Annotated in this window: 48 protein-coding genes (1 of these 48 cut by a window edge); 20 read left to right on the forward strand and 28 right to left on the reverse strand. The window is 73.5% G+C overall.

The window, feature by feature from the left end; all coding sequences use genetic code 11:
• Positions 1-154: 154 nt before the first annotated feature.
• From ACZ6TV_RS08165 to ACZ6TV_RS08215, 11 genes are all read right to left on the reverse strand, one after another.
• On the reverse strand, positions 155-1384 hold the full coding sequence (locus ACZ6TV_RS08165; RefSeq protein WP_465296459.1) for a trypsin-like serine peptidase: 1230 nt from the start codon (positions 1382-1384) through the stop codon (positions 155-157).
• A 124-nt stretch (positions 1385-1508) separates the two neighbouring features.
• Complete coding sequence (locus ACZ6TV_RS08170; RefSeq protein WP_465296460.1) at positions 1509-3938, reverse strand: tetratricopeptide repeat protein; 2430 nt, start codon at positions 3936-3938, stop codon at positions 1509-1511.
• Between the two features lie 79 nt (positions 3939-4017).
• Positions 4018-6612 (reverse strand): helix-turn-helix transcriptional regulator, encoded by a 2595-nt coding sequence (locus ACZ6TV_RS08175; protein WP_465296461.1) that lies wholly within the window; start codon positions 6610-6612, stop codon positions 4018-4020.
• Between the two features lie 102 nt (positions 6613-6714).
• Positions 6715-8778 carry an MMPL family transporter gene (locus tag ACZ6TV_RS08180; RefSeq protein ID WP_465296462.1) on the reverse strand — a complete coding sequence of 688 codons (2064 nt, stop codon included), beginning with the start codon at positions 8776-8778 and terminating at the stop codon, positions 6715-6717.
• 80 nt (positions 8779-8858) lie between these two features.
• The gene (locus tag ACZ6TV_RS08185) at positions 8859-8951 is read right to left on the reverse strand and encodes a wHTH domain-containing protein (RefSeq protein WP_465296463.1); all 93 of its coding nucleotides are present in this window, start codon (positions 8949-8951) and stop codon (positions 8859-8861) included.
• Positions 8952-9047: 96 nt separating this feature from the next.
• Entirely contained in the window at positions 9048-9953 is a 906-nt protein-coding gene (locus tag ACZ6TV_RS08190) for a C40 family peptidase (protein WP_465296464.1), read from the reverse strand.
• Positions 9953-11047: a mandelate racemase/muconate lactonizing enzyme family protein gene (locus tag ACZ6TV_RS08195; protein ID WP_465296465.1), complete on the reverse strand. Its 1095-nt coding sequence runs from the start codon at positions 11045-11047 to the stop codon at positions 9953-9955. Before ACZ6TV_RS08195 ends, ACZ6TV_RS08190 begins: the two co-directional genes overlap by 1 nt.
• On the reverse strand, positions 11044-11847 hold the full coding sequence (locus tag ACZ6TV_RS08200; RefSeq protein WP_465296466.1) for a serine hydrolase: 804 nt from the start codon (positions 11845-11847) through the stop codon (positions 11044-11046). Before ACZ6TV_RS08200 ends, ACZ6TV_RS08195 begins: the two co-directional genes overlap by 4 nt.
• Positions 11844-13592, reverse strand: coding sequence for an ABC transporter substrate-binding protein (locus ACZ6TV_RS08205; RefSeq protein ID WP_465296467.1), 1749 nt, complete (start codon positions 13590-13592; stop codon positions 11844-11846). The genes ACZ6TV_RS08200 and ACZ6TV_RS08205 overlap by 4 nt, the downstream gene beginning before the upstream one ends.
• A gap of 56 nt (positions 13593-13648) precedes the next feature.
• Positions 13649-14635, reverse strand: a complete 987-nt coding sequence (locus ACZ6TV_RS08210) for an ABC transporter permease (protein ID WP_465296468.1) — start codon at positions 14633-14635, stop codon at positions 13649-13651.
• 4 nt (positions 14636-14639) lie between these two features.
• On the reverse strand, positions 14640-15641 hold the full coding sequence (locus ACZ6TV_RS08215; RefSeq protein WP_465296469.1) for an ABC transporter permease: 1002 nt from the start codon (positions 15639-15641) through the stop codon (positions 14640-14642).
• Between the two features lie 281 nt (positions 15642-15922).
• Here ACZ6TV_RS08215 and ACZ6TV_RS08220 point away from each other — a divergent pair, with 281 nt between their 5' ends.
• The 3 genes from ACZ6TV_RS08220 (at position 15923) to ACZ6TV_RS08230 (ending at position 20803) form a co-directional block, all read left to right on the forward strand.
• Positions 15923-17914: an N-acetylmuramoyl-L-alanine amidase gene (locus ACZ6TV_RS08220; RefSeq protein WP_465296470.1), complete on the forward strand. Its 1992-nt coding sequence runs from the start codon at positions 15923-15925 to the stop codon at positions 17912-17914.
• On the forward strand, positions 17911-19203 hold the full coding sequence (locus ACZ6TV_RS08225; protein ID WP_465296471.1) for a C39 family peptidase: 1293 nt from the start codon (positions 17911-17913) through the stop codon (positions 19201-19203). The genes ACZ6TV_RS08220 and ACZ6TV_RS08225 overlap by 4 nt, the downstream gene beginning before the upstream one ends.
• A 142-nt stretch (positions 19204-19345) precedes the next feature.
• Positions 19346-20803, forward strand: a complete 1458-nt coding sequence (locus tag ACZ6TV_RS08230; protein ID WP_465296472.1) for a glycoside hydrolase family 10-like protein — start codon at positions 19346-19348, stop codon at positions 20801-20803.
• A gap of 48 nt (positions 20804-20851) precedes the next feature.
• Here the strand turns inward: ACZ6TV_RS08230 and sigJ are convergent, their stop codons facing one another.
• Entirely contained in the window at positions 20852-21772 is a 921-nt protein-coding gene (gene sigJ, locus ACZ6TV_RS08235) for an RNA polymerase sigma factor SigJ (RefSeq protein ID WP_465296473.1), read from the reverse strand.
• A gap of 138 nt (positions 21773-21910) precedes the next feature.
• Here sigJ and ACZ6TV_RS08240 point away from each other — a divergent pair, with 138 nt between their 5' ends.
• Together ACZ6TV_RS08240 and ACZ6TV_RS08245 are read left to right on the forward strand one after the other, a co-directional pair.
• Positions 21911-23002, forward strand: a complete 1092-nt coding sequence (locus ACZ6TV_RS08240) for an LUD domain-containing protein (RefSeq protein WP_465296474.1) — start codon at positions 21911-21913, stop codon at positions 23000-23002.
• Positions 23003-23054: 52 nt separating this feature from the next.
• The gene (locus ACZ6TV_RS08245) at positions 23055-24695 is read left to right on the forward strand and encodes a DUF885 domain-containing protein (protein WP_465296475.1); all 1641 of its coding nucleotides are present in this window, start codon (positions 23055-23057) and stop codon (positions 24693-24695) included.
• Between the two features lie 60 nt (positions 24696-24755).
• On the opposite strand, the gene ACZ6TV_RS08250 is transcribed toward ACZ6TV_RS08245, so the two are convergent.
• The gene (locus ACZ6TV_RS08250) at positions 24756-25382 is read right to left on the reverse strand and encodes a hypothetical protein (protein WP_465296476.1); all 627 of its coding nucleotides are present in this window, start codon (positions 25380-25382) and stop codon (positions 24756-24758) included.
• A 112-nt stretch (positions 25383-25494) separates the two neighbouring features.
• Between ACZ6TV_RS08250 and ACZ6TV_RS08255 the strand changes: the two genes are divergently transcribed.
• The gene (locus ACZ6TV_RS08255) at positions 25495-28461 is read left to right on the forward strand and encodes a BTAD domain-containing putative transcriptional regulator (protein WP_465296477.1); all 2967 of its coding nucleotides are present in this window, start codon (positions 25495-25497) and stop codon (positions 28459-28461) included.
• Between the two features lie 136 nt (positions 28462-28597).
• Here the strand turns inward: ACZ6TV_RS08255 and ACZ6TV_RS08260 are convergent, their stop codons facing one another.
• Entirely contained in the window at positions 28598-29641 is a 1044-nt protein-coding gene (locus ACZ6TV_RS08260) for a lysylphosphatidylglycerol synthase transmembrane domain-containing protein (protein WP_465296478.1), read from the reverse strand.
• A 262-nt stretch (positions 29642-29903) separates the two neighbouring features.
• Here ACZ6TV_RS08260 and ACZ6TV_RS08265 point away from each other — a divergent pair, with 262 nt between their 5' ends.
• Both ACZ6TV_RS08265 and ACZ6TV_RS08270 read left to right on the forward strand, forming a co-directional pair.
• Complete coding sequence (locus ACZ6TV_RS08265; protein ID WP_465296479.1) at positions 29904-30131, forward strand: hypothetical protein; 228 nt, start codon at positions 29904-29906, stop codon at positions 30129-30131.
• Between the two features lie 74 nt (positions 30132-30205).
• Positions 30206-32008, forward strand: coding sequence for a glycoside hydrolase family 15 protein (locus ACZ6TV_RS08270; RefSeq protein ID WP_465296480.1), 1803 nt, complete (start codon positions 30206-30208; stop codon positions 32006-32008).
• On the opposite strand, the gene ACZ6TV_RS08275 is transcribed toward ACZ6TV_RS08270, so the two are convergent.
• Entirely contained in the window at positions 32001-32459 is a 459-nt protein-coding gene (locus ACZ6TV_RS08275) for a YybH family protein (RefSeq protein WP_465296481.1), read from the reverse strand. The two genes, ACZ6TV_RS08270 and ACZ6TV_RS08275, sit on opposite strands and share 8 nt — an antisense overlap.
• 93 nt (positions 32460-32552) lie before the next feature.
• Between ACZ6TV_RS08275 and ACZ6TV_RS08280 the strand changes: the two genes are divergently transcribed.
• Positions 32553-34862, forward strand: a complete 2310-nt coding sequence (locus ACZ6TV_RS08280) for a transglycosylase domain-containing protein (protein WP_465296482.1) — start codon at positions 32553-32555, stop codon at positions 34860-34862.
• Positions 34863-34915: 53 nt separating this feature from the next.
• Here ACZ6TV_RS08280 and ACZ6TV_RS08285 read toward each other — a convergent pair whose 3' ends face one another.
• Genes ACZ6TV_RS08285 through ACZ6TV_RS08295 form a run of 3 tightly spaced genes read right to left on the reverse strand, consistent with a single transcriptional unit; the run spans position 34916 to position 36953 of the window.
• Complete coding sequence (locus tag ACZ6TV_RS08285) at positions 34916-35410, reverse strand: aldo/keto reductase (protein ID WP_465296483.1); 495 nt, start codon at positions 35408-35410, stop codon at positions 34916-34918.
• Between the two features lie 33 nt (positions 35411-35443).
• Complete coding sequence (locus tag ACZ6TV_RS08290; RefSeq protein WP_465296484.1) at positions 35444-36253, reverse strand: hypothetical protein; 810 nt, start codon at positions 36251-36253, stop codon at positions 35444-35446.
• 25 nt (positions 36254-36278) lie between these two features.
• On the reverse strand, positions 36279-36953 hold the full coding sequence (locus tag ACZ6TV_RS08295; RefSeq protein ID WP_465296485.1) for a GntR family transcriptional regulator: 675 nt from the start codon (positions 36951-36953) through the stop codon (positions 36279-36281).
• Between the two features lie 16 nt (positions 36954-36969).
• Here ACZ6TV_RS08295 and ACZ6TV_RS08300 point away from each other — a divergent pair, with 16 nt between their 5' ends.
• Both ACZ6TV_RS08300 and ACZ6TV_RS08305 read left to right on the forward strand, forming a co-directional pair.
• Positions 36970-39753, forward strand: coding sequence for an FAD-binding and (Fe-S)-binding domain-containing protein (locus ACZ6TV_RS08300; protein WP_465296486.1), 2784 nt, complete (start codon positions 36970-36972; stop codon positions 39751-39753).
• Positions 39754-39778: 25 nt separating this feature from the next.
• Complete coding sequence (locus ACZ6TV_RS08305; RefSeq protein ID WP_465296487.1) at positions 39779-40483, forward strand: class I SAM-dependent methyltransferase; 705 nt, start codon at positions 39779-39781, stop codon at positions 40481-40483.
• A gap of 22 nt (positions 40484-40505) precedes the next feature.
• On the opposite strand, the gene ACZ6TV_RS08310 is transcribed toward ACZ6TV_RS08305, so the two are convergent.
• Genes ACZ6TV_RS08310 through ACZ6TV_RS08325 form a run of 4 tightly spaced genes read right to left on the reverse strand, consistent with a single transcriptional unit; the run spans position 40506 to position 44231 of the window.
• Positions 40506-41228 carry a hypothetical protein gene (locus ACZ6TV_RS08310; RefSeq protein ID WP_465296488.1) on the reverse strand — a complete coding sequence of 241 codons (723 nt, stop codon included), beginning with the start codon at positions 41226-41228 and terminating at the stop codon, positions 40506-40508.
• A 35-nt stretch (positions 41229-41263) separates the two neighbouring features.
• The gene (locus tag ACZ6TV_RS08315) at positions 41264-41584 is read right to left on the reverse strand and encodes a DUF4387 domain-containing protein (RefSeq protein ID WP_465296489.1); all 321 of its coding nucleotides are present in this window, start codon (positions 41582-41584) and stop codon (positions 41264-41266) included.
• Complete coding sequence (locus ACZ6TV_RS08320) at positions 41574-42941, reverse strand: acyclic terpene utilization AtuA family protein (protein ID WP_465296490.1); 1368 nt, start codon at positions 42939-42941, stop codon at positions 41574-41576. Before ACZ6TV_RS08320 ends, ACZ6TV_RS08315 begins: the two co-directional genes overlap by 11 nt.
• A 39-nt stretch (positions 42942-42980) precedes the next feature.
• Positions 42981-44231, reverse strand: a complete 1251-nt coding sequence (locus ACZ6TV_RS08325) for an MFS transporter (RefSeq protein WP_465296491.1) — start codon at positions 44229-44231, stop codon at positions 42981-42983.
• A gap of 123 nt (positions 44232-44354) precedes the next feature.
• Between ACZ6TV_RS08325 and ACZ6TV_RS08330 the strand changes: the two genes are divergently transcribed.
• Complete coding sequence (locus tag ACZ6TV_RS08330) at positions 44355-45041, forward strand: GntR family transcriptional regulator (protein ID WP_465296492.1); 687 nt, start codon at positions 44355-44357, stop codon at positions 45039-45041.
• 302 nt (positions 45042-45343) lie between these two features.
• On the forward strand, positions 45344-46489 hold the full coding sequence (locus ACZ6TV_RS08335; protein WP_465296493.1) for a DUF1996 domain-containing protein: 1146 nt from the start codon (positions 45344-45346) through the stop codon (positions 46487-46489).
• On the opposite strand, the gene ACZ6TV_RS08340 is transcribed toward ACZ6TV_RS08335, so the two are convergent.
• Complete coding sequence (locus tag ACZ6TV_RS08340) at positions 46480-48000, reverse strand: hypothetical protein (protein ID WP_465296494.1); 1521 nt, start codon at positions 47998-48000, stop codon at positions 46480-46482. The two genes, ACZ6TV_RS08335 and ACZ6TV_RS08340, sit on opposite strands and share 10 nt — an antisense overlap.
• A 99-nt stretch (positions 48001-48099) precedes the next feature.
• On the opposite strand from ACZ6TV_RS08340, the gene ACZ6TV_RS08345 reads away from it, so the two are divergent.
• From ACZ6TV_RS08345 to ACZ6TV_RS08355, 3 genes are read left to right on the forward strand one after another with little or no spacing between them, the layout of a single operon-like run.
• Complete coding sequence (locus tag ACZ6TV_RS08345) at positions 48100-48891, forward strand: hypothetical protein (protein WP_465296495.1); 792 nt, start codon at positions 48100-48102, stop codon at positions 48889-48891.
• A gap of 5 nt (positions 48892-48896) precedes the next feature.
• Positions 48897-49292 carry a GntR family transcriptional regulator gene (locus ACZ6TV_RS08350; protein ID WP_465296496.1) on the forward strand — a complete coding sequence of 132 codons (396 nt, stop codon included), beginning with the start codon at positions 48897-48899 and terminating at the stop codon, positions 49290-49292.
• A gap of 39 nt (positions 49293-49331) precedes the next feature.
• Complete coding sequence (locus ACZ6TV_RS08355; RefSeq protein WP_465296593.1) at positions 49332-49919, forward strand: GOLPH3/VPS74 family protein; 588 nt, start codon at positions 49332-49334, stop codon at positions 49917-49919.
• Positions 49920-49975: 56 nt separating this feature from the next.
• On the opposite strand, the gene ACZ6TV_RS08360 is transcribed toward ACZ6TV_RS08355, so the two are convergent.
• From ACZ6TV_RS08360 to ACZ6TV_RS08375, 4 genes are all read right to left on the reverse strand, one after another.
• Positions 49976-50317, reverse strand: a complete 342-nt coding sequence (locus tag ACZ6TV_RS08360; RefSeq protein WP_465296497.1) for a hypothetical protein — start codon at positions 50315-50317, stop codon at positions 49976-49978.
• A 38-nt stretch (positions 50318-50355) separates the two neighbouring features.
• Positions 50356-50874, reverse strand: coding sequence for a peptidoglycan-binding domain-containing protein (locus ACZ6TV_RS08365; RefSeq protein ID WP_465296498.1), 519 nt, complete (start codon positions 50872-50874; stop codon positions 50356-50358).
• Between the two features lie 358 nt (positions 50875-51232).
• On the reverse strand, positions 51233-51451 hold the full coding sequence (locus ACZ6TV_RS08370; RefSeq protein WP_465296499.1) for a hypothetical protein: 219 nt from the start codon (positions 51449-51451) through the stop codon (positions 51233-51235).
• Positions 51452-51495: 44 nt separating this feature from the next.
• Positions 51496-51942, reverse strand: a complete 447-nt coding sequence (locus ACZ6TV_RS08375; protein ID WP_465296500.1) for an Hsp20/alpha crystallin family protein — start codon at positions 51940-51942, stop codon at positions 51496-51498.
• A 441-nt stretch (positions 51943-52383) separates the two neighbouring features.
• Here ACZ6TV_RS08375 and ACZ6TV_RS08380 point away from each other — a divergent pair, with 441 nt between their 5' ends.
• The 3 genes from ACZ6TV_RS08380 to ACZ6TV_RS08390 are packed head-to-tail and all read left to right on the forward strand — an operon-like array spanning position 52384 to position 53859.
• Positions 52384-52881, forward strand: coding sequence for a hypothetical protein (locus ACZ6TV_RS08380; RefSeq protein WP_465296501.1), 498 nt, complete (start codon positions 52384-52386; stop codon positions 52879-52881).
• Positions 52882-52932: 51 nt separating this feature from the next.
• Positions 52933-53460: a GNAT family N-acetyltransferase gene (locus ACZ6TV_RS08385; RefSeq protein ID WP_465296502.1), complete on the forward strand. Its 528-nt coding sequence runs from the start codon at positions 52933-52935 to the stop codon at positions 53458-53460.
• 15 nt (positions 53461-53475) lie between these two features.
• A complete protein-coding gene (locus ACZ6TV_RS08390) occupies positions 53476-53859 on the forward strand; it encodes a hypothetical protein (protein ID WP_465296503.1) in 384 nt (127 codons plus the stop codon).
• Here the strand turns inward: ACZ6TV_RS08390 and ACZ6TV_RS08395 are convergent.
• Entirely contained in the window at positions 53771-55378 is a 1608-nt protein-coding gene (locus ACZ6TV_RS08395) for an MFS transporter (RefSeq protein ID WP_465296504.1), read from the reverse strand. The genes ACZ6TV_RS08390 and ACZ6TV_RS08395 overlap by 89 nt on opposite strands.
• Before the next feature lie 65 nt (positions 55379-55443).
• Here ACZ6TV_RS08395 and ACZ6TV_RS08400 point away from each other — a divergent pair, with 65 nt between their 5' ends.
• A protein-coding gene (locus ACZ6TV_RS08400; RefSeq protein WP_465296505.1) for an ArsR/SmtB family transcription factor crosses the window boundary here: on the forward strand, positions 55444-56174 show its 5' portion. 244 nt of this gene lie beyond the right edge of the window; 731 of the gene's 975 nt are visible here — the first part of the coding sequence; the start codon lies at positions 55444-55446; the stop codon falls past the right edge of the window.

A 56174-nucleotide genomic window follows, 5' to 3' on the forward strand; every position in this document is an offset into this window, starting at 1 on the left:
CTTTTTGTTTTCTCTCTCTCTTTTGCGTCTTTTTTTTTTTTTTCCTCTTCCTTCCCCCCCTCCCCCCCCCCCACACCCCCCCTCCCCCCCCCCCCCCCCCCCCCCCCCCCCCCCCCCCCCCCCCCCCCCCCCCCCCCTCGACCGGTGGTGGTGCTCAGCCGTTGTTGTCGATCAGGCTGGCGATCTCGTTGTAGATGAGGTGGGCCTTCGCGCCCTGGTTTGCCGGGCAGCCGCCGAGGTGGTGCAGGGCGACCACGCGGTGGGCGCTGCTGAGCACCGGCGAGCCGGAGTTGCCGCCGGAGGTGTCGCAGCTGTAGCTGATGTTGTACGTGTTGTAGTTCGCGTTGCTCACGGCGCAGGTCGGGCCGTTCTGCGTGTTCTCGAAGATCGACAGGCGCTTGGGGCTGCCGTCGCCGTGGCCCGGGATGTAGATGCGGGTGCCGGCGGTGGTGGCGCTCGTGGCCAGGTAGAGCGTGCCGTAGGTCTGGATGTTGGCGAAATTGTTCACCGAGTACAGGGTGTAGTCCAGCTGGTTCGAGCCGCCGCTGGCCACCTTGTACAGGGTGGCGCCGCTGACCTTGGTGCCGGCGCCGGGGTTCGCGCCGCCGCACGTGGCGCACTGGTAGTTGAACTGCATCTCGCTGCCGCTGACGGCGGCCTGGGTCGAGAAGCAGTGCTTGTTGGTCAGCATGCGGTTGGTGTTGCCGACCCGCCAGGTGGTGCACAGCCCGCCGCCGCTGATCAGCAGCCGCGCCACGGCCCGGCCGCGGGCGTATTCGGTGGGGTGGCTGTTCTGGTAGCAGACCACGTCGCGGCGGGCGTCGGTGCTGCAGACGGACATGATGGACATGTTGTACTGGCTGATCTCCGCCTGGTCGTAGCCCCGCCAGAAGCGGTCGACGGTGACGGCGTTCGCGCGGGAGGCGCGCTTGCTGTGCACGGTCACCACGGCGGTGTCGCCCTCGACCGACATCGCCCAGAAGCCGGGCTGCCCGTCGGTCGTGTAGTCAGAGCCGGTGTCCCGGTTCAGGTTCCGGTCGTACCGGTAGCTTTCCCGGCCGTCGGGGCTCGACACGGTGACGTATTCGCCGCGGGCCAGTCGGAGGGCGCTGATGTGGACCTTGACGTAGGCCGCGCCGGGGTGCGAGATGACCTGTGTGCGGCCGGTGGCGGCGTTGGACAGCGCGGTGCCGATGGTGCGGAGCTCGCCGATCGTGGTGACGCCCTCCGCCGAGAACTGCTGCGATTCGGGTCCGCGCACGGATCCCGGCGCGAGGGGCTGCACCTCGGCGTGGGCGGCCGGCGTCGGCAGCAGGCTCAACCCGAGTACACAGGCACTGCCTGCGACTGCCGCGGTCCGCAGCCAGCGCAGTACATGGCTCATCGTTCCTCCCAGGGATCGGCATCTGTAGATGCTTTCCGCTTTCATACAGGAGGTGCCGACGACATACAACAGTATCGATGGATTTGACGCGTCGGCGGGGACAGGCGGTGGGCACCGGGGCGGGTCAGCCGGCGGTGCCCACCGCCTCTTCGTGCGCGTCCAGTCCGCCCGCCGCGCCCCGCGCCCATGCCCGGGCGACGGTCTCGTCGCCCAGGTGCCGCCGGACCACGGCGAGGTCACGCTCCTGGCAGGCCCGCTCCACCGGGTCCATGAGGACGCGTGACACCGCGGAGATGGCGCCGAACAGCCCGGCGGCCAGGACGAGGTCGCGTTCCACTACCGCCACGCCCGCCAGTCCGGCGAGCGAGCGCGCGACCCCGTCACGGTCGGCCACCGTGCGGTTCAGCCGCAGACTGCGCCCGAAGCATTCCCGGGCCCGTCCCGGGTCGCCGGCGGACAGCGCCGCCCGCCCGAGGTGCGCGACCGCGGTCGCCACCCCCCAGCTGCTGCCGAGCTCGCCGAACAGCGCCACGGCCCGGGCGAAGCGCTCCTCGGCCGCCGGATGGTCGCGCTGGACGAGCCCGGCGAGGCCCAGATGGTCGAGGGTGATGACGGCGCCCCACGCGTGGCCGAGGCGCTGGAAGATGGTGTGCGCCGCCTCGAACAACGCCTCCGCGCCGGCCGGGTCACCGAGCGCGAGCCGGCCCTCGCCGAGATGGTCGAGGGACCAGGCGATGCCCTCGTCGTCGCCGAGACCGCGGTACAGCTCCAGGCTCTCCTCGAACAGGGTGCACGCCTGCCTGCCGGAGCCGGACGCCTGCAGCATGACCCCGACGCCGTGCAGTGCCTCGGCGATGCCGCGCTGGTCGCGCAGGCCGCGGCACAGGGTGAGGCTCTCCCCGAAGCAGGCCCGGGCCAGGTCGTGGTCGCCGCGGTCGACGGCGATCCAGCCGGCGCCGTAGAGGACGTGCGCGCGCAGCGCCGGGTCGTGCTCGCCGGACAGGTGCAGCGCCAGCGTCGTCCACCGGCCCGCCTCGGTGTGGTGGGAGCGGATGTGCCAGAACTTCCACAGCGCCGCGACGAGCCGCAGCCCGCCCGGGGCGTCGTCGCCCTGCACGTGCCATTCCAGGGCGGCCCGCAGGTTGTTGTGCTCGGCGTCGAGGCGGCTCAGCCAGTGCTCCTGGGCGGCGCCGCCGAGCTGCCCGTGCGCGGTCTCGGCGAGCTCGAGGAAGTAGCGGGCGTGCGCGGCCCGGATCAGGTCCTCCTCGCCGGAGGCGACGAGCCGCTCCAGCGCGTACTCGCGGATCATGTCGAAGAAGACGGCGTACCGCTCCCCGTCGCCGCGGACCTCCTGCCGGACCAGGTTCTTGTCGGCGAGCCCGGTCAGCCCGTGCAGCACCGCGGGCCGGTCGTCGCGGACGGCGGCGACCTGCTCGGCGCTGGCGACGGTACAGCCTCCGGTGAACACCGCGAGCCGCGCGAAGAGCCGCTGCTCCGCCGGGTCGAGCAGGTCGTAGCTCCAGTCGATGGTGCGCCGCAGGGTCTGCTGCCGCTCCGGAAGGTCGCGCGGCCCGTCGGTGAGCAGCGCGAGCCGGTCCTCGAGCCGGGCCAGGATCGCCGGCGGGCTGAGCAGCGTGATGCGGGCGGCGACGAGCTCGATCGCGAGCGGCAGCCCGTCGACGCCGGCGCAGATCGCGGCGACGTCGGCGGCGTTGGCGTCGGTGAGCGCGAAGTGCGGGTCGACGGCCTGGGCGCGTTCGACGAACAGTTCGACGGCGGCGGCCCGGGCGGCCGACTCGGCGGTCAGCGCCGGCCCGTCGTCCGCCAGCCGCAGCGGTGGTACGGGAAACAGCCGCTCCCCCCGCAGGTGGAGCGGGGCGCGGCTGGTGGCCAGGACGCGCAGCTGCGGCCCGGCGGACAGCATCTCCGCGACCAGCCTGGCCGCGCCCGGCAGGTGCTCGCAGTCGTCGAGCAGGAGCAGCAGCCGCCGGGTCCGCAGGTGGTCCAGCAGCGCGGTGCCCAGCGGCGTGCCGGGCACCTCCCGCACCCCGAGCGCGGTCGCGATGCTGGGCACCAGCAGGGCCTCGTCGCCGAGCGGGGCGAGCGCCACGAAGTGCACGCCGTCGGGGAACAGCGGCCGTACCTCCGCGGCGACCTCGACGCTGAGCCGGCTCTTGCCGATACCGGGCGGGCCGACGAGTGTCAGCATCCGGCTGCTCTGCCGCAGCAGCTCGGTGCGCACCGCCGCCTGCTCGTGCGCCCGGCCGATCAGCCGCGTCGGCGGGGTCGGCAGGTTCGTGGGGCACTCGCGGTCGTCGGCCCAGTCCGCCTGCCGGCGGGCCAGCCCGACGAACGCGCCCTGCCGCTCGGGCGCGATGTGCAGGCACCTCGCGAGCCGCTCGGCGAGCTCGCGGGACGGCCGGCGCTCGTCGGTCTCCACCTTCCGGATGGTGATCACCGAGTAGCCGACCTGGCTGGCGAGGTCCTGCTGGGTCAGGTCGAGCGCACGCCGCCGGGTCTTCACGAGCTGCCCGAACGTTGCGTCGACGGTCACGTGTCCGCCTCCCGGTCTGTGGTACGTGCTCGGCACACAGTGGCGGCACCGTATGCGAAGCGTCATGAGTGGCGGGCACTCAGATTCGCGGCGGCGCACCACTCAGTTCGTTACGGCCGTGCAGGCCGAGCTTGAAGTAGACGCGGGCCAGGTGGTTCTCGACCGTGCGGAACGACAGCGTGAGCCGCTCGGCGATGTCGCGGTTGCTGAACCCGGCGGCGGCGAGGGACGCGATCTCCCGCTCGCGCGGGGTGAGCCGGCGCTCGACGTCGACCGCCGCCAGCAGCGGGGTCCGCAGTCCGGGGCAGCGGGCCGTGTACGCGGCGACGGCGGCGGCGAGCCGGTTGAGGTCGCGGCCGGTGTCCTTGGCCGCGCAGGCCCAGGCGGCGGCCGCCGCGTCGGCCGCGTAGACGGTGAACCCGAGCTCGTCGAAGTGCCGCGCGGCCGCCTCCAGCCCGGGACCGTCGCCGACGGCCATCGCCCGTACCGACGCCACGACCGCGGCGCCGAGCGGCCACTGCGGCGGAAGGTCGCCGAGGATCGCGGCGGCCTGGCGGGCGCCACCGAGGCGGGCGAGGTCGTTGCAGAGCACGACGGCGGGCAGCAGCGCGCCGCGGTCCCACCAGTGCCCGGCCCGCGCGGCGAGGCGGTGCCGGGCCCGGACGGGGTCGCCGGTCAGCGTCTCGTGCCAGGCGAGCGCCCGGTCGATCTCGTAGTGGTACAGCTGCACCTGCCGGTGCTCGGGCCTGGTCGCGGCCAGCTCCGCGGCGATCGTCGCGGCCCGGGCCGGGTCGCCCGCGTGGACCGCGACGAGCAGCCCGATGGCGAGCACCCAGCCGAGCCCGATCGGCGAGTTGACCTGCCGGAAGTAGGCGGCCGCCTCGATCGCGTGGCCGCGGGCCGCCTCGAGGTCGCCGGCCGGCAGCTCCAGGCTCGCCAGCCCCGCGGTGATCCAGGCCAGGCCGTGCGCGTCGCCCTTCGCGGCGGCCGTGTGCAGGGCCGTCGCGCCGAAGCGGCGGGCCTCGGCGACCTGCCCGGCGTCGGTGAGCACCCGCACGCACAGCCCGGCCAGGCCGGTGAGCACGCCGATGTCCTGATGTGCGCGGTCGGCGCTGGTCGCGAGCCCGTGCGCGAGGCGGGACAGGCGGATCGCCTCGGGGAAGCGGCCGGCCAGCATGTACGCCATCCCGCCGGCCGCCGACGCGCGCAGCGTGCCCTCACCGTCGCCGAGGACCGGCTCGAGGAGGGTGAGCGCGTCGTGCGGGGCGCCGGACGCGGCGAGCAGCATGCTGCGCTGCGTGGTGAGCGCGGCCCGCCACACCGGGTCCGCGACGGCGGTCTCCGCCCGTTCGAGGGTGCCGAGCGCCTCGTCGAGCCGGCCCGCGCCCCAGCCGAGGTAGAACGCGCGGGCCAGGGCCACGCCCGCCCGGTCCGGGTCGGCGTCGGCGGTGCCGGCGAGCCGGTCGAGGACCGCGTAGCCGTCGCCGGGCCGCCCGGCGTCGAACTGTGCCGCCACGAGCAGCAGCCCCGCCTCTGCCGCGCCGGTCGCCTGCCAGGCGTGCCGGGCCAGCCGCTCCCGCACGCCGACCCTGGCCCGCAGCAGCGTCGCCAGGCGGGCCGCCTGCGTCATCCATGCGGCGTTGACCGGTCCGCCGCCGGTGAGCCGCCACACCGCCCAGCGCAGCAGGTCGTCGCGGCGCCGGGCGCCGGTGCGCTCCCACAGGTCGGCGAGTGTGCGGCTGTGCCGCAGCCGCACCGACACCGGCAGGGTCGCGCGCAGGATCTCGCCGTACAGCGGGTGCGCGAGCCCGGCGTCGGTGCGCCGCCCGTCCTGCCGCACGGTGATCAGCCCGCGCCGTTCGAGCCCCTCGACGGCGTCCTGGTCGCTCAGGGCGTACACCTGGCTGAGGCCGAGCTGACCGGCGATCGCGAGCAGCTCCAGGGCGAGGCGCTCCGGCCGGGTCGTGCTGCGCAGCCGCGCGTTGAGCAGGTCCGCCAGGCGCGGCGACGCCGCCGGCAGCTGCCGCAGGTGCCAGAGCCCGTCCTCGACGGCGAGCGCCCCGGACTCCACGGCATCCGTCAGCAGCTCGTGTACGTACAGCGGGTTGCCCGCGGCAAGCCGTTGCACGTGCGCGACGGTGATGCTGGAGACCGGCCCGTCGAGCACGGCGGCGACGAGGTCGGCGACGTCCGTGGCGGTCAGCGGCCCGAGGTCGACCCGTTCGAGGCGCCCGGTGCGCATCAGCGCGGTCACGAACGCGGGCAGCTCCACGCCGCTGCGCACCGTGCCGACGACGTCGAGGAGCCCGTTGGCGACGATCTGGTGCACGGCCGCGGCCGACATCGGGTCGAGCAGGTCGACGTCGTCGACGAACAGCAGCCCCCGGCCGCTGCCCGGCACGAGCGCCCGCAGGACCGCGGCGACGTCCTTCGCCGGCTCGGCGGGCAGCAGCGCGCCGAGCGCCCCGAGCGGCACCTCCCGCGCGGCGTCGGACGCGTGCACCCGCAGCACCCGGTGCCCCTGCCGCCCGGCCGCGGTGACGACCTCGTCGGCGAGGCGGCTCTTGCCGATCCCGGCGGGCCCGATCAGCAGCGCGCCACCGGGTGCGGCTCCGGCGAGCGTGCGTTCGAGCACGGCCCGCTCCCGGTCGCGGGCCACGAACGGCCGGCGCATCGTGACACCTCCCGCCGAACGTTTCGCGAACGTTTCCAATCCCCCGCGCGCAAAAGTGTCGCACCCGCGCGCCACCCACTCAGGCGCGCCGGATCCGTACAACTACCTGCGTCGCGGCCGCCACCAGTTCGCGGCGCCGAGCAGGGACATGGTGGCGGGCAGGAGCAGACCGCGGACCACGGTCACGTCGAGCAGGACGGCGACGGTCATGCCGACGCCGATCTCTTTGACCGCGATCAGGTCGCCGAGCGCGAAGCCGAGGAAGACGATGCCGATCGCGAGGGCGGCGGTGGTGACGACGGGGCCGGTCGCGGTGATCCCGGCGAGGACGGCCCGGTCGTTGGCGGCCCGGTCGTCGCCGGTACGCCGGTCCCACTCCTCCTTGATGCGGGCGAGGAGGAACACCTCGTAGTCCATCGACAGCCCGAAGATGAACACGAACAGCAGCAACGGCGTGGTGATGTCCAGGGCACCCCACGGCTCGAAGCCGAGCAGCGCCGACCCCCAGCCCCACTCGAAGACGGCGACGAGGACACCGAGGGTCGCCAGCAGCGTGAGCACGTTCATGATCAGAGCCTTGACCGGCACGACGACCGAGCCCGTCAGCGCGAACAGCAGGATCGCGGTGGCGACGACGATGACCGCGACGGCGATCGGCAGCCGCGCCGCCGTCGACTCCCGGGCGTCGATGAGCTCCGCAGCCGGCCCCGCGACCAGGACCGGCGCCTGCGCGTCGAGGGCGCGCAGCTGCCGGACGAGACGCTGGGCGGGTTCGCCGCCGGCGGGCCCGGCGGGACGCAGGTCGACGACGGTGACGCCGGCGGGCAGGCCCGAACGCAGGTCGAGCTCCTGCTCGCCGGTCAGCTCGCGGATCTTGCCGAGCAGCGCCTGCGCCGGGGGCTCGGTGGCGTCCGCCTCGATGAGCACGGTGACCGGCTGCGTGGTCCACTTGGCGAAGTCGCGTTCGACGGCCTCGTAGGCGAGGCGCTCCTCGCTGCGGGCCGGCAACGACCGGGCGTCGGAGTTGGCGAGGGTGACCTGCAGCAGCGGCAGGCTCAGCACGACCAGCGCACCGGTCACCGCGAGGGCGACGAGTGCCGGCCGGCGCTGCGCGAAAGCGGCCAGCCGGGCCAGGGTGCGCTGCTTGCGTACCTTGGCCGCGGGAATCCTCTGATGAGCCACCGCGATCAGGGCCGGGACGAGCGTGAGCCCGGCGGCGGTGGCCAGGCAGACGACCAGCGCGCCGCCGAGGGCCATCGCGGCGAGGAGCGGCTCCGCGAACGCGAACAGCCCGGCCAGCGCGGCACCGACGGCGAGCCCGGACACGAGCACGGCCCGCCCGGCGGTCGCGACGGTCGCGGCGAGCAGGTCCGGCACGGCCGCCTTCCGGTTGGCGGCGCGCTCCTCCCGGAAGCGGGTGATGATCAGCAGGCTGTAGTCGACGGCGAGCCCGAGCCCGAGCAGCGTGACAACGTTGACCGCGTACTCGCTGACCGGCACGGCACTCGCGAGACCGGTCAGCGCGAGCAGCGTCGCGGCGACCGTGGCGAGCGCGGCCACCAGCGGCAGGCTCCCGGCGACCAGCCCGCCGAGGATGACGGCGAGCACGCCGCACAGCACGACGAGCGCGACGGACTCACCGATCGCGGCGTCCTTGACCGCCTGCTCGCCGAACGTCCGCTCGGCGAGCAGCTCCCCGCCCACGAGCACCGTCGGTGCCTCGATGCGGTGCAACGCGGCGGCGACCCGGTCGGCGACTGCGAGCGCCTCGGCGTCGCTGAGACCGGGCTTCAGCTCGACGGTGACCAGCGAGCTCTGGTTGTCGGCGGACACCTGCCCGGACCCGGCGGTGTACGCGTCGGTGACCTCGGCGACACCGGGGATCGCCCGGATCTCGAACATGATCCTGCTGGCGTCCCCGACCAGCTCGGTGGCGTTGAAGTCCCGCCCGGAGATGACGGCGACGACACGTTCGCCTTCCGGGGCGAGCTTGTCGATGCGCGCCTGCGCGACCGCGGACTCCGCGTCGGGCCGCAGCGCGTCGACGGACTGCGCCCGGTCGTACACCCCGCCGCCGAACACCGCACCGGCGACCGCGATCACGGCCCAACCGGCGAGGACGAGCATCCGGTGGTTGGCGGTCCACCGGCCGAGCAGTGCGAGCACCGCAGCCTCCTTGCGCTGCCGCCTCGATGGCCGCCGCGCCCGCCATCCAACATCGACAACGGCGCCTCCGCAATAGGCGCTCAGACCTCGAAACCGCAGTAGCCGGCGTACCGGCGCAGCCTGTCGACGACTTCCGCCTCGCTGAGCCCGGTCTCGCGGGCCGCCGGCGGCACGTGCCCGTCCAGGAGATCCGCCGAGGTGAGCAGGTCCGACGTGCGGGCGACGGCCGCGGCGGAGTGTCCCTCGTCATGAGGCCGCGCTGAGGACGGTCAGGGGCGGTGGGTGCCGGTGAGGGTTTCGGTGCGCTGGGCGGGCATCGGCTCCTCGACGACCCGGTGCGGGCCGGGCGCGGCGTGCAGCAGCGTGGCCGGGGTGGCGCCGGCCGGGGCGACGACGAGGCCGACGTGGTGGATGCGGCTGGCGGCGCGGGCGAAGAAGAACAGGTCGCCGGGGCGTTCGCCGCCCGGGGGGACGGCCTGCGTCGCGGCGGCCTGGTCGTGGGCGTCGCGGGGGAGGGTGACGCCGAGGCGGCGCCAGGTGAGGTGGACGAGGCCGGAGCAGTCGACGCCGAGGGTGGACAGGCCGCCCCACACGTAGGTGGCGCCGAGGAGGCGGCGGGCGACGGCGAGGGCTTCTTCGCCCGTCGGCGGCCGCGTCGGTACGGCGGCCAGATCGCGCTCGAGTGCCCACAGCGGCTCGGTGTGCCCGGCGACGCGCACCGGCTGCCAGCCCCGGTCCGCGGGGCCGGCGGGCGTGAGGAACGTGCCGAGCACGACGCCGGGCAGGACGGCCGGGCCGCCGGGGGAGCGCAGCAGCGTGGTGGACATGGCGTCGACCACCAGCCGGTCGCTCTCGGGCAGAGCTTCCGGCAGGGCGTCCGTCAGGTGGGCGGTGCGGACCCAGCCCGGGTAGCCGCGCGGGTCGAGGCTCCCGGCCGGCTGCGCGACGGCGAGGATCCGGGACCATCCGTCGGGGCGGTCCTCGGCGACGAGCACCTCGTCGCCGAGCAGCGCCTGGGTCACCACGGCGCTGCTGATCTGCTCGTCGGGGGACATCGCCGCGATCCACGCGCCGATGTCGGGGGAGTCCCGCAACGCCAGGGCGTCGCAGGGGCGGGTGCGGTCCGGTGCGGACCACAGCGTCGCCACCGGCACGCCGATCGACGCCCGTCTCATCAGTGCTCCAGGGTGACGCCGAGGCCGGGGCCGTCGGGGAGATGTACGCGATCCCGATCATAGGAGATGCCGCCCCGGACCGGTGAGGACGCGAGCCACCAGGCGGCGTCGAGGTCGGACACGGCGGTGGTGCCGTAGGCGGCGACGAGGCTCGCGGCGGCGCCGACGCCGATCTGGGTCTCCATCATCGACCCGACGAGCGTGCCCATGCCGTGCGCGGCGGCGAGGTCGAGCAGGGTGCGGGCCGGGCCGATCCCGCCGCACTTGGCGAGCTTCACGTTGACGAGGTCGGCGGCGCGGCGGCGGATCACCTCGACCAGGTCGCGGACGCCGAAGACGACCTCGTCGGCGAGGATCGGCACGCTGACGCGGTCGCTGACCCAGGCGAGCCCGTCGAGGTCGTGCCGGGTGACGGGCTGCTCGACGAGCTCCACGTCGAGGCCCGCGTCCTCGATGCCGCGGATGACCCGGACCGCCTGCCGGGGGGTCCAGCCCTGGTTGGCGTCCAGCCGCAGCTGGACGTCCGGGCCGACGGCGGCACGCAGCTCGCGGACCCGGGCGATGTCGGCGGCGGCCGCGTCGCGGTCGTCGGCGCCCGCCTTGCCGACCTTCACCTTCAGCACCCGGAAGCCCTCGCCGACCCGGTCGCGGGCGGCGGCGACCAACGCGTCGGCGGCGCCGGCGGGGAGCGTGACGTCGGTCGGCACCGACAGCGACACCCCGCCGAGGTAGTGCACGAGCGGCAGGTCGCGCCGGCGGGCGGCGAGGTCGTGCAGGGCCACGTCGGCGGCGGCGCGGGCGCCCTCGTTGCGTTGCACCGCCCGGTGTACGAGCTGGCAGTTGCCCGTCACATCGTCGGCGTCGCGGCCGGTCAGCAACGGGCCGAGGAGCTGCTGGACGCACGCCTCGGCGCCGGCGACGGACCCGCCGGTCACCTGCCACACCTGGGGTGCCTCGCCGTAGCCGCTGCGCCCGTCCTCGTCGACGATCTCGACGATGAGGGACTCGGCGGTGGTGGCGCGGCGCAGCGCGGTGACAAACGGCGTGTGGAACGGCGCCGACACCCGGTGCGTGCGGACTGCGCGGATGCTCATGGACGCCGTGCCTCCCAGGCGAGGTGGGACAGGTCGGCGATCAGCCGGCGCGCGGTGTCGTCGGGGGCGCCGCTGGTGCAGACCGCGATCAGGTAGGGCGGCGCGTCGTCGGGCAGGACGACGCCGGCGCTGTGCCGCACGCCGTCGACCCAGCCGTTCTTGTGCGCGACGCGGACCCCTTCGGGGACGCCCAGCGCGAGGTCCTCCCGGTGTTCCTGGGCGGCCAGCACGTCGAGCATCTCGGCGCACGAGCCGGGCGCGGCGATCGTCCCCGTGGCGATGCCGCTCAGCAGCCGGGCGAGGTCGGCGGCGGTGACGATGTTGTCCAGACCGGCGAGGCGGGCCGCGTTGTCCTCGATGCCGCGTGCGGTCACGCTGCCGGTCGCGCCGGCCCGCCACCACGCCTCGGCGACCGCGGGCAGCCCGACGAGGTCGATGAGGAGATTGGTCGCGAGGTTGCCCGAGCCGGCGATCATCCGCCGGGCCAGCCATCGGGGCGGCGCGTCGCGGCCGAGACGGTCCCACGTCTGCCGCTCGTTGTCGTAGCCGGGGTCGCAGGCGAAGCGGGAGCCGTCGCCCAGCGCGGAGGGGAAGTCGTTGACGACCGGGACGGGCCGGTCGAGGTCCAGGTCGCCGGCGTCCGCGGCACGGTACAGCGCCACGAGCACGGCGACCTTCATCGTGCTCGCCGCGTAGTGCGGCTCGTCCGCGAGGCGGTGGAACGCCGGCGGCGCGCCGGGCGGGCCCAGGAACACTGAGCACCGGCCCGGCACGCCGCGGAGCACGTCGGAGAAGGTCACTGCTTCACGTAGGCGTTGGTCACCGCGACGCTGCCCCAGATGGAGTCGACGAAGATGCCGCCGACCTTGGAGCCGTGGATCGTGAACATCACGTCGACGTACAGCGGCACGACCGGCGCGTACTCCTTCATGATCTTCTCGTCGAGGTTGCCCCATTCGGCGCCCTGGTCGGCGACCGGCAGGGCCAGGATCCGGTCGAACTCGGCGTTGAGCGCGGACTGGTTGAGGTAGGACGCGCCGTTGTTGCTGCCGCCGGCCTTGATCGCCCGGCCGTCGTACAGGACCGGCAGGATCGACGCGCCGCTGGGCCAGTCAGCGCCCCACGAGCCGATGTAGAGGTCCCACGGGTTGTCCTTCTTCTTCGTCTCGTCCAGGAACGTGTCCGCCGCGATCGGCTTCAGCGTGATCTTGAAGCCGGCCTTCTCCAGGTTGCCCTTCAGGTGGGTGCTGAGCTCCTGGTTGGTGGCGTCGTCGGGGAAGCCGAGGACCAGTTCGGGGGTGGCGCCGCCGAGCAGCTCCTTGGCCTTGTCCGGGTTGCCGGACCTGCCCGCCGGGTACGCCTCGTAGTTCTTCCAGCCGATCGTCGCCGGCGGCATGAGCGTGGTGACGGCCCGCGCGACGGTGTCGCCGCCGAGCGTCTTGACGAGGCCGTCGCGGTCGATGGCGGTGTTGAGCGCCTGGCGGATCTTCAGGTCGGTGACCCGGTTGTTGTTGATGGTCAGCGTGTACTCGCTGGGCGTCGGCTCCTGCAGCGTCCGCGCCTTCAGGGCGGGGTCGCCGACGACCTTGGCCACCAGGGACGAGTCGACGCCGTTGAACGACACGGCGGTCGCGTCGCTGCCGGTGTCGGCGATGATGCGGTTGGTCTGGGTGACGTTGTCGGGGCCGAACTCGTAGACGAACGTGTCCGGGTACTGGTGGCGCATCGCGTCGGTCGCCGGGTCCCAGAACGTGTTGCGCTCGAACGTGAGCCGGGTGCCGGCCTCGTTCTTCGCCAGCTTGTAGGGCCCGGAGGAGAACGGCTGTTTGTCGTAGTCCGTCCCGGTGTCCTTCGCCGCCGGCACCGGCGCGGTCGCCGGCAGCGAGACCGCGAACGGCAGGTCGCAGTGCGGCTTGGCGAACTCGAACTTCAGCGTCTTCGGGTCCGGGGTGCTCAGGCCGGGCGGCAGCGCCGTCTTGTTCGCGGCGAAGTTGAACTTGGTGTCGAACTGGGGCGTGTCGGCGAGCCACTCCTGGATGTAGGTGGGGCCGCCGGTCAGGGCCAGGTCGAAGGAGCGGGCGATGCCGTAGGCGATCTCCTTGGACGTGATCGCGCTGCCGTCCTCGAACTTCACCCCGTCCTTGATCTTGAATTCCCAGGTCTTGCAGTCCTTGTTGACGTCGGTGCCGGGCGTCTCGGCCAGGTCGCCGACCAGCACGACCTTGCCCTTGCCGTCGTCCTTGTACGTGGTGAGCCGCCGCGCGTACAGCTGCGACGCGGTGAGGCCGACGAACGAGTACACCCGCTGCGGGTCGAGATGCGAGACCTTGCTCTGCCGGATGACGGTGACGGTGCCGCCCTTGGCCGCGCCGGGGATCTCCGCCGCCGGGCCCTTCGAGTCCTTCGGGTCGGTGGCGATGGAGCCGCTGGCCTGCCGGTTGGTGTCGGGGCCCGTCTCGTCGTCGGTGCGCTTGTTGTTGCTGCACGCGCCGAGTCCGGCGACGAGTGTGAGCAGCACGAGCGCTGTCAGCGGTCTATTTGCCATTGCGTCCTCCCTGAAGATGGCCTTGGTGCACCGCGGCCGGGACCGGCGGACCGGTCTCATCGCAGCCGGACCCGCGGGTCGATGAAGGTGTAGAGCACGTCGACGACGACGTTGGCGACGACGATGAACGCCGCCGCGATCAGGACGGTGCCCATGATCGTCGGCAGGTCGCCGTCCTTGACCGCGTCGATCGCGGTGCGTCCGAGCCCGCGGAGCCCGAACGTGGTCTCGGTGATCACCGTGCCGCCGAGCGCGGCGCCGATCTCGACGCCGGCGGTGGTGACCAGCGGCGTGATCGCGGCCCGCAGCGCGTGCCGGCGGATGACCGTGCCCGACCTGAGGCCCTTGGCGTGCGCGGTGCGCACGAAGTCCTCGGACAGGGTCTCCAGCATCTGGGCGCGCGACAGCCGGGCGTAGACGGCGGAGAACAGGAACGCCAGGGCGCACCACGGCAGGATCAGCGCCGTCGCCCAGTCCAGCGGGTTGTCGAGGATCGAGGTGTACCGCGGGTACGGCAGGATCTTCAGCGTGTAGACGAAGACGAGCAGCAGGACGCCGCCGACGAAGTACAGCTGCAGCGAGGCGCCGGTCAGCGAGACGCCGATCGCGAGCCGGTCGAAGACGGTGCCGAGCCGCAGCGCGGACAGCATGCCCAGCCCGATGCCGACGGCGAGCCACAGGAACGCGGCGGGCACGACGATGCTGAGCGTCACCGGGATGACCCGGCCGAAGGTCTCGGTCACCGGCTCGCTGTTGACGTACGAGTAGCCGAGGCACGGCGCCTCGCAGTGCCCGCCCTGCGCGGCGCCCAGGTCGCGACCGGCGAAGATCCCCTGCATGTAGTGCAGGTACTGCAGGTACTTGGGGTCGTTGAGCCCGAGCTCGTCGCGGACCCGTTCGAGGCGGGCCGCGTCGCAGTTCTTCGGGCACATCGCGGTCGCCGGGTCGCGGGGGAGCGCGAAGAACATCAGGAACGTCAGGACGCTCACCGCGAACAGGGTGAGCAGCGCGAGCAGGACGCGGCGGATCAGGAAGTTCAGCATGTGCTCACCGCGCCGACTTCGGGTCGAGCGCGTCGCGGACCGCGTCGCCGAACAGGTTGAACGCGAGGACCAGCACGAAGATGGTGACGCCGGGGAAGAACACGTAGGCCGGGTCCGTCTGCAGGTAGTTGAGGCTGCGGAAGATGGTGCGGCCGAAGTCGGGCGTCGGCTCCAGCATGCCGATGCCGAGGAACGACAGGGCCGCCTCGCTGGTGATGTACGCCGGGATCGACAGCGAGAACACCACGATGATCGGCGCCCACAGGTTGGGCAGCAGCTCCTTGAACAGGATCCGCGAGGTCCTCGCGCCGGTCGCGCGGGCCGCCTCGATGAACTCCCGTTCGCGCAGCGACAGCACCTGGCCGCGGACGAGCCGGGCGGTGGTGGTCCAGCCGAACGCGGCGAACAGGCTGATCAGCACGATGACCCGGAACCAGCCCGGCACCGCCTCACGCGGGCCGTAGAAGGCGAGCTCCAGGGGGCGGATCAGGGCGAGGGTGAAGATGAGGAACGGCAGGGCGAGGGCGACGTCGGTGACCCAGTTGATGATCGCGTCGACCCATCCGCCGAGGTAGCCGGAGACGATCCCGGTGAGCACCCCGAGCGTGGTGGTGACCAGCGCCGCGGCGAACGCGATGCCGAGCGAGGTGCGCATCCCGTAGACCATCTGGATGAACAGGTCCCGGCCGAGACCGGGCTCGATGCCGAACCAGTGGGTGCCGGTGACGCCGCCCGCCACCCCGTAGGGCATGCCGTAGCGGTCGAGGTCGTCCTTGAACGAGTCCTGCGGGCTGATCCCGTAGGCCATCTCGATCAGCGGCGCCGCGAGCGCGACCACGATGAGTGACGCCGACACGATCCCGCTCGCCAGGGCCGTGCGGTCGCGGCGCAGCCGCATCCATACGGCCTGCCGCAGCGACCGTGCGGCGATCACGCCCGCCGGGTCGTCGTCGGTCCCGACGTCCGTGCGGCCGGCTCGCCCGACCTCGGGTGGCGCAACGCTCATCAGCCCACCTCCCAGCATCGACGGCAGCGACTGTAGGTAACCGCCGGCGTGCGACGTAAGAGTGAAGGTAATCTACAAAGCCGGTTACGTCACCGCCCGGTTGTAACGGATCAGCAAACCTTGACTCACATCAAAGTCCGGTATGTTTCGGACATGTCGCCATGAAGTGCGCGCGGATCTCGTAGGTTACCAACGGATCGAGACAACTGGCCGCAAGGGATTGACGGAAAAGATTGCGATGGGTCACGCTGTGCCCATCCCCCCCAGAGTCAGGAGGTTCGATGCGCCGACGTCGCACGCCCCTCGCACCGACCACCAGCCTCGGCGCCGCAGTCCTCCTGGCGCTGAGCACCGCCACCCTCGCCGGCCAGCCCGCGGCCGCGGCCGCGCCGGACGCCCGGCAGGCCGCCTACAGCGCGGCGTCCGCCGCCTGGGGCGTGCCGGAGAGCGTCCTGCTCGCGGTGTCCTATCTGGAGTCCCGCTGGGACACCAACCACGGCACCCCCAGCACCAGCGCCGGCTACGGCCCCATGCACCTCACCGACGCGGCCGGGCTCGCCGCGACCGCCCAGCCCCATCACGACACGGGCGAGGACTCCCGCGGCGACGACTCCCGCGAGCCGAAGACCGTCCCGGCCGCCGACACCGCGCCCCCGGCGACCGCGGCGCTGCAGACCCTCGGCCGCGCGGCCGAGCTCACCGGCACCCCCGCAGCGACCCTGCGCACCGACCCGGCCGCCAACATCAACGGCGGCGCGGCCCTGCTCGCCACCTACCAGCGGGACGCCGGCGCGCCCGGCGGGGCCGGCAGTGACCCTGCCGCCTGGTACGGGGCGGTGGCGAAGTACAGCGGCGCCGACACCACCGACGCCGCGGCCGCCTTCGCCGACGAGGTCTACGCGACCCTGCGCGACGGCGTCGCCCGCACCACCGACGACGGCCACCCCGTCACGCTCGCCGCGCAGCCCGCGCTCACCCCGGCCAGGACCTGGCTGGACCGGCTCGGGCTGCGCCGGCCACCCGTGCGCCCCGACGGCCTGGAGTGCCCCGCCGACATCTCGTGCGAGTGGATCCCCGCGCCCTACGAGCAGTACGGCGCCACCCCCGGCGCGTACGGCAACCACGACCTGAGCGACCGGCCCGCCCGGCAGCGCGTCGAGTACATCGTCATCCACGACACCGAGGCCAGCTACGCCACCACGCTGAACCTCGTCCAGGACCCCACCTACGTCAGCTGGCACTACACGCTGCGCTCGGTGGACGGGCACGTCGCCCAGCACGTGAAGACCAAGGACGTCGCCTGGCACGCCGGCAACTGGTACGTCAACGCCAAGTCCGTCGGCCTGGAACACGAGGGCTTCGCCGCGCAGCAGGGCGCCTGGTACACGGAGGCGATGTACCGCTCGTCGGCGAAACTCGTCCGCTACCTCGCCGCCCGGCTGGCCATCCCGCTGGACCGGCAGCACATCCTGGGCCACGACAACGTGCCCGGCACCGTGCCGTCGACGGTCAGGGGCATGCACTGGGACCCGGGCCCGTACTGGGACTGGAGCCACTACTTCGACCTGCTGCACGCGCCGTTCATCACGTTCGGCACCGCGAAGACCGGCCTGGTCACCTTCGACCCCGACTACGGCACGAACCAGCTGCCGTACACCGGCTGCACCGGCACCGCCGACACGCCCTGCGTGCCGCACGGCTCCTCGCAGGTGCTGCTGCGCACCGCACCGGCGGCGGACGCCCCGCTGCTGAGCGACATCGGGCTGCGCCCCGGCGGTGAACCGTCGACGATGCAGGTCTCCGACCACGGCGCCCGCGCCGCCGGCGGCCAGACCTACGCCGTCGCCGGCCGCCAGGGCGACTGGACCGCGATCTGGTACCTCGGGCAGAAAGGCTGGTTCTACAACCCGCCGTCGAAGCCGGCCGCGAAGTGGTCGACCGGGCTCGTCGTGACCCCGAAGGCCGGCAAGGCGACGATCCCCGTCTACGGGCGTGCCTACCCGGAGCAGTCCGCCTACCCGGCCGGTGTGCCGTACCAGGCGATCACCCCGCTGCAGTACACGTTCAGCGCCGGCCAGCGGTACACGCTCGGCGGCGTCGTGCAGGGCGAGTACTACCGGGCGACGACGTTCGCCGGCACCAGCCCCGGCGACTGGACCGTCATCCGCGGCCAGAACCGCTACGCCCAGGTCCAGTTCGGGCACCGGGTCATGTTCGTCAACCTCGACGACGTGCAGATCCTGCCGTCGTTCCTCCCTGTGGGGTCCTCATGAGACGCTCCGTCCTGGTCGCCGCCCTCGCGCTGTCGATGCTGATGCCCGCCTCCGCCGCGGTCGCCCACCCGAGCCCCGTCGTGCACGACGAGCAGATCACCTACAACGCCTGGCAGTCCTTCCCGCAGTTCCTCGGCGGCCGCAACGAGGGGACCCTGCCGGTCCCCGGCCCCAAGCCGTTCCTGGCGATCGCCCGTCCGGTGGGCACCGTAGACGGCTACGAGTACGCGACCTGGACCTCGCCGGTCACCCGGATCGGCTTCGGCGCCAGCGAGCTGGTCGCGTCGTGGAACGCCAGCACGCCGGCCGGCACCTGGCTGCAGGTCGAGCTGGAGGGCACGTACACCGACGGCCGCGCGACGCCGCGCTACGTGATGGGCAAGTGGGCCAGCGGTGACCAGGACATCCAGCGCTCCACCGTGGACGGCCAGGGCGACGGCGTGTCGTCGATCTGGACCGACACCTTCTCCATCGACGACACGTCGCTCGGGGTGCTGCTGCAGTCCTACCGGCTGCGGGTGACGCTCTACCGCAAGGCCGGCACCTGGGCGTCGCCGCGGGTGTACCTCGCGGGCGCCATGGCCTCCAACGTGCCGGACCGCTTCACCGTCCCGGCGAGCGCCGGACACATCGCGTGGGGCAAGGAGCTGGCCGTCCCGCGGTACTCACAGAACATCCACGAGGGCGAGTATCCGGAGTACGACGGGGGCGGCGAGGCCTGGTGCTCGCCGACGTCGACGGAGATGGTCGTCGAGTACTGGGGGCACAAGCCGAGCGCCCAGGACCTCGCCTGGGTCGACCCGTCCTACGCGGACCCGCAGGTGGACCACGCCGCGCGCAGCACCTACGACTACACGTACGAGGGCGCCGGCAACTGGCCGTTCAACACCGCGTACGCCGCGACCTACGGGCTCACCGGCATCGTCACCCGGCTGCACTCCCTCGACGAGGCGGAACGCTTCATCGCCGCCGGTATTCCCGTCATCACGTCCCAGTCGTTCCTGGCCACCGAACTGACCGACGCGAACTACTCCACGTCCGGTCACCTGTTCGTCATCGTCGGCTTCACCGCGACGGGCGACGTCATCATCAACGACCCGGCGTCCTCCTCGAACGACGCCGTGCGCAACGTGTACAGCCGCGCCCAGTTCGAACAGGTGTGGCTGCGCACGAAGCGGTACCGCGCGAACGGCACCGTCGCGTCCGGCAGCGGCGGCATCGCCTACCTGATCGCCCCGTCCGGCACGCGCTGGCCGCGCGTTCCCGGCTCCTCCAACTGGATCGGCTGACATGTTCGTTCGACGTTTCGCAGCCTTGTCATGCCTGTTCGCGGCTCTGGTGGTCGGCACACCGGCTTCCGCCGCTGTGGCCGCTCCTGTTGCCGCCCCGTGCACCGTCGATCCGGCCACGCCGAAGCACCAGATGCGCGCCATGTGGATCGCCAGCGTGGTCAACATCGACTGGCCGTCCGCGCCCGGCAAGTCCGAGGCCGAGCTCAAGGCCGAGTACGACGGCTGGCTCGACCTCGCCGAGTCGCTCAACTACAACGCCGTCATCGTGCAGGTCCGCCCGCACGCGGACGCGTTCTGGCCGTCGCCGCTGGAGCCGTGGTCGCAGTACCTCACCGGCGTCGCCGGCCAGGACCCCGGCTGGGACCCGCTGTCCTACCTGGTGTCGCAGGCGCACGCGCGGAACCTGGAGTTCCACGCCTGGTTCAACCCATACCGGGCGAGCATGCCCGCACCCGGCGGCGCCGGCACCGACGTGTCGAAGCTGCCCGCCTCCAGCCCGCTCGCCCAGCACCCTGACTGGGCGGTGCCCTACCCGGTCGACAACGCCGGCGGGCGGCTCTACTTCAACCCCGGCATCCCCGCCGTCCGCGAGTTCGTGCAGGACGCCATCATGGACGCCGTCACGAAGTACGACATCGACGGCGTGCACTTCGACGACTACTTCTACCCGTACCCGGCCGCCGGCCAGGACTTCGGCGACGACGCCACCTTCGCGCAGTACGGCGGCGGCTTCGCCACCAAGGGCGACTGGCGGCGCAACAACATCGACCTGCTCATCCAGGAGCTGGACGCCCGCGTCCACGCCGCCAAGCCATGGGTCCGCTTCGGCGTCAGCCCGTTCGGCATCTGGCGCAACAAGGCCGCCGACCCGCTCGGCTCGGACACCAACGGCACCCAGTCCTACGACGCCAACTTCGCCGACACCCGCAAGTGGGTGAAGGAAGGCTGGATCGACTACATCGTGCCGCAGGTGTACTGGAACATCGGCTTCGCCGTCGCCGACTACGCGAAGCTCGTGCCGTGGTGGGCGGACGTCGTGGCCGGCACCGACGTGCAGCTGTACATCGGCCAGGCCGACTACAAGGTCGCCGCCGCCGGGCAGCCCGCCGCCTGGTTCGACCCGAACGAGCTGTCCGACCATCTCACCTTCAACCGGCAGTACCCGCAGGTCCTCGGCGACGTGCACTTCAGCGCCGTGCAGGTCAGGGCGAACCGGCTGGACTCGGAGACGATCCTCGCCGCCGAGCACCACACCCGCCCGGCGTTCCCACCCGCGTGGGGCCCGGCAAAGCCCCTGCTGTTCCCGGTGCTCACCGGCGCCCGCCGCACCACGACCGGCGCCGAGCTGCGCTGGCGGCCGACGGTGAGCGGGGCCGGCCCGTTCGCCGACGTCACCTCGTACGGCGTCTACCGCTTCGACGGCACGACCGCACCCCGCGCCTGCGACCTCGCCGACGCGTCCCACCTCATCGCCACGGTCCGCGGCACGACGTACACCGACCCGACCGCCGAACCGGGCAAGCACTACACCTACGTCGTCACGGCCCTGGACCGCCGCTGGCACGAGAGCCCCCCGAGCCCGCCCCGCTGGATCTGACCCATCGCACGGCGCGCCGTGGCAGGTCCTCCGCGACCTGCCACGGCGTCAGTCCGTCGTCAGCTCCTCCGCCAGTTTCTCCATCCACGGCCGCAGCTTCTCCGGGTTGCGGACCGCCCAGATGCGGCGGATCCGGTCGCCGTCGACCGCGAACGCGTAGACCGTCAGGACGCGGCCGCCCTGGTGGGCGACCAGGCCGGGCCGGCCGTTGACGGTGCGCTCCAGGAACGTCACGCCCGCGGGCGCCCGGTCGGCGATCTCGACCCAGGCGTGGGCGATCCGCGCGCCGCCCTCGATCGGCTCCAGGAAGGTCGTGACCAGGCCACCGCCGTCGGCGGTCGCCGTCGCGTCCGGGTCGAGCAGGTCGATGAGCGCGTCGACGTCCTTCGCCTCCCAGGCCACCTTGAACGCCCGGACCACGGCCGCCTGCCGAGCCGCCGGGGTCGCCGGGGCCTGCGCGGCGCGGATGCGGCGGCGGGCCGAGGACGCCAGCTGGCGGCACGCCGCCGGGCTGCGGCCGACGATCTCGGCGATCTCGGCGAACGGATAGCGGAACACGTCGTGGAGGATGAACGCGACACGTTCGGCCGGGGTCATCGACTCGAGCATCACGAGAAACGCCATGTTGACCGACTCGTCGAGCGTGACCCGGTCAGCCGGGTCGGCCGGGTCGGCGGGCTTCGCGCCGGTCCACTCCGTGCGGTCGGGCAGCGGCTCGGGGAGCCAGTCGCCCACGTACCGCTCCCGGCGGGCCCGGGCGGAGCCCAGCAGGTTGAGGCAGATCCGGCTGGCGACCGTCGTCAGCCAGGCGATCGGGGACTCGATGGCGTCCTGCTGCGCCCGGGACAGCGCATACCAGCGGGCGTACGTCTCCTGCACCGCGTCCTCGGCCTCCGCGAGGGAGCCCAGCAGGCGGTACGCCAAATTGATCAGCTGCCGTCGCTCGCTGATGATCGCGCGGTCGGTCATGACCCGGCGGCTCCCCTCGGTCGCGTGTTCCTCACCGGTTCGACAAGACAGCCCCCGGAAATGTGAGCCTCACATTCCGGGAGGCTGCGCTGTCGAACCGGTGGGACCGACCCATCATCCGACGAACAAGGGGCACCGATGACCGACTTCCAGGCGATCGCCGACCGCGTCGAGATCGAGGCGCTGCGCGGCGAGTTCACCGACGCCGCGATGATGCGCGACCGCGCCCGCCTCGCGGCGCTGTTCACCGACGACGGCGCGCTGCGCATGCCGAACATTCCGGTCGAGCTGGTCGGCCCGCTGGAGATCCTGGCCGGCGGCGAGCGGCTGCAGGCCCAATGGGACTTCTTCGTGCAGAACTCCCATCCCGGCACGATCCAGCTCGACGGTGACACCGCGTCCGGCCGCACCTACATGCAGGAGCTGGCGCGGACCCTCGACGGCCGGCAGGGCCAGAACTTCGCCATCTACCACGACCGGTACCGGCGCACCGGCGACGGCTGGAAGTTCGCCGAGCGGGTCTACGAGGTCAGGTACCTCGACACGAGCCCGCTGCCCGGCTCCGCGCCCGCCGAGGCGCCCGCCGAGGCGGCCTCCGGCGTGGTCGAGGCGGCCGCCGCCGGAGCGTTCACCGCCGCCGCGCCCGGGCCCAGGCTGGAGCGGGCGGCGGCCGCGTTGCGGGCCAACAACTTCGCCGTCGAGATCCTCGACGACGCCGCCGCCGCGCGGGCCCGCGTCAAGGAGCTGATCCCCGAGGGCGCGAGCGTGTTCACCGCGGCCAGCGAGACCCTCCGCCGGTCCGGCATCGACGCGGACATCAACGCCGGCGACCGCTACGACGCCGTCAAGTCCCGGACCCTGACCATGGACCGGGCCACCAGCACCCGCGACATCTGGCGCCTGATCGCCGCCCCCGACGTCATCGTGGGCAGCGTCGCGGCGGTCACCGAGACCGGCTCCCTCGTCGCCGCCTCGGCCAGCGGCGGCCAGCTGCCCGGCTACGCCGGCGGCGCCGGCCACGCCATCTGGATCGTCGGCGCACAGAAGGTGGTGCCCGACCTCGCCGCCGCCCTGCACCGCGTCGAAGCCCACTGCCTGCCCCTGGAGACCGCCCGCGCGCAGACCGTCTACGGCCGCCCCAGCGCCGTCAACCGCCTGCTCGTCCTCAACGCCGAACCCGAACCGGGCCGCGCCACCGTCCTGCTGCTGCGCGAGCCCGCCGGGTTCTAGGCCAGGCCGCTAAGATCTGCACGTCGATCGATGCGCGAGACGGGGGAACGCCATGTCCACTGCCGACGAGCTCGCCGGTGAGCTGCTCGACGTGATGCTGGACCTGTCGCCGATCGGTGCGTCGCTGCTGGGGATTCCCGGGCGGGACGGGCAGCTGCGGGACTATTCCGAGGCCGCGGACGACGCCGCCAGGCAGCGGGCGGTGGCGATCGCCGCGCGGGCCGGGACGGCGGACGGCGACCCGGTCACCCGCGGGGTGGTGCTGCAGCAGGCGCAGTCCATCGTGGACAACATCGAGGTGCGGTACACCGAGTACTCGATCACCGACACGTGGACCGCGCCGGCGGTGGCGTTGCTCGCGCAGCTGCCGATGGTCACGCTGACCGGCAAGGAGCGGGCCGACGGATACCTGGCCCGGCTGGCGAAGCTGCCGGAGTCGTTCGCGCAGATCGCGCAGCGGCACCGCGACGGCGTCGCCGCCGGGCGCCGGCCGGTGCGGCACCTCGTGGACGGAGCCGTCGCGCACCTGGACCGCTACCTCGCCGACCCGGCCGGGGATCCGCTGCGCAGGCCGGCCCCCGACGACGACGACGGCTACGCCGAGCGGCGCGACCGGCTCATCGACGAGGTGGTCCGACCGGCGGTCGCGGCGTACCGGGAGGTCCTGGCCACCGAGATCGCCCCCGTCTCCAGGGGCCTGGACGAGGCCGGGCTGTGCTTCCTGCCGGGCGGGGACGAGCTGTACCTGCGCCAGGTCCGGCTGCACACGACGACCCACCGCACGCCGGACGAGCTGCACGCCATCGGCCTGGACCTGATCGCGTCGCTGCGGCGGGAGTTCGCGGAGATCGGCGCGGAGGCGTTCGGCACGGCCGACCCGGCCGAGGTCATGCACCGGCTGCGGACCGACCCGGCGCTGCGCTGGCGGGACGGCGACGAGATCCTCGCCGCCGCGCGGGCCACGATCGGCCGCGCCGAGCAGGCCGCCCCCGACTGGTTCGGCACGCTGCCCGGGCAGCGGTGCACGGTCGAGGCGGTCCCCGCCGCCGAGGCGCCCGGCGCGCCCGCCGCCTACTACCTCGCCCCGGCGATCGACGGCAGCCGGCCCGGCATCTACTTCGCCAACACGTCCGAGCCGTCGGGCCGCGACCGGGCCGTGGCCGAGGCGACCGCCTTCCACGAGGGCGTCCCCGGCCACCACCTGCAGCTCAGCCTGGCCCTGGAGCTGACCGGCCTGCCGCTGCTGCGCCGGATCGGCATGTTCACCGCGTACGGGGAGGGCTGGGGTCTGTACGCGGAGCGCCTCGCCGACGAGATGGGCCTCTACTCCGGGCCGCTCGCGAGGCTCGGCATGCTCGCCCTGGACTCGATGCGCGCGGCGCGGCTCGTCGTGGACACCGGCATCCACGCGAAGGGCTGGAGCCGCGACCAGGTGGTGGACTACCTGGGGGCCAACACCGTGATGGCGGAGGTCGAGATCCAGTCCGAGACCGACCGGTACATCGCCGACCCGGGCCAGGCCCTCGCGTACATGGTCGGCCGCCTGGAGATCCAGCGGCTCCGCGAGGACGCCCGGGCCGCGATGGGTGACCGCTTCGACATCCGCGCCTTCCACGACACGGTCCTGACCTCCGGGCCGCTCCCGCTGGAGATCCTCGCCGAGGTCGTCCGCCGCTGGCAGGGCCAGGGCTGACCCCGGCCGGTCCGGCCGCTCATGGCCGGCCGGACCTGCCGGGGTCGCGCCGCGGCCGGGTCAGCCGGCCGGTGTCTCGAGCTGGTCGTAGGCGATCTCGAACCGCGTCATCGCGGCCCGCAGCCACGGGTCCGGCTGCGGGTCACCCATCGCCGCCTGCACGAGGGCGAGCGCGTCGGCGATGTCCGTCCCGGCCCGTTCCAGCCACGGCTGCGGCGAGGGGTCGAGGCGCAGGTGCCCGACGTCGACCGTGCCGACCTGCTCGAGCGCGACCGTGTGCTTGCCCAGCGCGCCCGCCGCGCCGAGAAACGCCTGCTGGGCCTTGGTCCTCAGCGCCGCCGCCTGCCGCGGGTCACGCGCCCGCTGCGCCTGTCCGACCAGGTCGAGCCCGTCGGTCAGGGCGCCGACGTAGCGCTCCTGTTCCTCGATCGGCAGCACCACGTCGGTGCGCAGGTCGATGCCGTAGTCGGGGAACCGGTCGGGGTTGTAGGCGAGCGGCACGTCGATGCAGATCAGCTTCTTGACCCACCATCCCTCGGCGACCTGCAGCCAGATCGGGAAGCAGTACCGGATACTCGTCGCCGCCCGCGCCGGTGCCTGCGACACCACCGTGACGGCGCCGAGGCAGGCCGTCACGGCGGCCAGGAACAGTGCGACGCGTCGACGCCAGTCAATCGAATTCTTCATGCACCTGAGCATCCGTACCGGTGTCCGGGTGCCGTCAAAGTCGCGTCAATCGCGGGTGTCACGAAGTTGACCGGCCCGAGCGCGTTCCCCGCCGATCTGTCTCAATTGGCGGATGCCGATGCCGACCGTCCGGAACCTCCGCCGGGTGATGGTCGTCGCCGCGCCGGGGTTCGGCAAGTCCGAGGCGGTCCGGTCGTGGCTCGCCGCCGGTACGGACGGCTGGCAGGTGTTCGAGGACCTTCCCGCGCTCGACGCCGCCGCGGCGGCGGCGCTGGCCGCCCGCCTCGACGGGCTGCCGGCCTCGGCGCGGGTCGTCCTGGTCGGCCGCACGCCGTGGCCCGGCCGGCCGCCGGCCGGCACCACCGTCGTCGACGCCACCGACCTGGCCCTGTCCGGGACCGAGGTCGTCCGGGTGCTGTCCGACGAGCACGAGCAACGGGACGCGGCCCTCGCGGCGGTCGTCGGTGAGGTGACCGGCGGCTGGCCGTCGCTGGTGGATCTGGCCGGCCGGCATCTGCGGCACCGCCCGCTGGGCAGCCTCACCGCCCCGGGCGGCCCGGTCGACACGTTCGTCGCCGAACGGGTGCTCGCCGGCCTGCCCGCACCCGAGCGCCGCATGCTGCGCCGGGTGGTGGCGCTCGACCAGGTGCGCGAGGAACTGGTGGCGGCCCGGGACCGGGCGACCGTACGGCAGATGGCGCGCACGGGACTGCTGGTGCCGACCGGAACCGGGTCGCTGCGGGTGGTCCCCGCCATCGCCGACGTGGTGGCCAGGCGCGAGCCGCTGCCGGTCCACGAGGAACGGCGGCTGAACGCGGCGGCGGCCGGCTGGTACGCCGACCGGGGTCTGTGGGGGCAGACGCTGACGTCCCGGCTCCGTGCCGGCGACGTGTCCGGCGCCGCGGACCTGCTCCGCGAGCACGGCCAGGGCATCATCGCGGCCGGCGGGGCAGGCCTGGTGATCGACGCGTTCTCCTCGGCGGTACCGGGCGACCGGCTCCTGCTCGGCGAGGCGCTCACCGTCGCCGGGCGCCTCGACGACGCGCTCGCCGAACTCGTGCCTCTCGCCGCCGGCCGAACGGGCATCGAGGCGGGCCTCGCCTGGCGCCTCGCCACCGTGTACTACGCGCGGGCCGAGCACCGTTGCGCGTTCGGCGCCCTCGCCGCCGGCCGCCTCGACGCCGAGGACACCGCCGACGAGGCGCTCCTGCTCGCGACCGCGGCCACCGTGCACTGGAGTCTCGGCGAGGCCGGCGCATGTCTCCGGTACGCCGAACGGGCCCGCGTGGCGGCGGACCGGGCCGGCGACGGGCGGGCGCTCGGCGCGGCCCACGTCGCGCTCGCGCTGCACGCGATGCTGACCGGCGACCGGCCCGGCAACGTCGAGCACTACGCCAGGGCGCTGCGCGCCGCCGAGTCCGCCGGCGACGCGGTGCAGGTCGCCCGGATCCGGGCCAACCGCGTCGGGCAGCTCCTGGAGGAGGCCCGCTACCCGGAAGCGCTGGACGAGTCGGTCCGCGCCGTCGCGGCGGCCGAGGCCGTCGGGCACGCCACGGTCCTGTCGGTCGCGCTGGTCAACCGTGCGGAGGCGCTGAGCAGGCTCGGCGACCTCGCCGAGGCGGAGCGGTGCGGCGAGCGGGCACTGACGATCAGCCAGCGCGCGGGTTCCCGCAAGATCGCCTACTCCCTCGTCGTGCTCGGCGACCTGCGCGCCCGGCGGGGGCAGCGCAGCCTGGCCCGAGCGGCGTACGAGGAGGCGGTGCGCGTCGCCGACGCCGACGGCGCGCTGCAGTGCCTCGTCCCGGCGCTGGCAGGCCTCGCCCGCGTCGTCGCCGTCGACGATCCGGCGGCCGGTCGCGCGTACGCGGGACAGGCGGTCGCCCGGGCCGGTGGCCCGCTCGCCACGGGGGCGCTCCTGTCGGCCGGCTGGGTGGCCGTCGCCGCCGGTGACCACGTCGCGGCCGCCGGTGCCGCCGACCGCGCGGAGCGGTCCGCCCGGCTGCACCGTGACCGGTCCGGTCTCGCCGAGGCCCTCGAACTGCGGGCCGCCGCCGCGGACCGGCCCGCCGACCGCCGGCAGGCGCTGCGCGAGGCGGCCCGGACCTGGCGCGCGACGGGCGCCCAGCTCGACGCCGACCGGGTGACCTGCCGGCTCGGGCAGCTGCCGGGGGCGAGCGTCGAGGAGCGGCTGGCCGCGCGGTCGGCCCGCGCGGCACTCGACGCGGCGGGGGTCGTGCCGCAGCCGTTGACGCCGGACGAGCCGGCGGTCGCCGTCCGCGTGCTCGGCCGTTTCGAGGTGACCGTCGACGACGTGCCGCTGCCTCCGTCGGCGTGGCAGTCGCGCAAGGCACGGGACCTGCTCAGGATCCTCATCGCGCGGCGGGGCCGGCGAGTGGCGCGGGAGGAGCTGGCCGCGCTGCTGTGGCCGGACGACGACGGCCGGCGGGTCGCGCACCGGCTCTCGGTGGCGCTGTCGACGCTGCGGACCGTGCTCGACCCGGACCGCCGCTTTCCCGCCGACCACTATCTGTACGCCTCACCGGCCGCCATGGCCGCCGACGCGACCCGTCTCGACATCGACCTGGAGGAGTTCCTCGCCGAGGCCGAGGCGGGGCGAGGTCTCGCCGAGCGGGGCCGGCTCGGGGAGGCGCGGGAAGTGCTCGCCGCGGCCGAACGCCGGTACGCCGGCGACGTGTTCGAGGACGAGCCCTACGACGACTGGTCGGTGCCCGTACGGGAGGAGGCGCGCGCGGCGTACCTGCGCGTCGCACGCCTCCTGGCCGGACTGGCACACGACCGCGGCGCGACCGACGAGGCGCTCGGCTACCTGCTGCGGATCCTGGCCCGCGACCCGTACGACGAGCAGTGCCATCTCCGGCTGGTCGAGCTGCTCAGCGGCGCCGGCCGGCACGGTGAGGCGCGGCGCGCCAGGACCCGGTACGCCGCCGCCATGCACGAGATCGGACGCACCGCGACAGCGACCCACGACCGCGGCGGGGCCGGCGCCCGATCATGCGATGTCGGTGATGCCACGCCGGAGCCCGGGGCAGGCCGGACCGGTGATCATGACGCCCGGTGAGGCGGCGGCGGTCCTGGCCGGGACCCTCGGGGTCGCGTCCCACCTCGAGGTGCACCGCTGGTGGGTGGCCACCACCCTGCCGGGCAGCGAGGCCTGGTTCCTGCACAACCGGCCGTGGACGGCACCCGCGGCGGGCTCACGTGTCGTGGCCGGTCCGGAGGCGGGTGGGGCGGCGCAGGACGACCGCGGCGGCGCCGCCGAGCGGGATGAGGAGCCAGCAGGACAGCAGGCGGTAGAGCAGGACGGCGGCGGTGGCGGCGATCGCCGTCGCGCCCGAGGCGGTCAGGCCGGCGACCAGGGCGGTCTCGATGACGCCGATGCCGCCGGGGGACAGCGGGACCTGGCGGACGATCTGCACACCGAGGTAGATGCCGGCGAGGGCGGGCACGTTGACCGGCAGGTCCAGCGCGTACACGCAGGCGGCCAGGCAGAACAGGTCCGTCAGCCAGTTCGTGGCCGCGTACAGGACGACGGCCCACCAGTCGCGCACCCGCAGGCCCGCGCCCGCCCGCCACGCTTCCCGGGCCGAGGCGAGCAGGCGCTGCACGTACCGGCGGATCCGGCCCTCGTGCACAGGGGCGGCGACGACCGGGACGTCGCGGAACAGGCGGCGGCCGAGGAGGACCGACCCGGCCGTCAGGCCCACCATCGCCGCGACGACGACCAGGGGGCGCCAGGTCAGCGAGGTCGTGGTGCCGTACCCGAGCAGGGCGGCGCCGCCGGCCACGTAGATGAGCGCCAGGCCGCCGATCGAGGCGAGGCCGGACACGATCGCGGTGACCGCGCCGAGCTCCTTGGGCGCGCCGGATCGCTCGTACTCGCGGATCGCGTAGCCGGTGGAGACGGCGGCACCGGCCGGGACCGAGATCGAGATCGCGGTCCGGGCCAGGGTGATCGCCAGGACGCGGCGGCGGCGGATCCGCACGCCGAGGGCCGCGAAGAGGTACTGCTGCTGCCCGGCGAACGCGGCGATCGACCCGGCCTGCAGCAGCACGGCGACCGCGACCCAGCCGGCCGACGCGCCGGTCAGCGAGGTGAGCAGCTCCTGCGGATCGGGCAGCCGCCCGCGCAGGCCGATCGCCGCCAGTACCACCACCGCGACGACGACCAGGAGCAGCCTGAGCCACCGGGTCCGCCACCTGCCGGAGGGCGGCGGGGTGTCGGTGGACGGCCAGGACATCGTCCGATCTTGTCAAACACCGCCTGCGCCGCTGCTCGCGCCCCTGTTGCCGGCCGATCCGGGGGATTCGGCACGAACGTCGGGCGGGTGCTGGCCGATCGGGCAGACAAGTCTGAAGCTACCGCTCGGTCACGTCGTGAGATCAGGTGGCGGCACTACCGAGCAGTGCCACGGAACATCGATTTAGCCGAGGCCGGCTCGCCTCCCGGCGGCATAAGCTTGTTGCCATGCAAGCGTTTCGACTCGATGCCAGGGCGGGAGCATGACGGCGGCGGACGGGTCCGTCGTCGTGCTCGACGAGCGCGACTACCGCTACGGCGTGGGCGAGCTGCGGCTGCGGATCGAGGCCGTCGACCACGCGGGGGCGCTCGACCTCGACGGTGAGCGATGGCTGCCGGTCCGCGGGACGCAGCTGCGCCGCGACGGCACCGAGGTCGGCACACTTCAGGTCGTCGTCCGCGCTGCCCGGCTGCCAGCCACCCTGCGATAAGCCACCCCGCGACCGCGGTCCGGGACGCCGGGAAATCCGGAATGAGTGGGGTCCGCCACGGGTACATCAGCCACATGGCGCTTCCTATCGAGGACTACGCGATCATCGCGGACACCCAGACTTCCGCCCTCGTCGGGCGTGACGGCTCGATAGACTGGCTCTGCGTGCCCCGCTTCGACTCGCCCGCGATCTTCGCGGCGCTGCTCGGCTCGCGGGACAACGGGCACTGGACGATCGCGCCGGCCGGGACCGTGACGTCGGTGCGGCGGCGGTATCGGGACGAGACGCTGGTCCTGGAGACGCTGTTCGAGACCGACGACGGCGCGGTCCGGCTGATCGACTTCATGCCCCCGCGCGGGGAGGCGCCCGACGTGGTCCGCGTCGTCGAGGGCGTCCGCGGCAGCGTCGCGATGTGCATGGACCTGAAGCTGCGCTTCGACTATGGCAAGGTCGTGCCGTGGGTGTATCAGGAGCAGGGCGCCCTCGTCGCCGTGGCCGGTCCGGACGCCGTGTGGCTGCGCACGCCGGTGGACACCCGCGGCGAGAACCTGTCCACCCGCGCCGAGTTCGTCGTCGAGGCGGGCGAGCGGGTGCCGTTCGTGCTCACCTGGCGCCCGTCGCACCTGCCGCCGCCCGAGCCGATCGACCCGGTCGAGGAGCTCGGCGTCACCACCGGCTACTGGCAGGGGTGGGTGTCGGCGTGCACCTACGAGGGCGAGTGGCGCGACGCCGTGGTCCGCTCCCTGCTGACGCTCAAGGCGCTCACCTACGCGCCGACCGGCGGGATCGTGGCCGCGGCCACCACCTCACTGCCGGAGAAGCTCGGCGGCGTCCGCAACTGGGACTACCGCTTCTGCTGGCTGCGTGACGCCACCATCACGCTGCAGAGCCTGCTGTACTCCGGCTTCCAGAGCGAGGCGACGGCGTGGCGCAAGTGGCTCCTGCGCGCGATCGCCGGCAACCCCGCCGAGCTGCAGATCATGTACGGCGTCGCCGGGGAACGCCGGCTCGACGAGTACGTCGCGACGTGGCTGACCGGCTACGACGGCAACCCCGTCCGGATCGGCAACGCCGCCGCCGAACAGTTCCAGCTCGACGTCTACGGCGAGGTGATGGACGCGCTGCACCAGGGCCGCCGGGCCGGGCTCAAGGCCGACGACCCGTCGTGGGGCCTGCAGGTGAAGCTGATGGAGTTCGTCGAGGAGCACTGGCAGGACCCGGACGAGGGGATCTGGGAGGTCCGCGGCGGGCCGAAGCAGTTCGTGCACTCGAAGCTGATGGCGTGGGTCGCCGCCGACCGCGCGGTGAAGGCGACCCAGGAGTTCGCCCTCGACGGCCCGGTCGAGCGGTGGTGCGCGCTGCGCGACGCGATCCGCGCCGACATCCTCGAGAAGGGCTTCGACCCTCAGCGCGGCACGTTCACCCAGTTCTACGGCTCCGAGGAGCTCGACGCCGCGATGCTCATGGTGCCGCTGGTCGGGTTCCTGCCCGCCACCGACGAGCGCGTGGTCGGCACCGTCGCCGCGGTCGAGAAGTACCTGATGGAGGACGGGTTCGTCCAGCGGTACACCCAGCACCCGGACAGCGACGTGGACGGCCTCCCGCCGGGCGAGGGCGCGTTCCTGGCCTGCACGTTCTGGCTCGCCGACAACTACGCGCTGATGGGCAGGCACGACGAGGCCCGGGCCACGTTCGAGCGGCTCCTCGCCCTGCGCAACGACGTCGGCCTGCTGTCGGAGGAGTACGACACCACCGAGCGCCGGCTCGTCGGCAACTTCCCGCAGGCGTTCAGCCACGTGCCGCTCATCGACACCGCCCGGACCCTGTCCACCGCCCTGGCGGCCACCGAGGCCCGGGCCGAGGAGGGCCTCAGGTAGTCCCGCCGCGGGCCAGGACGGCGAGCCGGTCGTGGTCGATCGGGTGCACGATCGCGTCGGCATGCCGGTGTACGAGCTGCCAGTCGTCACCCGATCGGCGGAAGACGAGCGTGACGCGCAGGGACCAGTCCTGCGGCGGCAGACCGCCGACGGTGCCGTGCTGGCGTTCGATCGCCGCGATGACGGCGAGGTCGCCGCAGCGGTCGGCGCGCACGACCTCCAGCTCGCACTCGCCGCCCTGGAACCAGCGGGCGGTCGCTTCGAGGGACGCGTCGGAGTGGTCGAAGCCGTGCCTGGCACCGCCGTACGGCGGCATGAGCGTGTAGTCGCCGGCGTGCGGGAGGAGCTCGATGTAGGTGCGGACGTCGCCGGCGATGAACGCCGACGCCGCCTGCGCGGTCCGCCGCACGAGCGCCGCGAGGTCCTCGTCGTTGCTGTCTGTGACTGCCATATGCCCATACACGCACGAACCCCCGCTGGCGTTCACCGTCTGTACTATCTGTCACGATCGATCGGACGACGATGCGACGACGGGGCGGTCCACATGGCTGACGACGACCTGGGCAACGACAGACCGGCACCGCAGGCGGACGACGCTCCCGCCCCGCAGCCGGCCCCGGAACAGCCGGCCCCGGACGGTGCGCCGGCGCCAGCGGAAACCGGAGCGCAGACCGCGGCGGCCACCGCGCCGGCGCCGAAGTCCAGGCTGCGCAAGGTCCTGGTCAGGTCGGCGCTGGTCCTCGTCGTCCTGGCCGGGCTCCTGGTGGCCGGCGGCACGTACTACTACGACAACGTCGCGCTGCCCGAGAGCATCGTCATGGACCAGGCCACGACGGTCTACTACAGCGACGGCACGACGCCGATGGCGCGGATCGGCGACACGAACCGCACCCTGGTCACGATCACCGACATCCCCGTCGACGTGCAGCACGCGGTCGTCGCGGCGCAGGACGAGACGTTCTACACCAACGACGGCGTCGACTACGGGGCGATCGCCGGGGCGGCGTGGAACCAGGTCGCCGGCGACGGGCAGCGGGGCAAGTCGACGATCAGCCAGCAGTACTCGCGGCACTGGGCGGACCTGGAGGGCACCTCCTACGCGCGCAAGCTGCGCGAGTCGGTGATCGCGACCAAGCTCAACCAGCAGTACTCCAAGGACCAGATCCTCGAGATGTACCTGAACATCGTCTACTTCGGGCGCGGCGCGTACGGCGTCGAGGCGGCGGCGCAGGCGTACTTCGGCAAGTCGGTGAAGGACCTGACGCTCGGCGAGGGCATGGTCCTGGCCGGGCTGATCGACCAGCCCGAGGGCGACGGCAAGGGCAGCCCGTTCGACCCGACGGTGAACGAGCAGCGGGCCCACGAGCGCTTCGACGAGATCAAGCGCACCCTGGTCGAGCTCGGTTTCGTGGAGCCGGCGCAGGCTGATCAGCAGGCGGCGTACCCGGCGAAGGTGCTCACGGCGGCGCAGGCGCGCGCGAACGCGGTCAACGTGCAGGGCGGCCTGGACAAGCCCGAAGGCCTGATCGTGCACCACGTGCTCGCCGAGGTCGCGCCGCTGAAGGACCCGAAGACCGGGACGCCGCTGTACGAGGGGGTCGCCCCCGACGGCGTGAAGCACTTCGACCGGATCCGCAACGGCGGCCTGAAGATCGTCAGCACGATCGACAGGACCGCGCAGCAGCTCGCGGTCCGCGAGGCGAGCCGCACCGCCGAGTCCAACATGGCCGGACAGCCGGCGAACCTGCAGGCCGCGCTCGTCGCGGTCGAGCCGGGCACCGGCGCGGTCAAGGCCTACTACGGCGGCGACAGCGGCAACGGCGGCGACTTCGCCGGCACCTACGCCGACCCTGTCCTCAGCAACGGCGAGGACTCGTGCTGCGGCGGGCACCGCCCGGGCACGGCGTTCGGCCCGTACACCCTCGCCAGCGCGCTGATGGCCGGCTACACGGTCGACTCGGCCTGGAACGGCGAGTCGCCGCAGGAGTTCCCCGGCAGCGGCCGGCGCCTGGCGACCAATCCGGTCCGCAACGCGGGCGAGAACCCCACGGCCGCGCCGCAGTGCAAGTCAGGTTCGCCGAAGTGGTGCACGCTCGAAGAGGTGGCCGTGCTGTCGCTCAGCGCGCCGTACTTCGCGGTCACCGACAAGGTGGGTCCCGCCCGCGTCATCGACACGGCCCGCGCCGCCGGGATCACCGCCATGTGGGCGACCGTCGAGCAGGCGCAGCGGAAGATCGACCTGGGCCGGTTCCCGGGCAAGGACGTGTTCCCGAAGTACTTCAACACCGAGGTCGGCCTCGGCCAGTACCCGGTGACGGTGCTGGACCACGCGGGCGGCATGGCCACGTTCGCCGCCGGTGGCACGGCCGCGAAGACGCACTTCCTCAAGGAGGTGTGGACCGGCGGCACGAAGACCTACGGCGAGGTCGTCAACCCGAAACGCATCCAGGGCTTCACCGAGGCGATGGCCGCCGACCTCAACGCCGTCCTGCAGGGCGTGCCGGCGCACTACGGCCTGAAGCTGCACGACAACCGCCCGGTCGCCGGCGCCGCGGGCGCGTGGCAGCTCGGCCAGACCGCCGACACCGCCCACGCCTGGATGGCCGGATACAGCGCCTCCGCGGCCGGGTCGCCGGGCCTCGCCGTGGCGGTGTGGGTCGGCAACAAGGCCGAGGAGCAGAAGATCGTCGACCGCGGCGGCAGGAGCATCATCGGCGGCACCCTGCCCGGCCTGATCTGGCGTGACTTCCTGGACGCCGCCCTGACCGACCTGAAGGCGCCGGTCGTCACGTTCGCCCCGCGGCAGAACACCGGCGACAAGAAGGTCGGCACGGGTATCGCACCGGCGCCGTGACGGCCGGGACCGGCGGTCCTCGCGCGGTCCTCGCGCGCAGGGCCGCCCGGTGATCACGGCGGGGTGATGCGCCGCAGCTGGCCCGGAGTGAGGCGGAGGCCGGCGGCGGCGACGTTCTCCTCGAGGTGGGCGAGGCTCGCGGTGCCCGGGATCGGCAGCACGACCGGCGAACGGGCCAGCAGCCACCCCAGGGACACCTGCGCCGGGGTGGCGCCGAGCTCCGCGGCGACCCCGGCGATCCCCGTCGTCGCCGAGGCGACCGCGGGATGGACCGGCCGGGCGACGCCCACCTTCGTGGCGACGAGCAGCCCGGCCGGGTACGGGTGCAGCGCCTCGGCCAGGAGCTCCTCGTTGGCGCCCCAGCCGTACAGGTGCGCGGTGTCGATCAGGTCGACGCCGAGCTCGACGGCCCGCCTGGCGACGGCGACGGCGGCGTCCCGGGGAGGCGAGGTCGGCAGGTGCATCGCCCCGAACCCGAGCCGGCGCACCTCGATCGCGTCCGGGGCGCCGCCGCCGATCCGGAACGTGTCGGCAGTCATCGCCGCCATCCTGTCACGCGGCACATCGCCGCGCGTGGTCCGTCAGCTGCCGTCCCAGTCGCCGACGATGGGGACGTCGCCGGCGGCGCCGAAGCTGACCATGACGTCGGCCGGGCCGGTGGTGTTGGTGTTGCGGAGGCGGAACGTCTTGTCCGACGGGTGGAACACCCCGATGGTGGTGTCGTTGTCGCCGTCCCAGTCGCCGACGATCGGGGTGTCGCCGCTGGAGCCGTAGGACAGCGTCACGTCCGCCGGACCCGCGGTGTTGGCGTTGCGGAGGTAGAACGTCTGTGTCGAGGGGCGGTACACGCCGATGGTGGTGTCGCCGTCGCCGTCCCAGTCGCCGACCACCGGCAGGTCGCCGGTGGAGCCGAACGAGACCGAGATCTTCGGCGCGCCGGCGCTGTTGCTGTTGCGCAGCCGGAACGTGCGGTCGGTCGGCCGCCAGGTGCCGATGGTGGTCTGGCCGTCGCCGTTCCAGTCGCCGGCGAGCGGGGTGTCGCCGGCCTCGCCGTAGTTGAACGTGAGGTTCGCCCCGCCGCTGGCGTTGGCGTTGCGCAGGTAGAACGTGAGGGTGCTCGGCGCGTAGACGCCGGCGGTCACGGTGCCGTCGTCGTTCCAGTCGCCGGCCAGCGGGGTGACCCCGGCGGGACCGTAGATGAACAGCAGGTCCGCGGGGCCGGCGGCGTTGGTGTTGCGCAGCCGGAACGTCCGGTCGGAGGACCGGTAGACCCCGATGGTGGTGGTGCCGCCGAACGCTGCCTGCGCCGGCAGCGGTTGCACGTTGTCGAGCACGAGCGCGGCGGCGAGCGCCGCCGCGGCGACGATCAGCGGGCGGGCGGGACGGGACATCGATGCTCCTCAGGGCTCGGGGATGTCAGTCCCGGACCTGACGGACAAGCCGCGCGACGAGCAGGGCGCCGGTCATCTCGAGGTGGGTGCGCATGGCGGCCTCGGCGGTGGCGGCGTCGCGGGACAGGACCGCGGCGACGACCGGCTCGTGCTCGGCGTGGATCTGGGTGAGGGTGCGGCCGGAGGCCGTCGTGGGCGGGCCGAGCAGGGCGGTGGTGGAGCGGAGCTGGGCGACGATGGTGGCGGCGCGGGCGTTGCCGGCGGCGTGCAGCAGCAGGTCGTGCAGCGCGCGGTCGGCCGGCCAGAAGGCGGCCTCGTCGCCGTCGGCGCACGCGGCCGCCATGGCGTCCAGGGCGGCGCGGAGGGCGGCGTGCTGCGCGTCGGTCGCCAGGACCGCGGCCTTACGGGCGGCGGGCGGCTCCAGCGCGAGCCGGATCTCGATGATCTCCTCGATGTCGTGGGCGCGGGGGAGCAGGACGCTGAAGCCGCGGTTGCGCCGGATCTCGACCAGGCCCGCCTCGGCCAGGCGGAGCATGCCCTCCCGGACCGGGCTGCGGGAGACGCCGAGCAGCGAAGCGAGCTGATACACCGAGTAGGTCCGCTCGGGCACGAGCTCGCCGGCGGCGATGCCGTCGCGCACCGCCTGGGCGACCGCGTCGGCGAGGGAAGGGGCCTCTGGCGGCAGGCGCAGCGACGGCATGAGTAACATGTTACCTATGACTGACGTGGTGGGCGCGCTGGAGCGGGCCGGTCTCGAGGTCCGGGCCGACGCCGGCACCCGGGGGATGTATTCCTCCGACGCCTCGCTGTATCGGATCCCGCCCCTCGCGGTGGTCCGCCCGCGGCACGTCGACGAGGTCGCCGCCGCGCTCGCCGTCGCCCGGGAGACCGGGGTGCCGGTCACGTCCCGCGGCGCCGGCACGTCGGTGGCCGGCAACGCCGTCGGGCGGGGCATCGTGCTGGACTTCTCCCGCCACCTCAACCGCGTGCTCAGCGTCGACCCGGAGGCCAGGACCGCGGTCGTCGAGCCCGGCACCGTCCACGCCGTGCTGCAGAAGGCCGTCATGCCGCACGGGGTGCGCTTCGGGCCCGACCCGTCGACGCACCCGCGGTGCACGATCGGCGGGATGATCGGCAACAACGCGTGCGGCTCGCGCTCCCTGGCGTACGGGCGGACCTCCGACAACGTGGCCGGCCTCGAGGTGCTGACCGCGGCCGGCGAGAAGATCGTGACCGACCAGGAGCAGCACGGCGCCACCGTCGACGCGGTGCGCGCCGTCATGGCCGGGCACCTCGCCACCGCCAGGACCGAGTTCGACCGGTTCGGCCGTCAGGTGTCCGGCTACGCCGTACAACACCTGCTGCCGGAGCGGTTCGACCTCACGCAGGCGCTCGTCGGCTCCGAAGGCACCCTGGCCGTCATCACGCGGGCGACCGTCAAGCTGGTCGTCGACGCCCCCGTGCGGGTCGTCGTCGTCCTCGGGTTCCCTGACATCGTCGCCGCCGGGGAGGCCGCGCCCGCCGTCGTCGCCCACGGGCCGACGTCCTGCGAAGGGCTCGACTCGCGGCTGATCGCCGTGCTGCGCGCCCGCCGCGGCCCCTCCGCCGTGCCGCCGCTGCCCACCGGCGGCGCGTGGCTGTTCGTGGAGCTGGCCGGCGACGACCTCGGCGAGGTCGAGTCGCGGGCGCGGGTCCTCGCCGCCGCCGCCATCGGCGAGGACGCCCTCGTCGTCACCGACCCGGTCGTGCAGGCACAGCTGTGGCGCATCCGCGAGGACGGCGCCGGGCTCGCCGGCCGCGCCCCCTCCGACCGCCCGGCGTGGCCCGGCTGGGAGGACGCCGCCGTGCCCCCGCAGCAGCTCGGCGCGTATCTGGCCCGCTTCGACGAGCTCGTCGCGTCGTACAAGATGACCTCCGCGCCGTTCGGGCACTTCGGCGACGGGTGCATGCACGTGCGCCTCGACTACCCGCTCGACCAGCCCGGCGGCACCAAGGTCCTGCGCGAGTTCCTCACCGACGCGGCCAGGCTCGTCGGCGAGTTCGGCGGCTCGCTGTCCGGTGAGCACGGCGACGGCCGCGCCCGGTCCGAGCTGCTGCCGCACATGTACTCACCGGACGCGATCGCCCTCTTCGCCGGGATCAAGCACGCGTTCGACTCCGGCAACCTGCTCAACCCCGGTGTGCTCGTCGACCCGGATCCGGTCGACGCCGATGTACGACCCGCGGGCCGCTTCCCGCTCAAGGGCCTCGCCCTGGCGTACCCGCACGACGCCGGCGACCTCGCGCAGGCCGTCCACCGCTGCACGGGCGTCGGGAAGTGCCGGGCGGACAACTCCGCCGCCGGCGGGGTCATGTGCCCGTCCTACCTGGCGACCCGCGAGGAGAAGGACTCCACCCGCGGCCGGGCCCGGGTGCTGCAGGAGGTCGTCCGCGGCGAGCTCGCCTGGTCCGACCCGTCCGTGCACGACGCGCTGGACCTGTGCCTGTCCTGCAAGGGGTGCGCGTCGGACTGCCCGACGGGCATCGACATGGCCACCTACAAGTCCGAGGTGCTGCACCAGACGTACCGTGGCAGGCTCCGCCCACGCTCCCACTACACCCTCGGGAAGCTGCCGTTCTGGGCGCGGCTCGCCGGGTGGACGCCGCGGCTGGCGAATCTCGGCATCCGCCTGCCGCTGCTCGGCGGGTTCTTCCTGTGGCTGGCCGGCGTGGACAAGCGGCGGTCCGTGCCGCGCTTCGCCCGCCGCCCGTTCCGGCGCACCTTCCGGCCCTCGCCGACGCCGGGCAAGCCGGTGGTGCTGTTCGCCGACTCGTTCTCCGACGCGTTCTCCCCGTCGGTGGCCGCCGCGACGGTCAGCGTCCTGCGCGCCGCCGGCTACGAGCCGCGCCTGCCGTCCGGGACGGTCTGCTGCGGCCTGACCTGGATCACCACCGGCCAGCTCGACGCCGCGAAGAAGATCCTCACCCGCACCGTCGCCGCGCTCGCGCCCGACGCGCACGCCGGGGTGCCGATCGTCGGCATCGAGCCGTCGTGCACCGCGGTCCTGCGCTCCGACATCCACGAGCTGCTCCCCGGTGACGCCGACGCGGCGGCGGTCGCCGGATCGGTGCACACCCTCGCCGAGCTGCTCGCGCAGACGCCCGGCTGGACCCCGCCCGACCTGTCCGGCGTGGACGTCGTCGCCCAGCCGCACTGCCACCACCACGCCGTGCTCGGCTGGAAGGCCGACGCCGACCTGCTCAAGTCCAGCGGCGCGACGGTGCGGCGGCTCGCGGGCTGCTGCGGCCTGGCCGGCAACTTCGGCGTCGAGATCGGCCACTACGACGTCTCCCTGGCGGTCGCCGCGCAGAACCTGCTGCCGGCGCTCGACGCGGCACCCGACGCGGTCGTCCTCGCCGACGGGTTCTCCTGCCGCACGCAGGTCGCGGACCTGCGCGACCGGCCGGCCGTGCACCTGGCGGAGCTGCTCGACGGCGCGCTGGCCAAGCCGTCGCCCTGACCGTCCCCTGGCTAGGGTGGTGGGCATGTTCGACTACGACGCCGAGCTCCGGCAGCACAACGCCCGGCTGCGCGCCGCGGCCGCGGTGGGTGCGGGCGACCGGGTCCTCGACGTCGGCTGCGGCACCGGCCAGACGACCCGCGAAGCGGCCGCCGCCGGCCTCGAGGCGCTGGGCGTCGACATCCGGGCGGAGGCGCTGCGCCAGGCCCGGGTCCTGAGCGCCGGTCTGGGCAACGTCGCCTTCGAGCTGGCCGACGCCCAGGTCCACCCGTTCCCGGCGGCGCGCTTCGACGTGTGTGTCAGCAGGTTCGGCACGATGTTCTTCGCGGACCCGGTCGCCGCGTTCACCAACATCGGCTCGGCCCTGCGGCCCGGCGCCCGCCTGGCGATGCTGGTCTGGCAGGCCGCCGACCGCAACGAGTGGCCGGCCGTGCTCAGCCTCGGCGGCCCGCCTCGCCCGGCCGCCTTCTCCCTCGCCGACCCGGCCGTGACCGAGGCGATCCTGACGAAGGCCGGCTTCGAAGCCGTCGCCTTCGCCGACGTCCACGAGCCGGTCTACTACGGCCCCGACGCGGCGGCCGCCTACGACGCCATCCTGGAGCTGCAGGCCGGCGCCGCCGTGTCCGGCGAGGCGCGCCGCTGGCTGCGGGCCGCCGTCGAGGAGCGCGACACCGGTGGCGGCGTCACCTTCGACTCCCGCGCCTGGCTGGTCACCGCGCGCCGGGCCTGACGGCCTGGCGCGCGGTGGGGCGTCACACCGCCCTGGTGGGCAACGTGAACTTCCGCTTGCGGGGGTTGCTGTTGCCGTCGGGGATGCCGGTGGTGGTGACCGTGGCGCTCTTCGTGCCGTCCGGCTCGTCGATGCGGGTGATCTCCACGGAGCCGTTGCGGGTGTCGTACGTCATCCAGCCGACCGTGTCGTTCGGGCTGCGCCCCGACTGCGGGCGGGTGCCGGCCGGGATCAGGCTGACGACCGCGAGAGCCCGGTACGCGGCGAGGTCGTCGCCGGAGCGGCCCTTGGTCAGCTCGTGCACGAACATCGACACCGCCTGCCACGCCCACGCCTCGAACACGACGGCCGCGCGGCCGCCGTCGACGCAGGCGACGAGCCGGTCGCTCATCGGGTCCCACCGGCGTTCCTTGCACACGGCGAAGAGCGCCGTCGGCGGGGCGTCGTGCTGCCAGACGTTCGAGCTGTTGGCGGTGTAGCCGTCCCTGGCGAGGTTCTCCCCGAGCCGGCCGCGGACCGGGTCGTTCCAGGCGGCCCACAGCTTCGCGCCGCCGGCCTTGAACGCGTCGGTGATGAGGGTGGCGGCGATCGCGGCGCCGACGTCGGCGAACCAGCCGAGCGTCGCCGGGTTGAAGGCGGCCGCGGCGGCCGGCGCGGCGGCGCCCGCACAGGCCGCCGGGCCGGCTCCCGCGGCCATCAGGACTGTGGCGGCGCCGGCGGTCTGGAGCAGCCGCCGCCGCGGCATCCGGGTGACCATGTCCCTTCACTGGCGGACAGCGGTCACAGGGGGAGCATGGCCAGGGGCACGTGATGCTGGCCGGCGTGGATGTCGCGGTCGTACAGGCTGCCCTGCACGACCGGCCGCGGGAACGAGATCTTCACGACGTGCAGGGCGGGGAGCCGGAAGATCTGGACGGTGTCCGCCGGGACGCCGTAGAGGCGGGCGACCACGGCCTCGTCCAGGAAACCCGGGTCGGCGACGAGCGCGTAGCCGGCGGCGTCGCGCATGAACAGCTCCATCGTCACCCAGAACGGCCCCGCGTTCTTCGAGCGGACCTCGATGGCCAGGTCGGCGACGGTACGGGCGGCGCTATCGGACATCGCCGGCCGCCAGGAACGCGATGCGGAACAGGCTGGTGGGGGAGTCGACGTCGACGACGTGGTTGAGCGCGAACTCGTAGGTGGCGCCGCGTTCGGTCTCGGCGGGTGAGGTGGCGAACGCGAGGCTCGGCAGGTGGCGCATGTCCGGCGTCGGCAGGTGCAGCATGAGCGGGTTGGCGACCTTCGCGACCGCGGTGGCCGTCCGCTGGTCGGCGGCGTTGACCAGCAGCATCACGCCGACCTCGCGCGGCGGGCCGGTGGCGGGGTCGATCGCTTCGAGGACGGCGTCGAAGCCGTACAGGCGGATGTCGAACGCGTAGTCGTCGGCGCCCAGGCCGAGCGTCTGGGTGACCCGGTCGGTGAGGACGCGGCGCAGCAGCGCGGCCCACGTGGTGATCTGGCCGAGGATGTGCGGGTCGCGGATCGCGGTGAACGACATCGTCTGGTAGCCGGTGATCCGGGCGCCCTCGAGCTTGACCGTGTGCTGGGCCGCGGGCTCGAACCGGGAGCCCTCCACGCGCACCCGCCGGTCGTCGAGGGCGGTGTACGTCGCGTCCCCCACCAGCAGGGTGCCGGCCGGTTCCCGCATCGAGAAGGGGTCGACCGTCTCGTACAACATGTGCGCGGCGACCGACGTCGGGGTGCAGGCGACCGCCGGGTCGAGCGGCTCGATGGTGAACCCGGTGGCGTCGACGGTGGCGAACACGCCGCTGGAGCGCGGGTCCGTGGTGCACTGCGCACCGCACTCGACGATCTTCGCCGCGTGCCAGGCCGGGCCGGCGGGCAGGCCGGCCATGAGCGGGACGGCGGCGGCGAGCGCGGTGTCCGTGGCGCGGCCGGCGAGGACGACGTCGGCGCCCGCGGCGAGCGCCTCGGCGATCGGTTCGTGGCCCATCATGGCGACGATGTGCTCGCAGCTGTCCAGGGTCGCCGCGTCGAGGTCGCCGGCCGGGGGCAGCGGATGGATCCGGCCCCGGTCGAGGTGCTCCTTGAGGTCCGCGGCCCGCTGCTCGCTGTGGATCGTGGCCACCCGCAGGTGCAGCCCCTCCGCGGCCAGGACGTCGCGGATGATGCCCGCGACCCAGTCGACGCCGGAGTCGGTGCCGCTGGTGCCGCACGAGCCGATGATCAGCGGGATGCGGGCGCCGGCCACGGCGCGCAGCAGCGGCCGGAGGTCGCGGGCGACGGCGGCGGCCGCGGTCTTCGCGGTCCCTGTGCCGAGATAATAGGGCCCGGAGTCGGTGGAGCCGCCGTCCAGGGCGATGACGTCGGCGCCGAGCTCCAGCCCGCGGTCGATGATCTCAGGCGGGAACCCGGAGCCGAGCATGCCGGACGGCACGAGGATGCGGACGGTCACTGCGTCTCCAATTCGTAGCGATGGATGGTGCGGAGCCACTCAGGCAGCGGTCGCCGCCGCGGTACGGCGTTGCTGCAGCCGCCCGAGCCGCGCGATGACGAGCAACGCGAGCGCGGCGAGGATCGCGATGTCGAGCAGCATCCCGCCCCAGCCGGTGAGGTCGACGACGGCGCCGATGAGCGCCGGTCCGCCGAAGCCGCCGAGGTACCAGGTGACCGCGTACAGCCCCGTGTAGGTGCCGACGACCCGGCTGGACGGCGCCAGGTTCCACAACGCGACGATCGCGTTGATCGCGAACGCGGCGGCGCCGGCGGCCGCGACGCAGAACACGACGACGGTGCCGGTGGCGCTCCGCACGAGCGGCCCGGCGGCGAGCGCGACCGCGAAGACGACCATGCCCGCGGCCATCGTGCGGAGCCTTCCGAAGCGTTCGGCGGCGAGCGCGGCCGGGTAGCAGGCGAGCAGGTAGGCCACGCCGCTGGGCAGGGTGAGCCCGCCCGCCTCGCCGCGGGTCAGGCCGAGTGCCTGCATCCCGTACGGGGTGATGAGCGACCGCGACGCGAACCACGCACCGCCGAACAGCAGGACGGTGACCAGCAGCAGGAGCCTGCGGCGGTCCGGGTCGCGGGCCAGTTCGGCGATGACCTGCCTGACCTTCGGGCGGGGCTCGTCGCTGCCGGTCGCCTCCTCGGCCACGGCGGCCCGGTAGCCGGGGGACCGGCTGTCCCGGACCTTGACGAGCAGCACCGCCGTGGCGGCCAGCATGATCACCGCGGGGATGACGAACGCGCCCTTCGGGTGCTCGTCGACCACGAGCAGGCTGATGAGCGACGCGACGATGATGGTCAGCGAGGTCGCGATCTTCACGGCGGCGTTGGCCCGGCCGCGCCGCTGCGGGGCGATGAAGTCCGGGAGCAATGACTCTGCGAGGGGGCGGGTGCTGTTGGCGATCAGCGCGTACACGACCATGACGGCGACCAGTGCGGCCAGCGACGTCGCCCAGGGCAGCAGCACGAAGACCACCGCGGCGACGGGCATCCCGACCGCGAGGTACGGCATCCGCCGCCCCCACCGCGTGCGGGTGTTGTCGGAGCGGTTGCCGATCCACGGCTGGACGAACATGCCGAGCAGGTTGTCCGAGCCCATGAGCAGGCCGATGACGGCGGCGCTGGCCACGTGCTCGCGGAGCAGGGCGGGCACCTGGTTGTCGTAGAAGTTCCAGGTCGACTCCTGCGCGAACAGCGCAAGGGCGACGAAGAACGTGATGCCGCGATCCTTCGGTCGGTCCACGTCCTTCCTCCTCGGGGTGTCGGGGGAGCTGCTCGGGGGTGTGGGGCGTCACGCTAGTTTGCTATAGCAAAAGCGTCAACGGTTGCATCTGGTTACGCCATGGCATGGGGTAGGGTGCGGGTCATGCCCGCCGAGACGCTCGCCGACCAGGCGTATCGCCACGTCCGCGCCGCCATCGCCGCCGGCGAGCTCGCGGCGGGGGAGAAGGTCACCGAGCGCGGCATGGCCGAGCGGCTCGCGATCAGCCCCACCCCGGTCCGGGAGGCGCTGCGCCGGCTGGAGCTCGACGGGCTCATCGAGCGCATCGGCCCGCGGACGGTGCTCGTCGCCGCGATCCGCGACGCCGCCGTCGACGACCTCGCCGAGGTGGAGGTCGGGCTGCGCGGGCTCGTCGCCCGGTTCGCGGCGCGGCACGCCACCGCCGCTCAGCTCGACGCCCTCGACGCCGTCCTCGACCGCGCCGACGACCTGCTGATCCTGCTCAAGGACCGGCGCCGGCACGGCCGGCCCGCCGACCGCCACCTCACCGCGCTGCTGGACACCATGCAGGAGTTCAACGACACCGTCGACGCGTGCGCCCACAACCCGGTGCTGATCCGGATGCTCGACCAGAGCCGCGTCTTCACCCGCCCCGAGCGCCGCGAGCTGCTGCTGCGCCGGGTCGCGGAGGACGAGACGTTCGGGCTGTCGCGGTACACCAGCCACCGCGCCCTCGTCCGGGCCCTGCGCGCCGGCGACTCGGCCGCCGCGGAGCGCATCGCCCTGGAGGACTCACAGGGCGGCCTCGAAGCACTCCGGGAAGCCCGATAGCCGGGGTCGACGGCCGCGGCCGGACGTCTGGCGCGGTGGACATGGCCTGCGGCACGGCGAGGGGCAGGTCGGCGGCGGCACGCTCGGCCACATCGTGAGCCGGGGCCGCAACGTCCGGCTGGATCTCACTGGTCCTGGATCTACGTCGCCCGCGACGAGCCGGGCATCTGGCAGTGGATGGCCCGGCAGCAGCGGTAATTTCGTGTCGCGGATTAAGGTTGCTTTAGATCCCTGTCGGGCGGCGGTGAGCTTCGCCTAGCATCACGGCGGCGTTGATCGTCCGTGCCTGCTGGGGAGTCGAGTTGCCGGTCCGTGAGCCGCTGAGCCGGCGCGCGCGAGGTCTCATCGCCGCGTCCGCCGGGGTTGTCGTCGTCGTGGTCGCGGCCGGCGCCTATCTGGCCGGCCGGTCCGACGGCGCCGCGCCGTCCGACCCGGTGGCGTATTCGTCGCCGGAAGCGGCCCGGCCGGAGCTGGGCAGCGCGCCCGGCGCCACGGGCTCGGCCTCCGCGGCCTCCGCGGCGCCCTCGTCGGCCGCGGCCGCCGCCACCCCGCCGAAGGCGCCCGCCGGCGGCTGGATCCCGGTCGACGGCGCGTGGAAGGCGCAGGCCGACGCGTATCAGGCGCTGAAGGCCGACCCCGTCCCGGCCGGCGTCGGCAACCTGCCGGAGTTCCGGGCGGACTGCCAGTACAGCCACTCCCTGGCCGACGACCCGATCGTCTTCCCCGGCCTGCCCGGCTCGTCGCACATGCACTCGTTCGTCGGGAACAAGGCGGTCAAGGCGAGCACCACGGCCGGGGACCTGACGAAGTTCACGGCCACCACGTGCAAGCCGGTGCTGGACCATTCGGCGTACTGGGTGCCGACCCTGTACGACAACGGCACCGGCAAACCCGTGGAGACCACCGGTTTCCGGGTCTACTACCGCTCGCTGATGAGCAGCTCGGCCAACCAGATGCCGATGCCGAACGGCCTGCGGATGATCAGCGGCGACGCGACGAAGCGGCAGCCGACGCCGCGCGGCGCCAGCGGCCAGTTCTACTGCGCGTTCTACGGCCCCGGCGACCTCGACGGCGTCGCCCGCAGCACCAACGGCAACTGGCCCATCTGCGGCGGCGACGCCACCCTGCACTTCATGATGCAGTTCCCGGACTGCTGGGACGGCAAGCACCTGGACAGCCCCAACCACAAGGACCACGTCAAGTACGGCTCCGGCAACGCCTGCCCGGCCAGCCACCCGGTGAAGATCCCGGCGATCACGTTCGACATCCAGTACGGCGCGAAAGGCACCCAGCAGGGCTACTACCTGTCCTCCGACAAGGAGGGCAAGAGCGCCTCCTCGATGCACGGCGACGCCTTCGTCATGTGGGACACCGCGACGATGAACAAGCGCACGAAGAACTGCATCCAGCAGCGTCGCACCTGCGACAACAACGGTTATCAGACCTGAGGTCCCGCGACGGCCCCGCGGACCCGGCCGAGATGGTCGAGCGCCGCGCGGTGCAGGGCGTCGTCGCGGCACCAGCCGTTCGCCAGGGACGGCAGCCCCGCGGCCGCGACCCGGTCCGCGCGGGCCCGGTCCCGCATGGTGCGCTCGCCGCAGTCCCACTGGAACCGCAGGCCCTCCAAGGGTCGCGCCACCGGCCGGGCCACCAGGTCGAGCAGTTCCCCGTCGGCGAACCCGAGGCCACGGATCCAGTCGACGCGGGCGGCGGTGACAGGTGCGCCGAACGCCCGGTCGATCCACGCGAGCTGGAACGCCGCGTGCGCCGACGGCTCCGTCAGCAGGACCCTGGCGTAGGCGGCGAACGCCCCGCCGAGCGTCGTCTCGATCCGGCCGCGCAGGAACGCGTCGTCCGCGTCGTCGAGCCGCGGCGCAAACCGGCGCAGCGCGTCCAGGGCCCACCGCACCCGCTCCACGTCGCCGTGCCGCTCCAGCAGCTCCCGCCCGCGCGCGCCGAACGACGCGAACGCGCCGATCACCGCGTTCCGCTCCGACGGACCGAGCCGCCGCTCGTGCAGCATCGGCAGCAGGTGTACCAGCGACGCCTCGTCGCGCAGCCCGGCGACCGCGTCCGGTGCACCGGTGCCGAACCGCGGATACGGCCCGCCGCCCCGCGGCTCGGCCACGCACAGGCGCAGGAACTCGCGCAGCGGCGCCGGGTCCGTCCGCAACCCGGCGGCCCGACGCCGCGTGATCAGCGCCGCCAGCGCGTCGGCCGCTCCCGGCCGCTCGACGAGCCGGGGCACCAGCCGCTCGCTCGCCGGGTGCGCCGCCACCCGGTCCACGATCCCGGGCGCGAGGGGCCCGCCGTGCCGCAGCGCCTCGACGAGCTCCTCGCTGACGGCGTCGACGGCGGACAGCGCGAGGATCTCCGCCGCCGCCCGTCGCACCGCGGCGCCGCGGTCCCCGTGCAGCAGCCCCCGTAGCAGGTCGGTGAGGCGCGGCGGCGCGTCGTGGCACAGCATGTCCCGCAGCCGCCGCTGACCGAGGAACCGCACGACGTCCCCGTCGCTCTCCTCCCGCACGAACCGTTCGACGTGCCCGGCGATCGCGCCGTCCTGCCGCCGCAGATACGCGTCGGTCAGGTGCTCCATCGTCTCCGGCCACCGGTGTACGCCCAGCGCCCGCGCCCGCTCAGGCGCGACGGCGTCCAGCGCCACCGCGGCCGCCCACAGCGGATCGCGCCGCGCGCCGACGTGCTCGACCAGCACCGCGACCGCCTCACCGCCGGCCGCGGGACCGAGCTGCCGCAGGCCGACGCACGCCCAGAACCGCAGGTCACCGTCGTCGCCCCGCACCGCCGCCAGCAGCAGCGGCACCGCGGCCGCCCCCGCACCATCGACGAGCTCCCGCACCTTCACGTCCGGCTCGTGCGGCGACGGCGTGAAGTCGCTGTCCCAGTGCCGGTGCGCCCACACCTCGTCCCGGAGCGCCTCGAACAGCCGTTCCGCCTCCACGCCCCGACCCTAACCCCCGCCGGGGACCGGGCCCGCGGTTGACTTGTCGCAAATCTTGACTCAGGATGTTGAGACAAGACATGAGACATCGGAGGCGTCATGGTGCGTCCAGGGGAACTGGAGCGGGCAGGCGTGTGGCTGGCCGGGCACGGCCTGGCCGACGTCGTGCCGACACCGTTGCTGGCGGCGCGGCTGGCGGTCCGGCGCCGTGCCCGGACGGCCGGTGCCGTCCTGCTGGCCGGGTTCATCATCGCGGTCGCCCTCACCTACACCGGCGGCATGGTCGACGGGTCCGGGCGCCGGCGCTGGCTGCTGCTGGTGCTGACGGCGCTGGTGGCCGGGCTGGTGCTGGCCCAGGCGCTGCTGGACTGGTGGGTGCGGCGGGCCGACCGGCGCGCCGGTGCGGCGTTGCCGCGCCGGGCGGCCTACCCGGTCCGGCTCGGCTGGCGCACCGTGCTCGGCTGGCCGCGCGCCGCGCTCGCGGCCACCACGTTCGCGGGCGCGGTGGCGCTGGCGATCGGCGCCCTGACCCTGGACGACCCCACCGCGGGCTATGCGGCGGTCATCCTGCTCATCGGGCTGTGCGGGCTCGCGACCGGCGCTGTCGTCCAGCTGCGCCACGTGCTGACGCACCCGGCCGTGGCCGACGACGAGGTGTCGCTGACCGTCGACGTCGTGATGCGGGTCGACGACGCCCGGGTCGGCGCTGTGCCGATGGCGGTGTGGTCGGTGTGGTCGCTGCCGGTGGTGTCGGTGTTCAGCACCGCATTCGGCTGGTGGAACGCCGCCTGGATCGTCTTCATCCTCCTGGGCGTCGGCGCGCAGGCCCTGATCGAGTCGCGGACCGAGCGGACCGCGATGGTGGCACGGCACGTCATGAGCGCATCGTGACCCGGATGATCGTCATCGACGCGGCCTCGCCCGTGCCGCCGTTCGAGCAGCTGCGCGCGCAGCTCGCCCGGCAGATCCAGGACCACACCCTCGCCGTGGGCACCCGGCTGCCGACGATCCGCCGGCTGGCCGCGGACCTCGGCCTGGCCGTCAACACCGTCGGCCGGGCCTTCCGCGAGCTGGAGGAGGCGGGGCTGATCGAGACCCGCGGATCAGCCGGCTCGTTCGTGTCCACGGCCGGCGAGCAGGGACGCGAGCGGGCCAGTCGCGCCGCCGCTGAATACGCCGCCGTCATCGCCAGCGTCGGCATCGACACCAACGAGGCCATCCGCATCGTCAGAGCAGCGCTGACCAGCGGCATCGCGGTGTCCACCGACACCCGCGACCCGAAGGAGGCATGACGTGGCCGTGCCCGGCAGCCTTCCCCAGCGCGCATCTTCCTGCTGGCCTGCGATCCGGGCAACGGCAGGGTCGGCGTGGGCACCCACCTGGGCGCCATGCTCCGCGCCGCGGCCCTCGCCGACCTGCACCGGGCCGGCCACCTCACCGACGAACGCGGCCGCGCCGCAGTCGACGTCCGGGACCCCTGCCGCGATCCTGTCCTCGCCGAGGTCCTCGACGAGATCGCCGGCTCCAGGCCGCACAGCTGGCAGTCCTGGATCGGCCGCCGGCAGGGCACCACCTTCAGGGCGGTGCGCCAGCAGCTCGACGACGGCGGCTGGGTCCACCTCCGGCCGCACAGAATGCTCGGACTGTTCCCCACCACCAAGGTGACCACCCGCGACCCCCGCGTCCGCGACGAGCTCCTCGACCGGGTCCGCACCGCCCTGCACGATCCCATCGGCGACCTCGACCCCGCCGACGCCGCACTCGTGGCCATCGTCGCCGCCGGCGGTCTCACGCTCGTCCTCGACCGTGCGACCAGACGCGCCGGCAAACAGCGCATCCAGGAGCTCACCAACCTGAGCGGACCGATCGGCCCCGCCCTGATCAGATCGATCCAGGCAGCCGCGACCGGCGAGATGTAGCCGTTGCCGGCCGCGGACAGGGCCGGCCGGCACGCACCGGCCGGCCCTGTCGCCGTTCAGCAGGTCTTCGTGGTCAGGTAGCGGTTGATGACCTTGCCGTCGGGCTTCACGATCTCGACCTTGGTGAGGGTGGGCGAGTAGCCGCGCCCGGCGATCGTGTAGCAGGGGCTGTCGGAGTCGTTCATGTCGACGTAGCGGCGGACCGAGCCCGCGCCGCAGTTGTAGTAGAACCAGTGCCACTTGCGGGCCCTGGTCTTGTCGGCGGACTCCACCCAGCCCTCGTAGCTCACGTTGACCCCGCACGGGTCCACCCCGGCGAGGGCGGGGGCGGGCACGGCGAGCGCCGCCCCGGTGAGCAACAGTGCGACCGTCGTCGCTGTGATGGCGCGCTTCAGCATGATGTCGATTCCTTTCGTCAGGGTTGAACGGTGCGGGGTCAGCTGCCGTGGCTCGTGTCGAGCCAGACGTTCGTGAGCGGGTGCTGGAACGACCAGACCCCGGTCGTCATGTGTTTGCGCATGTTGAACGCGCGCGCCGGCGTGCCGTAGCCGAGGTACGAGTAGTACTCGTAGGAGCCCTGGTCGTACCAGTGGTACAGCCCCGTGCGCTCGGCGGCGCGCCACGTCTGCGTGCCGACCCAGCCGTCGGTGTCGATGTTCGGGTCCTCGCGCGAGTTGTAGAGCCGCTGCCAGCGGACGGTCGCGCTTGCGGTGTTCGGACCGAACTGCCCGTCGATGTCGCTGTACAGGTTCTCGACCCACAGCATCGACTGCCACAGCCGCACGAGGTTGCCGGTGTTGACGCATGAACTGACCTGGCACAGTTGATCGTTGTCGCTCCAGCCGCCGGTGACGACGTGGGCCGACGCGGCACCCGGCGTGCCGAGAGCGATGCCCAGCACCGTGGCCAGCACGACCGCCGTGCGCGTGGCGGCCCCTGTGAACCTGCCTTGCATGAGGTGCTCCGTTCCCGGGGGACGTATCGGATGCCCTGCGCTCCCCCGTAGCACAGGGCACGACCGTCGCCGGCGACCGAGATCGTCCGGCGGGTTCACGATCGGCGCCGCGGAGGATGTCCGACAGGGGCGGCCGCGTCCGGACAAACAACACCGGACAAACGCCACGGCACGCGCTGATGCCGGTGCGGGGGGAGGAGCGTCACGCCCATGGCACGAGCCGGGCAACCGCTCGACGGGTTGTCCGGGGAGGTCGCGAAGTTGTCCGGCAAGGATGCCCGGACGGGACCCGGTGAACGGCGTTCGGCGGCCTGACCGCTGTGTCAGGCCGCCGATGCGCGTGTGTTTCGAATGCCGTTCAGATGTCGGAGCCGTCGTGCCCCTTGCGGCCGCTGTGTCCCCTTGCGAGGGTCCGGAGGGCTCGGACGCCCGCCGGGGGCCAAACCGGGCCGGTCGGCCACGTCGCGCGGGTCAGACTGGTGAACTCGGCGCGGACGAGGTCGTCGTCATGGCTGACGAGGTCGGTGAACGCCTCGTCGAATCCCCGGTCCCACTCCGGGGAGAGCCCGGTGTGCATCGCGGATCACCACCTCTGTGTCCCCGCTGTCCCCGCTGTGCGGGTCAGTTGTCGAGGACCTTCTGCTCCCGTTCGGAGTGACCGCCCACCGTGATCTTGCGGGGCTTGGCCTTCTCGGCGATCGGGATACGCAGGGCGAGGACGCCGTTGTGATACGTGGCGTCGATGCGGTCCGTATCGAGGGCGTCGCCGAGGAACATCTGCCGGGAGAAGACGCCGAGCGGCCGCTCAGTCAGGGTCGCCTGGGCCTGGTCGCCGAGGTCGACGGGGCGCCGCTCCGCGCGGACGGTCAGCACGTTGCGCTCGACGTCGATGTCGATCGCGTCCTTGTCCACGCCGGGCAGGTCGAACACGATCACGAACTCGTCGCCGTTGCGGTACGCATCGGCCGGCATGGTCGTCGGCCTGGACCACGTGCCGGTCGACGGGGCGCCGAACAGCTGCTGGGCGAGCCGGTTGACCTCGGTGAAGGGTTCGCTGCGCATCAACATTGGGGCCACCTCCTGGGTCTCGACTGATCGGTCAATGCGCGATACATTGTTTGTAACACGTCATCGGTTCGATGACAAGTCAGATGTCAACGAACTGATGACAATCCTTGCCGAGAGAAGCGGATCAGCCCGATGACCAGCCAGAAGACGGCGCTGACCGCGGCGGTCGCCGTCGTCGCCGCGATGACCGAACGCGTCTCGACCATTGCTGCTCCCGGAGCGGACACCGCCACGGAGGATCGGCTGGAGGAGCGGCCGGAGATGGGAGCGGGCGCGGGGGCAGGGACCGGTGCGAGGGCTGAGTCGGGCGCGGGGGCAGGCGCAGGGGCAACGACGAGTTCCGGAGATGGTGCGGGTGCAGGGGTCGGTGGGCGCGGCGGTGCGCAAGGTCGGTCCGGTGAAGCCGCGCCGGTCGACCCGGCCGCCGTTCTCGAGGCGCTGGTGCTGCTGCGGTGGGTGCAGGAGCGGCTCGCCGAGGCGGAGCCGGTGCTGATCGCCGCGGCCAGGGGCGCCGGCGTGAGCTGGCAGGCCATCGCGCCCGCCCTCGGAGTGGCGAGCAGGCAGGCGGCGGAGCGGCGGTATCTGCGTGCCGCGTCGGTCACCGGCGGCGGCACCCGTGAGGACAGGGTCCGGGCCGAGCGTGACCACCGAGCGGGGGTCCGCGCCGTGGCCCAGTGGAGTGCCGACCACACCGCCGACCTGCGCCGCCTTGCCGGGCAGGTCGCGGGACTGCGGGACGCGCCCGCCGGATCGGCCGCGGACCTTGACCGGCTCCACCGGGCCCTCGCCGACGCCGACGCCACCGCCCTGCCCGCGCTCCTCGCCGCCACCCGCCGACACCTCGACGAGCATCCGGCCCTGGCCGGTCAGGTCGACGAGGTCACCGCCAGCACCGACGCCGTCCTGCGCCGGACCCAGCGGGACCGCGACCGAGGCTGAACGTTCCCGGCCCAGCGTCGTTGGCTAGTGTCCTAGGACGGTCTACGAGGTGTGACGCTGCACGCCCGTCCCACCCTGGCCAGGCGGGCGCGGGGCAGGCGGGCAACGGGACCGCGGGGTGGTCGGCAGGCGTGGCACAGTGCTGGGATGGACGTTGTGGTCGAGCGGGTCGGCAGTGCCACGGACGAGGTCGTCGCGGCGTTCGGGCGGCTGATGCCGCAGCTGTCGCGGTCCGCGGCGCCGCTGGACGCCGCGGCGCTGGAGGCGGTCCTGGCGTGGCCGGGCAACCGGGTGCTGGCGGCGCGGGCCGGCGGCAGGGTCGTCGGGGTGCTGACGCTGGTCCTGTTTCCGGTGCCGACCGGGCTGCGGGCGAGGATCGAGGACGTGGTCGTCGACGAGGCGGCCCGGGGGCACGGTGCCGGGGCGGCGCTGACCCGGGAAGCCGTGCGGCTCGCGCACGCGGAAGGCGCGCGGACCGTCGACCTGACGTCCCGCCCTGACCGGGTCGCCGCGAACCGGCTGTATGAGCGGCTCGGCTTCAAGGCCCGTGACTCCAACGTGTACCGCTTCGCCGGATAGGAGACGACGACAGAGATGGGCGACATCGTCGGCGACGACCCGCTGCGCGACGGGATGCGGTTGTCGGTGCGGCTGCGGTACGACTTCACGGTGACCGACGCGGACCGGCTGCTGGCCGCGGCCCGGCGCATCCACTGCGAGCTGCATCCGGGGGAGACGCCGGAGCAGGCGGAGCTCGTGGTCACCTGTGCCGCGGACGCGTTGTTCGCGGTCCTGGAGCAGATCGGTCTCACCGGTGACGCGCTCGGGGCCCGGCTCGACGGCTACGCGGCCGACGGGTTGGCGGCCGGCGGGTCCCGGGGTCAGGCGGTCATCGACGAGCCGGATCCGTTGCGGGCCGGGTGGGACTGCCTGCGGACCGGGGACGTGTTCGCGCTGCCCGCCGACCGGGACGGGTGAGGGCGGCCCGGATCAGCGGCGCCACCAGTACCGTGGCGGCACCGGCGAACGCGATGGCCACCGCCGGTGAGGTCAGCTCCGCGACGGCGCCGAACACGAGCGGCCCGACGCCCTGCAGGGCCATCATGCCGGTGGAGAGCAGGGCGAAGAGCTGGCCGCGGCGGTCCTGCGGGGCGGCTTCGAGGAAGGCACGCTGCAGGCCGAGGCCGTAGGCGAAGCCGGTGCCGGCCACGACGAGCAGCCCGACGAGGACCGGCAGTGGCGGTGCGGCCAGGACGGCGACGAGCGGCCCGCCGAGGACGACGAGGAACGGCGCGGACAGCCGCTCCCGCAGGCTCGGCCGCAGGAACCGGCCGGCGACGAAGTTGCCGAGCAGCATGCCGACGGCGGGTGCGGCCATGAGGACCGCGCCGGTGCCGGGCGGGAGGCCGCGGCTGCCGGCGTACGCGACGAGGAGCGCCTCACCGCTCGCGACGAACGCCGACGGCAGCCACTGCGCGAGCAGGAGCCGCCGGACCGTGCGGTCCCCGAGCAGCGCACCCGCACCGGCCAGGCTGTCGCGCACCGCACCACCGCGAGCCGGCGCGACGCCGGCGCCGGCAGCGCTGCCCGGACCGCTGCCCGGACCGCTGCCCGGACCGCTGCCCGGACCGGTGACCGCGGACGAGCCAACGACGGTTGAAGCGGCGGCGGCCGGAGCAGCCGCGGACGAGCCGCCGACGGTTGAAGCGGCCGCGGACGGGCCGCCGACGGTTGAAGCGGCGGCGGTTGGAGCAGCCGCGGACGAGCCGCCGACGGTTGAAGCGGCCGCGGTTGGAGCGGCGGCGGACGGGTCCGCGACAGCCGGATCAGCGATGCTGGCCGCTCCACCAAGGGTTGAAGCGGCGGCGGCCGGAGCGGCGGCGGAAGAGCCGGCGGCAGACGGACGGGCGGTGGAAGGCAGGCCGTAGCGGACCGCGACGGCGGCGGCGACGTGGCAGGCGGCGGCGAACAGCAGCGCCGGGCGCGGACCCGCGGCGGCCACGGCGATCCCGCCCCCGGCCAGGCCGAGCAGCTGCGCGGCGGACGAGGACATGTTCGACACCGAACGGCCGAGGACGTAGGCGTCGCCGGTGAGCCGTTCGGCGATGACCCGGGCGGCCGAGCCGGCGAACACCGGCGTACCGCAGGCGATCACCGCGACCAGGGTCAGGCTCACCGCGACGGGCAGGTCGAGCAGTCCCAGCGCCGCCGCGAGCAACGCCTCCACCGCGTAACCCGCGACGATGAGCGGCCGCGGCCGGAGGCGGTCGGTCAGGGCGCCGAGCAGCAGCCCGCCGACGACCTGCGGCAGGAACCCGGCACCGAACGCGAGCGCGCTCAGCAGCGGCGACCCGGTGCCCGCGTAGACGAGGACGGACAGCGCGAAGATCTGCAGCGAGTTCGCGCCGATCGCCAGGGTCCGCGCGACGAACAGGGCGCGGAACGACGGCTCCGCGAACACCTCGCGGTAGGTGGCCGGGCGGTCGACGACGGTCATGCCACGAGCCTGCGGGTGCGCGCCGGCGGCCACGAATGATTCGCCACAGGGCGTAAGGTCGAGGGATGCTGCGGTTCGTGGTCGGGGCCGAGGACCTGCTGCGCACCCGGTTCGCCCTGTCGCCGGTGTTCGAGCTGCACCATCTGCTCCGCGCGCTGAGCAGCCCGCATCGGCAGGGCGTGCCGGAGGCGTGGCTGGCGCGGCTGCGGCCACGGTTCGCGCCGCTGCGGCAGGACCCGGCCCTGGAGGCGGTCCTGGCGCTGCACCTGCCCGGGTCGGGTGCCACGTTCTTCTCGCCGCCGCCGCGCGACCTGGGGCAGGGCATCGACGACGACCTCGCGGCCATGCGCGCCGCTCCTGCCGCCGGGGTGCGGGACGAGATCGCCTTCTACCTGCGGGGCCGCCGTGACGTGTCCGACGCGGCGAGGGCGGTGCTGACCGGGCCGGACGCCGTCGACCGGCTCGCCGGCCTGCTGGCCGCCGCGTGGGAGGCGCTGCTCGCCGACGACTGGCCGCGGCTGCGGCTGCTGTGCGAGCGCGACGTCGTGCACCGCGTCGGCGAGCTCGGCCGGGCCGGCTGGGCCGCCGCTCTCGCCGGTCTGCACCCGAAGGTCCAGTGGCGCGACGGCGGCATCGACGTGCGCGTCCGTGCCCGCCGCGAGACCGCGCTCGCCGGGGAAGGTCTTCTGCTGGTCCCGTCGGTGTTCGTGTGGCCGGACATCGCCGTGTACTCCGACGACCCGTGGCCCAAGGCGATCGTCTACCCGGCGCGCGGCGTCGGCACGCTGCTGGAGCA

Source organism: Dactylosporangium sp. NPDC051087 (assembly GCF_055586325.1).

Bases quoted from the DNA above. Each gene is read 5' to 3' on its own strand.
- sigJ (WP_465296473.1), bottom strand. From the start codon at position 21,772: ATGACCGACCGCGCGATCATCAGCGAGCGACGGCAGCTGATCAATTTG.
- ACZ6TV_RS08315 (WP_465296489.1), bottom strand. From the start codon at position 41,584: ATGTCCGATAGCGCCGCCCGTACCGTCGCCGACCTGGCCATCGAGGTC.
- ACZ6TV_RS08210 (WP_465296468.1), bottom strand. From the start codon at position 14,635: ATGCTGAACTTCCTGATCCGCCGCGTCCTGCTCGCGCTGCTCACCCTG.
- ACZ6TV_RS08305 (WP_465296487.1), top strand. From the start codon at position 39,779: ATGTTCGACTACGACGCCGAGCTCCGGCAGCACAACGCCCGGCTGCGC.
- ACZ6TV_RS08285 (WP_465296483.1), bottom strand. From the start codon at position 35,410: ATGGCGGCGATGACTGCCGACACGTTCCGGATCGGCGGCGGCGCCCCG.
- ACZ6TV_RS08375 (WP_465296500.1), bottom strand. From the start codon at position 51,942: ATGTTGATGCGCAGCGAACCCTTCACCGAGGTCAACCGGCTCGCCCAG.
- ACZ6TV_RS08270 (WP_465296480.1), top strand. From the start codon at position 30,206: ATGGCGCTTCCTATCGAGGACTACGCGATCATCGCGGACACCCAGACT.
- ACZ6TV_RS08365 (WP_465296498.1), bottom strand. From the start codon at position 50,874: ATGCAAGGCAGGTTCACAGGGGCCGCCACGCGCACGGCGGTCGTGCTG.
- ACZ6TV_RS08265 (WP_465296479.1), top strand. From the start codon at position 29,904: ATGACGGCGGCGGACGGGTCCGTCGTCGTGCTCGACGAGCGCGACTAC.
- ACZ6TV_RS08370 (WP_465296499.1), bottom strand. From the start codon at position 51,451: ATGCACACCGGGCTCTCCCCGGAGTGGGACCGGGGATTCGACGAGGCG.
- ACZ6TV_RS08345 (WP_465296495.1), top strand. From the start codon at position 48,100: ATGGTGCGTCCAGGGGAACTGGAGCGGGCAGGCGTGTGGCTGGCCGGG.
- ACZ6TV_RS08175 (WP_465296461.1), bottom strand. From the start codon at position 6,612: ATGCGCCGGCCGTTCGTGGCCCGCGACCGGGAGCGGGCCGTGCTCGAA.
- ACZ6TV_RS08205 (WP_465296467.1), bottom strand. From the start codon at position 13,592: ATGGCAAATAGACCGCTGACAGCGCTCGTGCTGCTCACACTCGTCGCC.
- ACZ6TV_RS08295 (WP_465296485.1), bottom strand. From the start codon at position 36,953: ATGCCGTCGCTGCGCCTGCCGCCAGAGGCCCCTTCCCTCGCCGACGCG.
- ACZ6TV_RS08255 (WP_465296477.1), top strand. From the start codon at position 25,495: ATGCCGATGCCGACCGTCCGGAACCTCCGCCGGGTGATGGTCGTCGCC.
- ACZ6TV_RS08245 (WP_465296475.1), top strand. From the start codon at position 23,055: ATGTCCACTGCCGACGAGCTCGCCGGTGAGCTGCTCGACGTGATGCTG.
- ACZ6TV_RS08350 (WP_465296496.1), top strand. From the start codon at position 48,897: ATGATCGTCATCGACGCGGCCTCGCCCGTGCCGCCGTTCGAGCAGCTG.
- ACZ6TV_RS08300 (WP_465296486.1), top strand. From the start codon at position 36,970: ATGACTGACGTGGTGGGCGCGCTGGAGCGGGCCGGTCTCGAGGTCCGG.
- ACZ6TV_RS08290 (WP_465296484.1), bottom strand. From the start codon at position 36,253: ATGTCCCGTCCCGCCCGCCCGCTGATCGTCGCCGCGGCGGCGCTCGCC.
- ACZ6TV_RS08310 (WP_465296488.1), bottom strand. From the start codon at position 41,228: ATGCCGCGGCGGCGGCTGCTCCAGACCGCCGGCGCCGCCACAGTCCTG.
- ACZ6TV_RS08240 (WP_465296474.1), top strand. From the start codon at position 21,911: ATGACCGACTTCCAGGCGATCGCCGACCGCGTCGAGATCGAGGCGCTG.
- ACZ6TV_RS08195 (WP_465296465.1), bottom strand. From the start codon at position 11,047: ATGAGCATCCGCGCAGTCCGCACGCACCGGGTGTCGGCGCCGTTCCAC.
- ACZ6TV_RS08330 (WP_465296492.1), top strand. From the start codon at position 44,355: ATGCCCGCCGAGACGCTCGCCGACCAGGCGTATCGCCACGTCCGCGCC.
- ACZ6TV_RS08165 (WP_465296459.1), bottom strand. From the start codon at position 1,384: ATGAGCCATGTACTGCGCTGGCTGCGGACCGCGGCAGTCGCAGGCAGT.
- ACZ6TV_RS08360 (WP_465296497.1), bottom strand. From the start codon at position 50,317: ATGCTGAAGCGCGCCATCACAGCGACGACGGTCGCACTGTTGCTCACC.
- ACZ6TV_RS08280 (WP_465296482.1), top strand. From the start codon at position 32,553: ATGGCTGACGACGACCTGGGCAACGACAGACCGGCACCGCAGGCGGAC.
- ACZ6TV_RS08215 (WP_465296469.1), bottom strand. From the start codon at position 15,641: ATGAGCGTTGCGCCACCCGAGGTCGGGCGAGCCGGCCGCACGGACGTC.
- ACZ6TV_RS08230 (WP_465296472.1), top strand. From the start codon at position 19,346: ATGTGGATCGCCAGCGTGGTCAACATCGACTGGCCGTCCGCGCCCGGC.
- ACZ6TV_RS08190 (WP_465296464.1), bottom strand. From the start codon at position 9,953: ATGAGACGGGCGTCGATCGGCGTGCCGGTGGCGACGCTGTGGTCCGCA.
- ACZ6TV_RS08225 (WP_465296471.1), top strand. From the start codon at position 17,911: ATGAGACGCTCCGTCCTGGTCGCCGCCCTCGCGCTGTCGATGCTGATG.
- ACZ6TV_RS08220 (WP_465296470.1), top strand. From the start codon at position 15,923: ATGCGCCGACGTCGCACGCCCCTCGCACCGACCACCAGCCTCGGCGCC.
- ACZ6TV_RS08260 (WP_465296478.1), bottom strand. From the start codon at position 29,641: ATGTCCTGGCCGTCCACCGACACCCCGCCGCCCTCCGGCAGGTGGCGG.
- ACZ6TV_RS08390 (WP_465296503.1), top strand. From the start codon at position 53,476: ATGGGCGACATCGTCGGCGACGACCCGCTGCGCGACGGGATGCGGTTG.
- ACZ6TV_RS08395 (WP_465296504.1), bottom strand. From the start codon at position 55,378: ATGACCGTCGTCGACCGCCCGGCCACCTACCGCGAGGTGTTCGCGGAG.
- ACZ6TV_RS08250 (WP_465296476.1), bottom strand. From the start codon at position 25,382: ATGAAGAATTCGATTGACTGGCGTCGACGCGTCGCACTGTTCCTGGCC.
- ACZ6TV_RS08275 (WP_465296481.1), bottom strand. From the start codon at position 32,459: ATGGCAGTCACAGACAGCAACGACGAGGACCTCGCGGCGCTCGTGCGG.